Below are 57,671 nucleotides of genomic sequence, written 5' to 3' on the forward strand. Positions count from 1 at the left end.
CTACGCGGATGTAGAGCGGAGCTTGCTCCGCTGGGGCTTCGAGGAAAAAGCAGCCGAGCAAGCTCGGCTCCAACGGTCAGCGGCCGCCGCCGAGGAATCCGCTGCCGACCTTCAGCAGGTCGCCCAGGCCCAACTGGCCGTCGCCGTCCTGATCCAGCACGGCGCCGAGCAGACCGCCGCCCAGTCCACCCTGCTGGCGGATCTGTTGCTGCTCCTGGCCGAGCACCTGGCTGAGCGCGCCGGGCGAGCCCTGGCCGCCCTGGCTCATGCGCTGGGCGAGGAAGGCCAGCACGATCGGGGCGAGGATCTTGAGGAGCTGGCCGGCGCGGTTGCTGTCCAGGCCCGTGGCCTGGCCCAGGCCGGCTTCGGCGCGCGGCTGGTTGCCGCCGAAGATGTGGCCGAGAATGCCGGCGCCGTTGGCTTCCGGGGTGGAGGCTCCGCCCAGGACCGAACCCAGCACGCTGCCGATATCCAGGCCGCTGTGGTTGCGCTGGAGCGCGCCGAACAGCGCCTCGGCGCCCTGCGGCTGCTCCGCGTTGCGGCCCAGCGCGCCCATCAGCAGCGGCAGCGCCGCGCCGACCGCGCCGGACGCCTCGGCCTGGCCGATGCCCAGTTGCTGGGAGACCTGCTGCAACGGCGCGCCCTGGAGCTGGGCGAAGAGTTCTTGCGCGAGAGACTGGTTGCTCATGACGGCCGTCCTCCTGGACGCGGGTTGGAACCGCCGATGCTAGCGCCAAACCGTGACGTTGGTGGTTAACCCGGGGAGAAGGCACGTTGCGCCAGCAGCTGGCGCCTGCTGATGGAAGCGCCCCGTCCGTCCCNGCGCCAAGGCGGCGTCTTCTAGGCCGCCTTGCGGGCGTTGCGCAGGTCGAAGCGATCCAGTTCCATCACCTTGGCCCAGGCGGCGACGAAATCGCGCACGAACTTCTCCTTCGCGTCCGCGCTGGCATACACCTCGGCCAGCGCGCGCAGCTGGGAATGCGAACCGAAGATGAGATCCACGCGGGTGCCGGTCCACTTGCGCTCGCCGGTCTTGCGATCGAGTGCCTCGAACACCGCCTCGTTGTCGGAGGTGGCCTTCCACTCGGTACGCATGTCGAGCAGGTTGACGAAGAAATCGTTGCCCAGCACGCCCGGGCGGTCGGTGAACACGCCGTGCTTCGTCTGCCCGACGTTGCCACCGAGCACGCGCAGGCCGCCGACCAGCACGGTCATCTCCGGCGCGGTCAGGGTCAGCAGCTGCGCCTTGTCGATCAGCAGGCTTTCGGCCGGCACGCTGTACTTGCCCTTGAGGTAGTTGCGGAAGCCATCGGCAGCCGGTTCCAACACCGCGAACGAGGCCACGTCGGTCTGTTCCTGCGAGGCATCGGTGCGCCCCGGCGAGAACGGCACCGCGACGGGATGACCGGCCTTCTTCGCGGCGTCCTCGACCGCCGCCGCGCCGCCCAGCACGATCAGATCCGCGAGCGAGACCTTCTTGCCGCCGGATTGCGCGCCGTTGAAGCCCGCCTGGATGCCTTCCAGCACCTTGATCACCTTCGCCAGTTGCGCGGGCTCGTTGACCTCCCAGTCCTTCTGGGGCGCCAGCCGGATGCGTGCGCCGTTGGCGCCGCCGCGCTTGTCGGAACCGCGAAAAGTGGAGGCCGAGGCCCATGCGGTCGACACCAGCTCGCCCGTCGACAGGCCGGATTCAAGGATCTTCTTCTTTAGCGCGGCGATGTCCGCTTCATCGATCAGCGGGTGATCCACGGCGGGCACGGGGTCCTGCCAGATCAGTTCCTCGCTCGGCACTTCCGGGCCGAGATAGCGCGCGCGCGGCCCCATGTCGCGATGGGTCAGCTTGAACCAGGCGCGGGCGAACGCATCGGCGAACTGATCCGGATGCTCCATGAAGCGCCGCGAGATCTTCTCGTACGCCGGATCGAAGCGCAGCGACAGATCGGTGGTCAGCATGTTCGGTGCGCGCCGCTTGGTGCCGTCATGGGCGTCGGGCACGGTGTCGGCGCCGGCGTTGTTCTTCGGTTTCCACTGGTGCGCGCCAGCCGGGCTCTTGGTCAGTTCCCATTCGAAACCGAACAGGTGCTTGAAGAAATCCTGGCTCCATTGCGTCGGCTTCGTCGTCCAGGTGACTTCCAGCCCGCTGGTGATCGCATCACCGGCGATGCCGGTACCGTGGGTGCTGCGCCAGCCCAGGCCCTGGGCGACGATGTCGTCGGCTTCCGGATCCGCGCCGACATGCGAAGCTTCGCCCGCGCCGTGGGTCTTGCCGAAGGTGTGGCCGCCGGCGATCAGGGCGACGGTTTCCTCGTCGTCCATCGCCATGCGGGCGAAGGTTTCGCGGATGTCGCGCGCGGCGGCGACCGGATCCGGATTGCCGTTGGGGCCTTCCGGATTCACGTAGATCAGGCCCATCTGCACGGCGGCCAGCGGGTTCTCCAGGTCGCGCTCGCCGGAGTAGCGCTTGTCGCCACCCAGCCACGCGGTTTCCGAACCCCAGTACACGTCCAGATCCGGTTCCCACACGTCCTCGCGGCCACCGGCGAAACCGAAGGTCTTGAAGCCCATCGTCTCCAGCGCGACGTTGCCGGTGAGGATCATCAGATCCGCCCAGGAAATCCGGTTGCCGTACTTCTGCTTGATCGGCCACAGCAGCCGGCGCGCCTTGTCCAGGCTGACGTTGTCCGGCCAGCTGTTGAGCGGCGCATAGCGCTGCTGCCCGCGTCCGCCGCCGCCGCGTCCGTCGCCGATGCGGTAGGTGCCGGCGCTGTGCCAGGCCATGCGGATGAACAAGGGGCCATAGTGGCCGAAATCCGCCGGCCACCACGGCTGCGAGTCGGTCATCAGATCGGCCAGATCCTTTTTCAGTGCTTCGTAATCCAGGCTTTTGAACGCCTCGGCGTAGTTGAAGTCCTTGTCCATCGGATCGGACTTGGACGAATGCTGGTGCAGCAGATCCACGCGCAGTTGCTTCGGCCACCAGTCGCGATTGGTGGTGCCGCCGCCGACAGAATGATTGAAGGGACATTTGGCGGTTTCGAGATTCATGGTCGTGCTCCTGGGCTGTGGTCCTGGGAAAGTGGAATGGGAAAACGGCGCGCGGTTTCGATGGAAACCGGATGGCCTGGGGAGGAAAGGGATCAAGGGCGACATCCGCACTGCACGTGCGGGCGCCGGGCGCGGATGCGGATGTGTGCTGGAGCGGGCGCTATCGTCGTCGCGGTGTTTGCTGACGTGACGGACGCGGAAGGGTCGGGAACGTGTTCATGGCTGACGATCTCGTTGGCGATGAAAGGGACGCGGCCAGACTAGGCAGGCTTTGCGATTAAGCAAAATCGTTTTTGGCGAACAATCCGATAGCACCGCTCAATGGTGCGGTGCGCAAGGCAGCGACCCGGACCGCGTCACGATACCCGGGGAGCGTTACGCGCATGTTGTCGAGCGAAGGATGCCCGTTGCGACGCGAAGTGTCGCGGCAGGTCGTCGGATCAGAGCAGATGCTTGAGCCGATACAGTGCTTCCAGGGCCTGCTTGGGAGTCAGTTCATCGGGTTCCAGCGCCGCCAGCGCTTCCATCGCGGCGGAGGGAACGGGCGCGAACAGGCCGATCTGCTGCGGGGCGTCGAGCGCCTGCGGGGCCATCGCCGAGGCATGGCTTTCCCGGCCGCGCGCTTCCAGTTCGGCCAACCGCCGGCGCGCCTGGGCGACGGTGGATCGCGGCAGGCCGGCGAGCGCGGCGACCTGCAGGCCGAAGCTGCGATCGGCCGGACCGTCCTTCACCGCATGCATGAACACCAGGGTATCGCCGCGTTCGCGGTCGTGGTGTTCGACCGCATCCAGGTGGACGTTGGCGATGCCGCTCTCGCCGCCTTCGGCGGAACCGTCCGCCAGCGCGGTGAGTTCGAAATAGTGGGTGGCGAAGAGGGTGTAGCAGCGGTTCTGGCTGGCCAGGTGGCGGGCGACCGCGTCGGCCAGGGCAAGGCCATCGTAGGTGGAGGTGCCGCGGCCGATTTCGTCCATCAACACCAGCGATTGCGCGGTGGCGTGGTGGAGGATGTAGCTGGTCTCGGCCATCTCGACCATGAAGGTCGACTGCCCGCGCGCCAGATCATCGCCGGCGCCGATGCGGGTGAGGATGCGATCGATCGGACCGATGTCCGCGCGCGTTGCCGGCACGAAGCTGCCGATATGGGCGAGCAGCACGATCAGCGCGTTCTGGCGCATGTAGGTCGATTTGCCGCCCATGTTGGGGCCGGTGATGATCAGCATCCGGCGCGCTTCGTCCAGGTGCAGATCGTTGGGCTCGAACGGTTCGGCGCGCACCGCTTCCACCACCGGGTGGCGCCCGCGTTCGATGCGCAGGCCGGGGGCGGCGGTGAGGGTGGGGCGGGACCAGTCCAGCGCCTGCGCGCGTTCGGCGAAGCCGGCCAGCACGTCCAGTTCGCTCAGCGCCGCGGCGCAGCGCCTGAGCGGTTCCAGGTTCTGGTTGAGCGAGTCGAGCAGGCCCTCGTACAGGCCCCTCTCGCGCGCCAGCGAACGTTCGCGGGCCGACAGCACCTTGTCCTCGAAGCTTTTCAGCTCCTCGGTGATGTAGCGTTCGGCGTTGGTCAGGGTCTGCCGGCGGGTGTAGTGGACCGGCGCGCGTTCAGCCTGTCCCTTGCTGATCTCGATGTAGTAACCGTGCACGCGGTTGTAGCCGACCTTGAGGGTGGCGATGCCGCTGCGCTCCCGTTCGCGGGCCTCCAGATCGACCAGGAACTGATCGGCGTGGGTGCTCAGCCGGCGCAGTTCATCCAGATCGGCGTCGAAGCCGTCGGCGATGACGCCACCGTCGACCAGCTTGAGCGCCGGATGCGGTGCGATCGCGCGGGCCAGCAGCGCGGCGACGTCGGCATGCTCGCCCAGTTCGGCCGCGAGTTCGGCCAGGCGTGGCGAACCCGCGAGCGTGGTGGACGAGACCGTCGCGCCGGCCAGCGCCTGGCGGATGTCCGGCAACAGCGCCAGCGCGTCGCGCAGGGTGGACAGATCGCGCGGACGCGCCGAGCGCAGGGCCACGCGGGTCAGGATGCGCTCCATGTCGCCGAGGGCGCGGAAGCGTTCGCGCAGGCCGGTGTCCAGCCCGCTTTCGATCAGGCTTTCGACCGCCTGGTGGCGCTCGCCCAGCGTGTGGTGATCGCGCAGCGGGCGATGCAGCCAGCGGCGCAACAAGCGGCCACCCATCGGGGTGATGGTGCTGTCGAGCACGCCGAGCAGGGTGTTGGCGGTGTCGCCGTCGATACGGGTGTCCAACTCCAGGTGCCGGCGGGTGGCGGCGTTCATCGCGATCGCGTCGCCGGCCGATTCGGTGCTGATCGCGCCCAGGTGGGTCAGCCGCTGCTTCTGGGTTTCCTCGACATAGCCGAGCAGGGCGGCGGCCGCGCCGGTCGCCAGCGGCATGCGTTCGATGCCGAAGCCGTTGAGATCGCGCACCTGGAAGAACTGCAGCAGTTGCCGCCGCCCGTTCTCCGGATCGAACAGCCAGGGCGCCCGCCGGCGCAGGCCGTGGCGGCTACGCAGGAATTCCGGCCAGCCGTCCTCGTCGGCGAGCAGGATTTCCGCCGGTTCCAGCCGCGAAAGCTCGGCTTCCAGCCCGTCCTCGCCGTCGACCTCGTTGACCACGAAGCGGCCGCCGGCCAGATCCGCCCAGGCCAGGCCGTAACCCGCGCGACCACGGGCGATCGCCATCAGCAGGGTGTCGCGGCGCTCGTTGAGCAGGGCCTCGTCGGTGACCGTGCCCGGCGTGACCACCCGCACGACCTTGCGTTCGACCAGTCCCTTGGCCAGGGCGGGGTCTCCGATCTGTTCGCAGATCGCCACCGATTCACCCAGCGCGACCAGCCGGGCCAGGTAGCTCTCGTAGGCGTGGTGCGGCACGCCGGCCATCGGGATGGGCGCGCCGGCCGAGTTGCCGCGCTGGGTCAGGGTGATGTCCAGCAGCCGCGCGGCCTTGCGGGCGTCGTCGTAGAACAGTTCGTAGAAATCCCCCATCCGGAAGAACAGCAGCAGATCCGGATACTCCGCCTTGGCGGCGAAGAATTGCTTCATCAGGGGCGTGTGTTCCTGCGACTTGTCCTGCTTCATGTGACCTTCTGGAAAACATCCGGCGCGCCGGGCGCCCGTCCGACATCGGCGGAAAGGCCATGCAGCCGGGCGGGGAAAGGCTGCAAGTTTAGGGGATCGCTGGTGGACCGAGGAGCGGGCGCGCCGCCGCCGCCGGCGATGGCTGGCACCCGCGGTCGGCGGATTGCCACGCGCGCCGTCGGCATGCATGCGCCATGCGGTCGTTCCTGATCGCATCGCCAAGGCGTGGCCACCCTCGCTCAAAGGGCTGGAAGGAAGACGTCGGGCCCCCGGTTCGCGCCATCGCGCGAGTAACCGATTTTCCGCACGAGCGTGCTTATTTTCCCGTGCAAAGTGCGCGGTCTGCGTATGGGTGCGCTGCAAAATGCTTCGTTGCGGCCAGGGGTGCTAGCTTCCCTCGCACAGGGGGCGCGCAATGCGCGCAAATGAATATCAGCAGTCGCAAGGCAGGTCCGAATATCGCAGTCGATTGATTACATCCGACATGACCCGGGGGAGGGGAACACATGGTCGCCAAACCGCAGCACCGCGCACTCGCGCTCGCCGTTTTCGCCGCACTGTCCGCCAATCTGCAAGCGCAGGAAGCCACGCCAGCCCAGACCAAACCCGACGAGGAGGCGACCACGCTCGCGACCATGACGGTCACCGCGCAGAAGCGCGAGGAAGCGATGCAGGATGTGCCGATCATGCTGACCGCGTTGCCGGAGCAACTGCTGCAGGACGCCGGGGTGTCCGACATCAAGGACGTGCAGTTGCTGGTGCCGGGCCTGCATGTCAGTTCGACCACCAACGAGTCGCAGACCACCGCGCGCATCCGCGGCGTCGGCACCAACGGCGACAACGCCGGCCTGGAGTCGGCGGTGGGCGTGGTGATCGACGGCGTCTACCGGCCGCGCACCGGCGTGGGTTTCGGCGATCTGGGCGAACTGGAACGCATCGAGGTCCTGAAAGGACCGCAGGGCACCGTGTTCGGCAAGAACACCTCCGCCGGCGTGATCAACGTCATCACCCGCCGTCCCAGCTACACCCAGAGCGCGGAAGGTGAGCTGACCTTCGGCAACTACGGCGAGTTCGGCATTTCGGGCGCCTACAACGACGCCATCAGCGACCATGCCGCCTTCCGCATCTATGCCGCCAAGCGCACCCGCGATGGTGTGACCGACGTGAACACCGGCACCGGACCGCGCACGCAACGCGAGGACAGCGACCGCGACTTCCGCACCCTGCGCGCGCAATTGCTGTGGGAACCGAACGACGATCTCGACTTCACCTTCATCGCCGACTACACCCGCCGTGACGAGAACTGCTGCGTCGGCGTGACCACCGTGCGCGGCCTGACCGCCAACATCCTGGATGCGCTCGCGGGCGGGGTGGGGCGCGCGGTCATTCCGGTCGCCGATCCCGAACGGCGCCTGGCCTACAGCAATCGCGGCACCGAGCAGAGCGTGCTGGACAAGGGCTTCTCCACCCAGATCGACTGGAACACGCCCTGGTTCAACGGCGCCACACTCACCTCGATCACCGCCGCGCGCGACTGGCAGTCGGTCAACGCGCTGGACTTCGACTTCAGCGGCGCGGACCTGCTGTACCGGCGCAACAACTTCGATGACTCCTCGACCAAGTTCAAGACCTTCAGCCAGGAACTCCGGCTGACCGGCAGCACCGACAAGCTGGACTGGATGGTGGGTTTCTTCTATTCGGATGAGGACCTGGAGCGCCACGACCAGTACATGATTGGCAGGCACTACGAAGCGTATCTGTCGACCGCGCTGTTGAGCCTGTTCGCCCGCCAGCTCGCTCCGCTGGGCATCACCGTCAACACCGCCAATCCGTTCCTGTTCGCCTCGCAGGCCACCGGTCGGGCGTTCGGCAGCGTGTTCCCGGGGGAAAGCGAGGGCGCGCACGACACCTACAACCAGAACGCCAGGACCGCGGCCTTGTTCACCAACAACACCTGGCATGCCACCGACCAGTTGGCGATCACGCTCGGCCTGCGCTATACCCACGAGAAGAAGGAACTGGATTCGGTCTACACCAATCCAAACGGCAGCCTGGGCTGCGCGACCGCGCTGATGGCCCCGGCACAGGTGGTGGGCGCGTTGATGGCGCGCGGGATTCCGCAGGCGGTCGCCCAACAGCTCGCGCCAACCACGATCGGCTACATGTGCCTGCCCTGGGCCAACATCGCCCACAACGGACGCCACACGAAGCAGGACCGGTCCGAAAGCGAGTGGTCCGGCACGCTCAAGTTCGCCTACCGCTGGAACGACCACCTGATGACCTACCTGTCCGGCGCGCGCGGCTACAAGGGCGGCGGGTTCAACCTGGATCGCGTGCAGTCGAACACGGGCCTGTCCAGCGGCACCGCCGGCATCCTGCCGGTCAGGGACACCTCGTTCCCCGGCGAATTCGTCGACAGCTATGAGCTCGGCGCCAAATCCACCTGGCTGGACGGCAACCTGCTGCTCAACGGCACCCTGTTCTACCAGGAGTTCACCGACTTCCAGCTCAACAGTTTCCTCGGCACCAGCTATGTGGTGCGCTCGATTCCCAAGGTCACCTCCAAGGGCATCGACGCCGAAGTGCTGTGGCAGACCGGACTGGATGGCCTGATGCTGCAGGCCGGCCTCACCTATGCCGACACCCGCTACGGCAACGACAGGCCCACCTCGGAATTCGTCGCTCCCGGCGGCACCCTGTACAAGCTGCCGGGCAACCACATCAGCTTCGCGCCGCTGTGGTCGGGTTCGGCGTCGCTGACCTACCAGTGGGACTTCGGCAGCAGCCTGATCGGGCGCTTCAATGTCGGCGCCAAGTACATCTCCGAACACAACACCGGTTCGGACATGGACATCGAGAAGATCCAGGAGGGCTACACGCTGGTCAACGCCCGTATCGGCTTCGGCGCGAAGAACAAGCGCTGGATGGTGGAGCTGTGGGGACAGAACCTGACCGACGAGACCTACCAGCAGGTCGGCTTCGACGCCCCGCTGCAGAACTTCTCGCCGACGCCGGGCGATCCGACCAATTCGTTCAACGCGTTCCTGGGCGCGCCGCGCACCTACGGCGTGACCCTGCGCGTGACGTACTGACCCCGGGCGATTCCGCCGGCATGGCGCATGCACCCGTCCCGTTCCGGGCGGGTGCATGCCGATGGCGGGCAGACAGGAACATCGAATTCGGCTAAAACGGGGACTTCTTCCCCCGAGCTTCGCCGATGTCGACCGTGGCCGCGATTCCTTCCGACGCCGAACTGCGCGAGCAGGCCGAACTGATTGGCGCCCGCCTGCGCGCCGAGCACGATCACCTGGTGACCGCGGAAAGCTGCACCGGCGGCTGGATCGCCAAGACGGTGACCGACATCGCCGGCTCCTCGGACTGGTTCGACAGCGGCATGGTGGCGTACAGCTACGAAGCCAAGCAGGCGCTGCTGGGCGTACGCCCGCAGACGCTGGAAACCCATGGCGCGGTCAGTCGCGAGACCGTCATCGAGATGGTGTCCGGCGCACTGGTCAATTCCGGCGCCAGCGTCGCCGTGGCGGTGACCGGCATCGCCGGCCCCGGCGGCGGCAGCGAGGGCAAGCCGGTCGGCACGGTCTGGATTGGCTGGAAGCGGCGCGGCGGCTACGCGCGCGCCGAAGTGTTCCAGTTCGACGGCGATCGCGACGCCGTGCGCCGGCAGACCGTGGCCTCCGCGCTGCGCGGGCTGGAACGGCTGTGACGATGCAGACGGGCAGGGACGGGCGACGCTGACATGTGGGAGACCTTGGGGGCGGTACGCGATCTGGGGCGGCTGCAGGAAATCGCGTCGGTCCTGATCCGCAACGGTTTCGGCGACATGGTGCGGCGCGTCGGCCTGGCCGGCGCGCTGGAACGGGCCGGCCGGCTGCTGCACTGGCAGCATGCGGAGGAAACCCTGCGGATGGAGCCGCCCGAGCGCCTGCGCCGCGCGCTGGAAGCGCTGGGCCCGACCTTCGTCAAGCTTGGACAGGTGCTGGCCACCCGCATCGACCTGCTGCCGCCGGAATGGATCGCCGAGCTGAGCCGGTTGCAGAACGCGGTGCCGGCGTTGCCGTATGACGCCATCCGCCCGCAATTGATCGAAGATCTGGGCGACGCGCCGGAGAACATCTTCGCCCGACTGGATCCGGAACCACTCGCGGCCGCGTCGCTGGCGCAGGCGCACCGCGCCTGGCTCGATGACGGCACGGCGGTGGTGCTGAAGGTGCGCCGGCCGGGCATCCGCGAAGTGGTCGAAGCGGATCTGCGCCTGCTGGCGCGGTTGGCCGAAATCATCCAGGCGCAGGTTCCCGACCTGCGCCGCTATCACCCGGTGGGCATCGCCCAGCAATTCGCCGCGTCGCTGCGCGCGGAACTGGATTTCGCGAGCGAATGCCGCAACGCCGAGCGCATCGCGTTCAATTTCCGCGACCATCCCGAAGTGCTGATTCCGTCGGTGCACTGGCAATGGACCAGCGAGCGCCTGAGCGTGCAGGACTGGGTGGACGGCATTCCCGGCTGCGATCTGGCGGCCGTCGACGCGGCGGGACTGGATCGCCACGCGCTGGCGAGCACGGGCGCGGCGATCGTGCTCAAGATGGTGCTGGTGGATGGCTTGTTCCATGCCGATCCGCACCCCGGCAACGTGTTCTATCTTCGCGACGGTCGCATCGGCCTGATCGACTTCGGCATGGTCGGCGGCGTCTCCGAACAGCGGCGATTCCAGGTCGCGCGCTTGCTCAACGGGCTGGTCGGCGAGGACCCGGAGGCCGTCACCGACATCCTGCTCGACTGGACCGAGGGCGACGCGTCGGTCGACGAAACCCGCCTGCAGGCCGACGTCGGCGTGTTCACCGATCGCTATCGCGGCGTGCCGCTGAAACAACTGCGGATGGGCGCGATGCTCACCGACGTGGCTGCGCTGCTGCGCCGGCACGGCCTGAGCCTGCCGCCGGATCTGGCGCTGATGATCAAGGCGTTCCTGACCCTGGAAGGCTTGGGCCGGCAACTGGATCCGGAATTCGACATGGCCAGCGAGGCGCGCCCCTACCTGGAGCGGGCGATCCTGGATCGCTATTCACCGCGCGCGGTCGCCCGGCGGGGACGCCGCAGCCTGTCCGGCGCCCTGGACCTGGTCGGCGACATGCCGCGGGACCTGCGCCGCCTGCTGCAGGCGGCCCGCCGCGGACGCCTGCGCGGGCAACTGGACATCACCTCGCTGAAAGCCTTCGGCGACCAGCTCAACAGCGCCGCCAACCGGCTGACCATCGGCGTGGTCACCGCCGCCCTGATCATCGGCTCGTCCATCGTGATGAACAGCGTCGGCGGAGGCATCTCCAACCGCTGGCTGATGGCGATGGGCGTGCTGGGCTTCGTGTTCGCGGCGATGACCGGCGTCTGGATCGTGCTGTCGATCTGGCGCAGCGGGCGGAAGTAGGCCGACTCCGCGGCCAGCAGGCTGGCGGGGCCCCGGCGTGCCGAAAGGGAATGGGGCACAGGCTTGCCAAGTGCGTTTGTTAGTAGTAATACTACTAACCATGGACCTGACCGATACCCAGCAAGCCATCCTCGCCCTGATTGCCGAGCGCATCGAGGCCGAGGGCATGCCGCCCTCCCAGACCGAGATTGCCCGGGCCTTCGGGTTCAAGGGCGTGCGGGCGGCGCAGTACCACCTGGAAGCCCTGGAGCAGGCCGGCGCCATCGAGCGGCTGCCGGGCCGGGCGCGCGGAATCCGCCTGCTGAAGGCGCCGGTGCAGCCGCAGCCGGAGCTGGCGTTTCCCTCCGCCAACGACGACGGGCTGCGGATTCCGGTGTTGGGCCAGGTCGCGGCGGGCGCGCCGATTGGCGCCGATGCCGGCCATCATGACTACGTGCTGCTGGACCGGGCGTTCTTCGCCCCGGCTCCGGACTACCTGCTGCGGGTCAAGGGCGATTCCATGCGCGACGAGGGCATCTTCGACGGTGACCTGATCGGCGTGCACCGCACCCGTGACGCGCGTTCGGGGCAAATCGTCGTCGCCCGCATCGACGACGAGATCACGGTCAAGCTGCTCAAGGTCGGCAAGGACCGGATTCGCCTGCTGCCGCGCAATCCCGACTATTCGCCCATCGAAGTGCAGCCGGATCAGGATTTCGCCATCGAAGGCCTGTATTGCGGCCTGGTGAGGCCCAACCGGTGAAGGGCCGACGGAACCGTGCGGGTTTGTCCGACGCCCGGGCGCCGGATTCCCCGATGGCCGGACCACGGCGATTTCCTTAATTTCAGATTTTCCGGGGCTGTCGCAGCCCGTGCGATCCACCCCCGCTAGCCTTGCATTCAACGATTGATACTTCCGAGGAACTGATGATGGACGAGAACAAGAAGCGCGCCCTTTCCGTGGCCCTGACCCAGATCGAGCGCCAGTTCGGCAAGGGCTCGGTGATGCGGATGGGCGACCGCGTGATCGAACCGGTGGAAGTCATCCCGACCGGCTCGCTGATGCTGGACATCGCCCTCGGCATCGGTGGCCTGCCCAAGGGCCGCGTGGTGGAAATCTACGGACCGGAATCCTCGGGCAAGACCACCCTGACCCTGCAGGCCATCGCCGAGTGCCAGAAGCAGGGCGGCACCGCGGCCTTCATCGACGCCGAGCATGCGCTGGATCCCATCTACGCCGCCAAGCTGGGCGTCAACGTCGACGACCTGCTGGTCTCGCAGCCGGATACCGGCGAGCAGGCGCTGGAAATCGCCGACATGCTGGTGCGCTCGGGCTCCATCGACATCGTCGTCATCGACTCGGTCGCCGCGCTGACGCCGAAGGCGGAAATCGAGGGCGAGATGGGCGACCAGCTGCCGGGCCTGCAGGCCCGCCTGATGAGCCAGGCCCTGCGCAAGCTGACCGGCAACATCAAGCGCTCCAACACCCTGGTGGTCTTCATCAACCAGCTGCGCATGAAGATCGGCGTGATGATGCCGGGCCAGAGCCCGGAAACCACCACCGGCGGCAACGCGCTGAAGTTCTACGCCTCCGTGCGCCTGGACATCCGCCGTATCGGCGCGATCAAGAAGGGCGACGAGATCATCGGCAACCAGACCAAGATCAAGGTCGTCAAGAACAAGCTGGCGCCTCCGTTCAAGCAGGTCGTCACCGAGATCCTCTACGGTGAGGGCATCAGCCGCGAAGGCGAACTCATCGACATGGGCGTGGAAGCCAAGCTGGTCGAGAAGGCCGGTGCCTGGTACAGCTACGGCAGCGAACGCATCGGCCAGGGCAAGGACAATTCGCGGACCTTCCTGCGCGAGAACCCGCAGATCGCGGCCAAGCTGGAGGGCGAACTGCGCGAGAAGTTCCAGCCGGCCGAAGCCTCGCGTGGCGAGAGCGACGACGCGGACCAGGATGACTGAGCCGTTCGGCATGGGAAGTGGCCTGGAATGGATGCCGGCCGCCCGGCCCGGCGGATGGAATGATGGGCAGGGATGAAAAGCCGGGCTCGCCGCGTCCGCGGCGGTCCCGTCCCGAGCAGACGCCGGTCCAGCGGGCGCTCGGGTTGCTGACCCGTCGCGAGCATTCGCGGCGGGAGCTGGAACGCAAGCTGGCCTCCCGCGGCGTGGATGCAGGGGAGGCCAAGGCGGCGGTGGAACGACTGGCCAGCGAGGGTTGGCAGGATGACCGCCGGTTCGCCGAATTGCTGGTCCGCAGCCGGGCCGGCAGCGGTTATGGGCCGCTCCGCATCCGCGCGGAGTTGGCGACCCATGGGCTGGATCGCGACGCCATCGCGGCGGCCATGGACACTTTTGATGGCGACTGGACCGAAACGGCGTGCGACCTCGTCCGCCGCCGTTTCGGTCCGGCCGGCTTGACCGATCTGGCCGGGCGGCGCAAGGCCGCCGATTTCCTGATCCGGCGAGGTTTCGACGGCGGCAGTGTCCGCGCGGCGACCCGGCTGGACTGGGAGGACTGAACCCGCCGGGCCTGTTAATCTAGGGCATTGGGTTGCTTCGGCAGGCCCGCGCCCGCATCTGTGGGGGACGCGGCGTCCGGATGCGCCCGTCAGCCAATGCCAGCCAGATGACCAGCTCCCCCAAAATCAGCACCCGCCAGATCCGTCAGGATTTCCTCGATTTCTTCCACAGCAAGGGCCACACCATCGTGCCCTCGGCGCCGCTGGTACCGGGCAACGATCCGACCCTGCTGTTCACCAACTCGGGCATGGTCCAGTTCAAGGACGTGTTCCTGGGCGCGGAGAAACGCAGCTACGTGCGTGCGGCCGACGTGCAGCGCTGCCTGAGGGCCGGTGGCAAGCACAACGATCTGGACTCGGTGGGCTATACCGCGCGCCACCACACCTTCTTCGAGATGCTGGGCAACTGGTCCTTCGGCGACTACTTCAAGAAGGAAGCCATCGCCTGGGCGTGGGAACTGCTGACCGGCGTGTGGAAGCTGCCGAAGGAGCGCCTGCTGGTCACCGTCTATCACACCGATGACGAGGCCTTCGAGATCTGGAACAAGGACATCGGCATCCCGGTCGAGCGGATCGTCCGCATCGGCGACAACAAGGGGGCGCCGTTCGCTTCCGACAATTTCTGGCAGATGGCCGACACCGGTCCGTGCGGTCCGTGCACCGAGATCTTCTACGATCACGGCGATCACATCGCTGGTGGTCCGCCCGGTTCGCCCGATGAGGATGGCGATCGTTTCATCGAAATCTGGAACCTGGTGTTCATGCAGTTCGACCGCCAGCCGGATGGCACCCTGGTGCCATTGCCGGCGCCGTGCGTGGATACCGGCATGGGCCTGGAGCGCCTGACCGCGATCCTGCAGCACGTCCACAGCAACTACGAAATCGATCTGTTCCAGGCCCTGATCGAGAAGGCCGCCGAGCTGACCGGTACGCAGGATCGCGAGAACAAGTCGCTGCGCGTCATCGCCGATCACATCCGCGCCTGCAGTTTCCTCATCGTGGACGGCGTGCTGCCTTCCAACGAGGGCCGCGGCTACGTGCTGCGCCGGATTATCCGTCGCGCCCTGCGCCACGGCTGGATGCTGGGCGTGCGCCAGCCGTTCTTCCACAAGATGGTGGGCACGCTGTCCGAGCTGATGGGCGAGGCCTATCCCGAACTGCCGGCCGCCCGCGATCTGGTCGAACGGGCATTGAAGGCCGAAGAGGAGCGCTTTGCCGAGACGCTGGATTCGGGCATGCGGATCTTCGACGACATCGCCGCCCGTGCCCAGGGCATGATTCCCGGTGTCGAGGCTTTCCGCCTGTACGACACGTATGGCTTCCCGGTTGACCTGACCGCCGACATCGCCCGCGAGCGCGGCCTCACGGTGGACATGGCCGGTTTCGAGACGGCGATGGAGCAGCAGCGCGAAACCGCGCGCGCCGCCGGCAAATTCGCTTCCGGCGCCAGCCTGCCGGCCGATCTGGTGGCGCAGCTGCAGCCGACCGGGTTCCTGGGTTACGAGCAACTGGACGCGGGCGACCTGCGGGTGGTGGCGCTGATGAAGGACGGTCGTCCGGTCGAGTCGATCGGCAGCGGGGACGAGGCTTTGGTCCTGCTGGATCGCACGCCGTTCTACGCCGAGTCCGGCGGACAGGTGGGCGACGTGGGCCGCTTGGCCGGACCCGACGCCGAGTTCGCAGTGTCGGACACGCAGAAACTCGCCGGCCAGTTCCACGGCCATGTGGGCCGGATGACCCGCGGCACCCTCAAGCTGGGCGACCGGATTGCCGCGAGCGTGGATGCGCCGCGGCGCGCGGCCACCATCCTCAATCACTCCGCGACGCACCTGCTGCATGCGGCGCTGCGCGAAGTGCTGGGCACCCATGTGCAACAGAAGGGCTCGCTGGTGGCGCCGGATCGCCTGCGCTTCGACTTCTCGCATTTCCAGGCCATCAGCCCGCAGGAACTGGCCGAGGTCGAGCGTCGCGTGAACGCGCAGGTGCGCGCCAACCATGAGGCCGAAGTGCACCACATGGGCATGCAGGAAGCATTGGATTTCGGCGCAATGGCGTTGTTCGGCGAGAAGTACGGCGAAAACGTGCGCGTGCTGCGCATGGGCGAGTACTCCACCGAGCTGTGCGGCGGCACCCATGTGGGCCGGACCGGTGACATCGGACTGTTCAAGATCGTCAGCGAAGGCGGCGTCTCCGCGGGCGTGCGCCGGATCGAGGCGGTGACCGGGCAGGGCGCGCTGGATCACGTGGACGCCGAGGAGCGCCGGCTGCAACAGGCCGCCGAACTGCTGGGTGGCAACGCCAACGACGTGGTTGAGAAGATCCGCGCCCTGGCCGAGCGGCAGAAGAAACTGGAACGCGAGCTGGAAGTCCTCAAGGCGAAGGCGGCCTCGGGCGCCACCGCCGATCTGGCCGGAGCGGCGCAGGACGTCAAGGGCGTCCGCGTGCTGGCTTCGCGACTGGAAGGTTTCGACGCCAAGGCCTTGCGTGACGCGGTCGACCGGCTCAAGCAGCAATTGGGCGATGCGGTGATCGTGCTGGCCGGTACCAGTGACGGCAAGGCGGCGCTGGTGGCCGGCGTCAGCGGCGCGGCCGCCGGCAAGGTCAAGGCCGGGGAACTTCTCTCCCATGTCGCCGGTCAGATCGGCGGCAAGGGCGGTGGTCGCCCGGATCTCGCCCAGGGTGGTGGCGAGGACGGGCCCGCCCTTGTGTCTGCCCTCAAGGGCGTCAATGACTGGGTCGCCGGGCACCTGCAATGAACCGCCCGGCCCGCGCCCGCGCTTGCGGGCGCGTGCTTCGGCCCGTACCATGATTCACGACGATGAACCTATCTGGAAGCGTCCTCGCGCCCAGCGATGCAGGAACGCGGCCCCGGCCTTAATCTTGCCGGATTCAGGAGAAGAAACATGCTGATTTTGACCCGCCGAGTCGGCGAAACCTTGATGATCGGTGATTCGGTCACGGTGACTGTGCTCGGCGTGAAGGGCAACCAGGTGCGCATCGGTATCACCGCGCCCAAGGACGTTGCCGTGCACCGCGAAGAGATCTACCAGCGCATCCAGCGCGGCGAGGAAGCGGGTTCCGCTTCCCACAACGACGATTCGTCCTCGAGCTGATTCCGTTTGCCGCCGAACCGGTCTGCCGTTATCCTATGCGGCCGCCGTCGGTCGACTGCGGAACATTTCCCGGAGTGATGCCCGAGTGGCCGAAGGGGCTCCCCTGCTAAGGGAGTATAGGGTCAAAAGCCTTATCGAGGGTTCGAATCCCTCTCACTCCGCCAGTTGCGTCCAGAAACCCCGCCTCGGCGGGGTTTCTGGTTTTCGGCGCCTGCGAATCCGATTGCGCGAAGTCGCGCCGACGCGGTGACGCTCGTTGGTCGCAACGCGCCGACCGCATGCGGCATGCGGGTGACCGATGCTTTCCGGCCACCGGGCGACGTGTTCGTTCTTCGCATTTTTCTTCACGGCGTCGCTCGGGACGTCTCCGACAGGGGGCTCACCGATCGTGTCGCCGCGCGGCCTGGGGGCCTTCCAGGGCGATCCGGGGACACCCCTGCCATCGGTCATGCTTGACTACAGATGTAGTCAGTTCTAGTTTGACTACATCTGTAGTCATCCCCGTGGAGGGGACCATGGCACGCAAGAGCATCGGGGACCAGGAGCTGGCCCTGCTCCAGTATGTGGGGCAGCAGGGAGACGCGTCGGTCGGGGAGGTCGCCGCCGGTTTCGGCGAGGCGCAGGGACTGGCGCGCTCGACCGTGCTGACCATGATGGAACGGCTGCGCGCCAAGGGATATCTGAAGCGGCGCCAGGCCGACGGCCTCTACCGTTATTCGGCCACCACCGGCGAGGACGACGTGGTGCAGGGCGCGGTGGCGGCTTTCGTGGAGAAGACGCTGCGGGGCTCGGTCAGTCCTTTCGTCGCCTGGATGTCCAAGCGCGGCGAGGTCAGCGACGAGGAACTGGCCGAACTGGAGGCACTGGTGGCGCGACTGCAATCCAAGCGGCAGGAGGACTGATCGATGGACGCCTTCATCGTTGCGTGCCTGGAGCGGCTGGCGGCGACCAGCGTGCAGACCGTGGTGCTGGTGACCCTGGTCTGGGGTCTCTGCCGGCTGTTGCCCCGCGTGCCGCCGGCGACCCAGTGCTGGTTGTGGTGGCTGGTGGCCCTGCAGGCCCTGCTCGGGCTGGTCGCGCCTCCGCTGGAACTGCCGTGGCTGGCGCAGGCGCCTGCCGTCCCGGTTGTCGATACCATGCCGCTTGCCGCGGCGGGCGGCGACGCCATGGCGGGTGCGAACACCGCCGCGCCAGCGGCCCCGCCCGGGTTTTCCTGGCAGCTTGGCCTGGTGGCGCTATGGCTGGCAGGCGTGATCGTCATGAGCGGCGTGACGCTGCGTGACTGGTGGCGCAGCCGCGAACTGCTCAGGCGTTCGGCGCCATGCACGGATGAAGTGCTGGTCGAGGCGCTGGCGCTCGCCGCCGAGGCCCACGGACTGCGGCGGACTCCGCGATTGCGCGTCTCCGACGGTATCGATTCCCCGCAACTGGTCGGGCCCTGGCGCCCGATCCTGCTGCTGCCCGCGCATCGGCTGCTGGGTGGCGACGACCTCGACATGGCGCTGACCCACGAGCTGGTGCACCTGCACCGGCGCGATCTGTGGTGGGGATGGGGCCCGACCTTGGCGCGCCACCTGTTCTTCTTCCATCCGCTGATCCACCTGGCGGTGCGCGAGTACGGCATCGCCCGCGAAGCCGCCTGCGATGCGGCGGTGGTGGCGGGGGATCGCCGCTGCCGTCATGACTACGGCCGCCTGTTGGTACGGCTGGGCACGTCGCCCTCGCTGCGCACCGGGCTGGCCAGCGCCTCTCCCACTTTCCTCTGCCTCAAAAGGAGATTGACCATGTTGCAGAATACCGCTTCCTTTCCGCGCGTGGGTGCTTTCGCGCTGCTGATCCTGGTGGCCGCCATCGGCGTGGCGCCGTTGCGGCTGGTGGCCGCACCCAGCGAGGGTGCCGCCGCGGCGGGCCCGCAGTCCGCCGGCGGCGGAACGGTCATCGTCCAGTCGACCACTTCCCTGGTCAGCACCGCGAGCGGGGAGGATGAAGTCAGCGGACAGATCCACCTGTCCAAGTCCGGTACGGATCAGGCCTATGTGCGCATCCGCGGCAAGGGCGAGCGCACAGTCATGAACGGCTCCACCGATGATCTGGAAGAAGCGCGCCGCGCGATCGCCGGGCAGGGAGACGCGCTCTGGGTTCGCCAGGGCGGCGCGCGCTACCTGATTCGGGATCCGGAGACGCTGGCGCGCTTTGACGCGCTGATCGCACCCATCCGCGAACTCGGCGATCAGCAGGGCGCGCTGGGCCAGCGCCAGGGCGCGTTGGGCCAGCAGCAGGGCAAGCTCGGCCAGGAGCAGGGCGAGCTGGGCCAGCGCCAGGCGCGGTTGGCGCTGGCGGCGGCGCAGCGGGCGATGGACGGAGGTTCGCGTGATGAATCGGCCAGTGAAAAGCGCGAACAGGCCGAGCTCGCCGCGCGCCAGAAGGCGTTGGGCGAGCGCCAGGAAGGCCTGAGTCGCCGACAGGCCGATCTGAGCCAGCAGCAGGCCGTGCTCAGTACCCGCCAGGCCGAAGCGTCCCAACGCGCCAATGAGGGACTGAAGCATCTGCTGGCCACCGCGTTCGCCAGTGGCGTCGCTCAGCCGATCGGGAAGTAAGAGGGCGGCTCCCTCCGGCGTCGGCCGACCCGTGCCCCGAAAGCCTCGCCGCGGCGAGGTTTTTCGGTTTTCGGAGCTTCGTTGCACCCTGGAAAATTAAGAGGAATCCGATTTTCTGGCGGTCCCCGGTTTTTCAGACTGTGCCGTATGCAGTCCAAATCATTCCCGGGGATAGGCAGCAAGAATCACGTATCGGGCGTCACACTGGTCGAATTGGCGGTGGTGCTTGCCGTCGCGGGACTTTTGCTGGCCCTGGTGGTGCCGGCCTATCGGGATTTCATGGCCCGGGCGCGCATGAGTGAAGCCTTTGCGGTAGTGGGGCCGCTCAAATCGGCGGTACTTGAGACAGTCATGACCCAGGGGGACCCGGCCACTTTCCTGGCATCCCTGCCGATCCAGGGCAAGAGCCCGATGGAAGTCTTCGGCTACACGCCGGTCGGTTATCTTCCGGGAAGTCAGGGAACCCGCCACGTCAAACAGGCGGTCATCAGCGAGACCGGGGTCATCATCGTCCAAGCCGAGGACACCGGTTGCGCGGCATACATCGGCGGCGGGGAAGACATCACCCTGCTCTGGCTGTATCCGAAGCTCAATGCCAGCCAGTCCGGACTGGACTGGCTATGCGTATCCGCCTACTACTACTGGCAGGCCAAGGAGCGCGCCTACAAATGCATGCCCGCCGCCTGCCAGCATGATGACAACGATCTGCGAAAGTGGTTGAGGGAATGACGACGGGGACCAGGCTATCGCCTGAACGCGTCGTGGAGCACAGCCGCTCGTGCGGCCATCCCATCCATGAAGGGAAAAAGGCGGGGCGAATGCCTCAGGTTTCCAGCATCGTGGACATAAAAAAACAGGCAGACCGAAGTCTGCCTGTTCTTGCAAATGGCGCGCCCGGAGAGATTCGAACTCCCGACCGCCTGGTTCGTAGCCAGGTACTCTATCCAGCTGAGCTACGGGCGCGTTGCGTTAGAGGCGGAATTCTGCACGATTCGATTTCGGTCGTCAATCATTTTTCCGTAACGAATTTCCGGGGCCGATGCCGGCCCGCGGCGGACGGGCACCGCCGGCGCTCCCGCCATTGAGCCGGGATGACGACCCGGTCGCAGTTCGGAAAATGCCGGGGACGCGATCGGCGCCGGTTAGCGGGACTTTCACGGTCGGCCCGTGACAATACCGCCCACAGGGGGAACAACCAGAATTCCGGGAGTTCCAAATCAATGCGTTTTTCCAAGTCCTTGCTCGGCCTGGGGCTGATTGCGGCTGCCCCGCTGAGCGCGGCGGCCGCGACCTATACGGTCGGCCCGTCCGGGCGCCAGTACACCCAGCTGTCCACGCTGTTCAACAACGTCAATCTTGCCCCCGGCGACATCGTCGAGGTGGATGGCAATGCGACCTACAGCGGCAACATCGTCATCGGTGACGACGACAGCGGCACCGAAGCCAATCCGGTGACCATCCGCTGGCGGCGGGTGGCCGGCGCCACGCGGCCGGTGCTGAGCGGTGGCACCCATACCATCAAGTTCGAACAATCCAACCACGTCGTGCTGGAAGGATTCGAAATCACCGGCGGCAGCTCGAGTTGCGTCTTCAGCGAGGCCCACAACGCGACCGTGCGTGATGCCTACATCCACGACTGCCCGTCGCACGGCATCCTCGGCGCGGATCAGAATTCGGGTTCGTTCACGCTCGAATACAGCGAGGTCGCGCGGGCCGGGCAGGGCGATCGCCGTCATGCGATCTACATGCAATCCGACGAGGTCGCGTTCCCGGACACCGTATTCCGGATGCGCTACAACTACGTGCACGACGCCACCGGCGGCGTGCTGGTGCGGGTGCGCCACCAGCGTGCGGAGATCTATTACAACTGGATCGAAGGCTCGGATCTGCACGAGGTGGAACTGATCGGGCCGGACTGCGAAACCCAGAAGTCCGGCTGGACCGCGGACCTGCGCCGCGAGGATGCCGACGTGGTCGGCAACGTGATCATCCATCGTGCCGGCAGCCGTTCCGGCAACGCATTCCGCATCGGCGGCGATCTCAACGGCCGCAACCAGGGCCGTACCCGCCTGGTCAACAACACGATCATCCTGGATCGCGGCGGCAACGCCAACGCGGTGTTGGTGCAACTGGGCCAGGGCTCGCTGGAGATGCACAACAACGCCATCTACCAGAATGGCGGCAGCACCCCGGCGATCGTGCGTGAGAACCCGGCCAGCGACGTGGCCGCGCCCTACTGTGGGCCGTCGAGCCGCGAGCCGTGGTCGAACGGCCGCAAGGTCGCCGGCAGCAACAACTGGGTGCAGACCGGGGCGACCCTGGTGCCGGCGGAGTGGAGCGGCACCGTGCGTGGCTCGGATCCGATGCTCACCAATCTCACCCAGCGCAGCCTGCGTCCCCGCGCCGGCAGTCCCCTGCTCGCCGCGGGCAACAACACGCCGGTGACCCCGACGGCGTTCCCGTTCCCCTCGCCGCAGCTGTTGCCGGCGTTCGACCCGCCGCTGCGGGCCAAGCTGGCGATCGGCGACGCGCACGCGCGATTGGCGCCGAGCCGGATCGCCATCGGTGCGCTGGAGCAGAGCGACATCGATGCCCGCATCCGGGTCAACGGCGCACAACCGATGATTCCCGGACAGGGGCCGGCGTCGTCGGCCGCACCGCCGACCGCCGGGGGGCAGGTCCAGCCGGTGTCGAGCGGGCGTGGCGTGTATGTCGGGCGGTCGCCGTACCGGCAGGCACCGGCGGCGCGTTATCGCCGTTCGGTGGTGAGGCCCTGACGGACGCGCCGGGTAACCGGGCAGGCTCCGGCCTTCCCGGCGCTTGCGGAAAAAGGAAGGCCGGGGCGACCCGGCCTTTTTCGTGGTCGCGGGCGGGGGAGATCCCCGCGGACGGATCGCCGGGGGCCTGTCCGGACAGGTATCCCGCCGTCGGGGGTGTTTCCCGGTGCGGACTCCCGATTCGGGAAGCGGACGGAAGGTGGCCGGGTGCCGGCTGAAGTCGCGTTGATAGCGGTGTTACCAATGCAAGTGAAACCGTGGGTATCCGCGAATGACCTTAGTACGGGCAGGCCGCAGGAACACCAGGGATTCGGGGGCCAGGACAGGGGGAGACATGCAGGATTGCTTGAATGCGTGCGGCCGGTGCCGCGCGCCGCGGGGCTTGCGGACGAAGGCGCTGCCGATGCCGATGCCGATACCGGTGGCCGGGAGGTTGTCATGAAGTCCAGCCAGGCCAGCCGCAAGGCGCGCGCCGCCCGCATCCTGTGGATCGCGGAGGCCATCGTGCTGATGGCCGCGGTGATGGCCGCCGCCTGGATCCGTTTCCACAACGAGCCCGAGTACCACGTCGTCTTCGTCGAACAGGCGCCGATCCGCGCGGTGCTGGTGGCGCTGTTCCTCACCGGCGCGATGGCGGCGTTCGGCCTGTACCAGGTGCACGTCCGCCACACCCGGCTGGATTTCATCCTGCGGCTGACCCTCTCGTTCGCATTCGGCGGCATTGGCCTGGTGGTGCTGTATTACCTGATTCCGGCCACTTACATCGGCCGCGGCGTGCAGGCGATGTCGCTGGCGCTCGGTCTCTTGGGCGTCTGCCTGGTGCGGCTGGCCTGGATGCGCATCTACGGCTCGGATGTGCTCAAGCAGCGGATCCTGATTTTCGGCGCCGGCAAGAATGCCGACCTGATCAATTCACGCATGCGCCGCAAGTCTGATCGGCGTTCGTTCCTGGTGCTCGGCTTCGTGCCGGTGCCCGGCCAGCCGGTGCTGGTGAGCGAGGACCTGCTGGTCCGCCCGGGCGAGGAGGGCCTGGCCGAACTGGTCGAGCGCATGCAGATCGACGAACTGGTGATCGCGCCCGACGAGCGTCGCGGCGGCCTGCCGATGGAAGAGATGCTGCTGTGCGTGCAGCGCGGCGTGTCGGTGGTGGACCTGTCCAGCTTCTTCGAGCGCGAGGCCGGAATGGTCCAGCTCAACGTGGTGGATCCTTCCTGGCTGGTGTTCTCGGGCGGATTCGATTATTCGACGCCGCGGCGGCTGAGCAAGCGCTTCTTCGATCTGGCGGCGGCGCTGGCGCTGCTGCTGATCGCCTGGCCGCTGATGCTGCTGGTGGCGCTGGCGGTCTGGGTGGAATCGGGCGGCCCGATTTTCTACAGCCAGACCCGGGTGGGCGAGCGTGGCCGCCACTTCACCCTGACCAAGTTCCGCAGCATGCGCGTGGATGCGGAAAAGGACGGCGTGGCGATATGGGCGAGCAAGGACGATGATCGCAGTACCCGGGTCGGCAAGTTCATCCGCAAGACCCGCCTGGACGAGCTGCCGCAACTGGTGGCGGTGATCCGCGGCGACATGAGTTTCGTCGGGCCGCGCCCGGAGCGCCCGCATTTCGTCGACATGCTCAACGACGAGATCCGCTACTACGGCGTTCGCCACAGCGTGAAGCCGGGCCTGACCGGCTGGGCGCAACTGCGCTATCCCTACGGTGCCTCGGTGCGCGACGCCGAGGAGAAGCTGAAGTTCGATCTGTTCTACGTGAAGAACCACGGCCTGGTGTTCGACCTGATGATCCTGCTGCAGACGGTCGAGGTCGTGCTGTTCGGACGTGGCGCGCGCTGACGGCGTTGCCGGGATGCGGGAACGCCTCGGCTCAACCGGGAAGCAGGCTGCGGATCGCGCGACGCGCGGCGAACGGTGCCAGCCGCAGCAGTTCGCGGCGGACCGCCGGATCCGGCGTCAGTCGCCAGGCATCGCGCGCCAGTCGCCAGCCGTCGCGCCAGCGCCCGCGAATCAGCATTCCACGCGCGTTGCGCGCGTAGGTGCCGGCCAGGGCGCGGTCCAGTTCCGCATCGGCGACCTGCCCGCGCGCGGCGCGCACCGCACGTTCGACCACGCGCACGTAGTCGTCATAGGTGCTGGGTTCGGCGGAGAGGCCATCGTGTCCGCGCATGGCGCGCACCAGCGACTGCTCGACCACGCCGATCGGCCAGCGCTGGGCGATGCGCAGGTGGAAGTCGATGTCCTCGGCGGTGCGCAGGCTTTCATCGAAACCGCCGATGTCCTCGAACACCTCGCGGCGCAGGATCGCCGACGCCGGCGCGAGCGCGGGATTGTGGATCACCCAGCGCAGCACTCGGCCGTCTTCGCGGATGACGTCGCGGCGACGAAACACGTCGATCAGGCGGCCTTCGCTGTCGACCCGCTCGACGTCGCACAGGACCATGCCGGCCTCCGGGTGCGCTTCCAGCCAGGCCAGTTGCCGTTCGGTCTTTTCCGGCAGCCATTCGTCGTCGCTGTCCAGCAACGCGAAGTAGCGGCCGCGGGCCAGGCGCATGCCGTGGTTGCGCGCGGCGGATACGCCCGCGTTGGCCTGCCATACGTAGCGCACGCGATCGCCGTAGCGCGTGCGCAGGAGTTGTTCCGTACCATCGGTGGAGCCATCGTCGACGACGATGATTTCGTCGACGGCGCGGGTCTGCGCGAGCACCGTTTCGATCGCGCGCACCACCAGGTCCCGCCGGTTGTAGGTGGGTATAATCGTTGAAACCTCGATAGCTGGCGCCATGCTGAAGGATCTCTCCAAGAAGCTTCTATACGTCAGTGGCCTGTTGGGCCTGTACCACCGTGTGCGCAACGCGGACAGCCTGACCGTGGTGATGTTCCATCGTACCCTGAGCCCGGACGATCCGCGCTGGCGGACCTGCGATCCGGATTACACGCTGGCCACGCGCTGGCTGGCCGATTCGCTGGCGTTTTTCCGCAGGCACTACCACGTGGTATCGCTGGAACAGGTGCTGGCCTCGCGCCGGACGGGGGCGCCGCTGCCGCCACGCGCGCTGCTGATCACCTTCGACGATGGCTGGGCCGACAATGCCGACTACGCGTTGCCCGAATTGCGCAAGGCGGGCCTGCCGGCGTTGATGTTCGTGGTGTCCGATGCGGTCGGTACCCGCCAGCCGTTCTTCCAGGAACGCCTGATCGCCGCGCTGCGCCGCGGCGCGTTGAAGCTGGCCGATCTGGCCGACGCGATGCAGCCACACCTGTCCGAACCGTGGCGGCCGCGCGATGAATCGCTGGACGAGCTGCGCGAGGCGATCGCGCGGCTCGAACGGATGCCGGCCGAACACCGCGAGGCGGTGCTGGCGCCGTTCATGGCAGCGCTGGACGATGGCCACCGGCACATGGTGACCGTGGAGGAATTGCATCGGCTGGCCGCTGGCGGCATGGCGCTGGGCCTGCACGGCAAGACCCATGCGCCGATGAAGCACGCGGCCGATCTCGACGCGGAACTGTCCGGCGCGCGCGCGGCGCTGGCGCGGCAGCTGGGACAGCCGGCGCCCAATGCCGAATCGATGTCCTTCCCGCATGGTTCCTTCGACGATGCGATCGCGCAGCGCGCGCGCGATGCCGGCTACGAGCTGATCTTCACCAGTGTGCCGGTGCTCAATCCGGCCGCCGGCGGGGTTGGCTGGCTGCTGGGGCGCACCGGCTTCGAGACCGATGCGGTGGTCGATGCGCGTGGACGTTTCCGGCCGGACTGGCTGGCGCTCTACCTGTTCCGCAAACCGGCGCAGCGGCTGGCCTGAAGCCAGGCCGCGCGCCTCATTCGTCCTCATCCGCCGAGGTCAGGAACCAGACCGGTTCGGTGGCGTTGGCGAGGTTCCAGCGCACGAACACCGGGCGTTGGCTGCGTTCGCTGAAGCCGGCCTCGCGCCATCCCTGCAACTGGCCTTCCGGCCCGGTGATCTCCACCGATACCGAGCCATGGCCCGCTGCGCGCGCGGCGGCGATCAGGGCCTGCACGTAGTGCACGGTGAGTCCGTGCGCGCCGTTGTCGGACCAGAAGTCGCGCACGTGCAGGGTGGCGTCCTCCACCTGCACCGCGAACCATGCCTTCAGTGCGTGGCTGCCGGGCGAAGTGATCCAGAGGTAGCGGGTGGTCGCCAGCGGCGAGTCGTCGAAGCGCCACTTGGCGTGCACGCTGTCGCGCACCGCGAGCACGCCATCGCCCTGCGACGCGGCGGCCCACAGGGCATCCATGCGCGGATCGGCGCGGTTGCCCCATTCGGTGCGCAGGCGCGGGCCATGCCAGCGGCGCCAGCCGTCGCGCAAGGCCACCCCCGTATCGAGCAGCCAGCCCGCGGCGGGTGCCAGCCATTCCGGCATCCGCGCGCGCAGGTAGCGCGCGTGGCGGATCACCCGCGCATAGCGCACCAGATGGGTCGCCTGCTGGTAGCCCATGCGCTTGAACACCGCCGCCGCCTTCGGATTGGGGAATCCGTACAGGACGTCCACCTGCTCCCGGCCGGCGTCGATCAGCCCCTGCTGCAGCATCAGCGCCGGGCCGAGCGAACGGTGCTCGGGCAGCACCGCCAGATCGACCAGCACGCCGGCGTCCAGATCGCGGCCACGATGGCGCATCCGGCGGCGGCCGGCGCAGGCGGTGCCCACCCATTGGCCGGTCCGGGTTTCCTGCAGCAGTTGCAGCAACGGCGCACCGTGCGGGCAACCCAGGTAGAACCAGTCGTACTTGGCGGCGATCCGATCGGTGCGGCCCAGATTGCCCCACCAGATCGACAGCACGGTGTCGCGGTCGCGCAGCGGATCGCCGGCATGGACCAGGTACTGCGGCGTGGGCGGGGATTGGTTCACGGATCAGTCCAGCTCGGGCACGTCGCCGGCCAGCACCGGTGCCATGTGCAGGTAGCGGGTGGTGCGGCGCTTGTTGCGGATGTCCTCGTAGACCGCCTCGGCCTGCGCCGGGGTGATGTCCAGCGCGGTGGCCAGTTCGCCGGCGGGACGGGCGTGGTTGAGCGCCCACAACGCCAGATCCATCTGCTGGTAGGGCAGGGCGAAGTAGAACTCGTCCTGGCCCTGGCTGAGGCTGTAGGTGTCGGTGGTGGGAATCGCCGCGCAAACGCGCTCGGGCAGGCCCAGGTGGCGCGCCATGCCGTACACCTGCGATTTGTACAGGTGGGCGATGGGCTTGACGTCGGCGGAGCCGTCGCCGTTCTTGACGAAGAAGCCCTGGTCGTATTCGACCCGGTTGGGCGTGCCGACCACGCCGTAGTTGAGGCGATCGGCGTGGAAATATTCCAGCGTCTTGCGAATGCGCTGCTTGAAATTGGTCGCGGCGACGATGGCCAGGTAATCGGCCAGCGCCAGTTCGCGTTCATGGCGTTGGCCATCCGGCGATTCGGCGATCAGGCGGAAGCGGTTGATGCGACCTTCGGTGCCGCCGTCGATGACGATCTTGAACTTCCAGCCCTCGCCGTACTCGGGCAGGGTGTTGCGCACCGCCTGGTCACGCGCGCGGTAGCAGCCTATGGCTTCCAGTGCCGGCGCGATGTCGACGGTCTCGGTGCGCACGCCGAGGTGTTCGGCCAGCAGGCGGGCGCGCACCGCACTGTCGTCGGAGGAGTCGCGTTCCGGCAGGATCAGGGTGAACACGCGGTCCGGGCCCAGCGCGCGCACGGCCAGCGCGGCGCTGACCGAGCTGTCGATGCCGCCGGAAATGGCGACCACCAGGCCGCGCCGGTGCAGTTGCCGCGCGGTGATTTCACGCAGGCGCGCGGCGATGCGATCGGCTTCCTGTTCGTAGTCGATGTCGAGGACGTGGCGGTCGAGGCTGCTCATGGCGTTGCGGTCTGCTCCATCAGTTGGAAGCGTCGCACCTTGCCCGAGGCGGTCCGGGGCAGGGTGTCGACGAAGGTGACTTGTCGGGGAATCTTGTACGGGGCCAGGCGCGCGCGGCAGTGCGCCTTGATGCGGTCCTCGGCGCGGGGCGGCAGTTCGCCGGCGGCGACGACGAAGGCACGGATGACCTGCCCCATCACTTCGTCGTCCACGCCCACCACCGCGACCTCGCGGACGACGGGCAACTCGGCGATGACCTCTTCCACGTCGGTGGGGTGCACGCGGTGGGCGCCGGTCTTGATCATGTCGCTGCGGCGGCCCTGCAGGTACAGGAAGCCGTCCGCATCCAGGTGGCCGAGGTCACCGGTGTGCAGCCAGCCGTCGCGCAGCACCTGCGCGGTCGCCTCGGGATTGTTCCAGTAGCCGGCCATCACGTTCGGGCCGCGCACGCAGACTTCGCCATCCTCGCCGGGCGCCGCGGCGACGCCGTCCTCGCGGCGGATCCGCCATTGCACGCCGGTCACCGGGATGCCGACCGAACCGAGCTTGTCGTCCAGCCGTTCCGGTGGCAGCCAGCTGATCCGCGAGGTCGCCTCGGTCTGCCCGTACATCACGTACAACCGCGGCGTCGGCAGCAGTTCGCGTACCCGGCGGGTCAACGCCGGCGACATCGCGCCACCGGCCTGGGTGAGATAGCGCAGGCTGGACAGCGGACGCGCACGCGCGGCCAGCGGCTCCAGCAGCAGGGCGAAAGTGGACGGCACGCCGGAGAAGCCGGTCGCTTCGGCCTGCTCGATGGCGTCGAGCACCAGGTGCGGGAACATCAGGCCGGGGCCGAGCACCACGCAGGCGCCGCTGATGAGATGGGTGTGCAGCACCGATGCGCCATAGGCGTAGTAGAACGGCAGCACGCTGAGCACGCGATCGGAAGCATCCAGGCGCAGGTAATCCACGATGGCCTGTGCGTTGGCCAGCAGGTTGGCGTGGGTGAGCATCACGCCCTTGGGCGCACCGGTGGTGCCGGAGGTATACAGGAGCAGCGCCGGATCCGAGGCTTCCGGCAGCAATGTGGTGGGCGGCGGTTCGCCAGCGTTCCCGTCCACCAGCGCTTGTCCGTCTTCCGGCGCGGTGCAAGCCGGTGGCGCGGGCAACTGCGCGATCGCCTCGACGACATCGCGATGCGCGGCTTCATGCACCACGTGGCGTGCGCCGCAGTGCTGCAGCCAGGGCAGGAAGTCGCGCAGGCGCGCCTGCGCGTTCAGCGGCACCGCGATGCCGCCGGCCAGCCAGGTGCCGTAGCAGGCGACCGCGGCCTCGATGCGGTTGGGCAGGATGATCGCCACCCGATCGCCGTCGCGCAGGCCGGTCTCGCGCAGGCGCGCGGCGAACCGGCGCGCCTGCCGCCAGAAGCCGGCGTAGTCGGCGTGGCGATCGCCGTCGACGAGGGCCGTGCGCGCGGGCGCATCGCGCGCCACGCGTTCGACCCGGGAGCAGAGGGTTTCCATCGGCGATGGATCAGCCGGCCCGCTTGCGGGTAACGAACTCGTCCACCGTGTCGATGGTGTCGAAGTTGGCCGGGGTCATTTCCTCCGGCACGATCTGCAGCTTGAACTGATCCTCCAGGAAGAAGATCAGCTCGTGGATGCCGGTCGAGTCGATGATGCCGCCGCGAATCAGCGAATCCTGGTCCCCGATGGCGGTGGGGTCATCCGAGAACAGGAAGTTCTCCAGGATGAACTGCTTGATCTGTTGTTTCTGCTGCATGGGGGTCCCCTGTGGCGGTTTCGCTTGCTGTCATTGAAAACGCAAGCCCGGTGGGCATCCGGCCAGTCCGTACGGTGGCGTTGGCGTGGTTGGTGGCGGTGTTACCATCGCGGCGGTCTTCACGCCGGGGAAGCTCGCGATGCGCCGTCTGCCACTGGTTCTGCTGCTGGGATTGGCGGCCTGCCGCCAGGATGCGCCGGCGCCTTCCGTGCAGCCCCACGTGGTCCGCGGGGCGACCCCCGTCCCCTACGTTTCGGAGAAGGGCGCTTACACCGTGACCGAACTGGTCACCGGGCTGGAACACCCCTGGGCGCTGGCCTTCCTGCCGGATGGCGGCATCCTGATTACGGAACGCCCGGGCCGGCTGCGCCGCATCGCGGCGGACGGCGAGGTGTCCGCGCCCATCGGCGGATTGCCCGACATCTTCGTCGATGGCCAGGCCGGGCTGCTGGACGTGGCGCTGTCGCCGCAGTTCGCGCGCGAGCCCTGGGTCTATCTGGCATTCGCCGAGCCCACCTTCCGCGGCAACAAGGCCGGCACCGCGGTGGCGCGCGGAAGGCTGGAGGGCGACCAGCTCAAGGACGTGGAGGTGGTGTACCGGCAGGAACCCAAGCTCTCGCATGGCACCCACGTCGGCGCGCGGCTGGTGTTCGACGACGCCGGCCACCTGTTCGTCACCCAGGGCGACAACCGGGTGGCCGCCGCCGCCGCGCAGGAACTGGACAAGCTGCAGGGCAAAGTGGTGCGGATCTGGCCGGACGGGCGCATCCCGGACGACAACCCGTTCGTGGGCAAGGCCGACGCCCGCCCGGAAATCTGGTCCTACGGCCACCGCAACATGCAGGGCGCGGCGCTGCACCCGGTCACCCGCGCACTGTGGATCAGCGAGCATGGCCCGCAGGGCGGCGACGAGATCAACCTGCCGCGACCGGGCGCCAACTACGGCTGGCCGCTGGCCACCCATGGCATCGACTACAGCGGCAAGCCGGTGGAAGGCGCACGCGGGCGCAGCGTGCCGGGCATGGAGGATCCGCATTACGTCTGGGAGAAATCGCCGGCGGTCAGCGGCATGGCGTTCTATACCGGCGGGCTGTTCCCGCAGTGGCGGGGCAACCTGTTCCTGGGCGCGCTGGCGGCCAAGGAATTGATCCGGCTGGAACTGGACGGCGACAAGGTGGTGCACGAGGAGCGCCTGCTGGGCGAACGCGGCCAGCGCATCCGCGATGTGCGCCAGGGACCAGACGGCGCGCTGTACGTGCTGGTGGACGCGCCGGACGGCAAGCTGTTGCGGATCGCGCCGCCGGCGGGCGCCGCGGGTGCGCCGGGCGGCTAGATCGCGGCGGCCACCACCGGCGCCACCGCCATGGCGGGCTTGCGCGCGATGAAGTCCACGCTGGTGATGCAAAGCTGTTCCGGCGGAATGCCGGCGAACTGCGGGTGCACCGGTGTGGCCGCCAGTTGCCGCAGGCGCTCCGGGCGCGCGTTCGAAGTGTCCAGCACGATGGCGAAGCCGCAGTCGCGGGCGTCATCGACGAAGCGGTGCGCGCGCAGCCGGTTCTGGTACAGGAAGGCGTTGTTCCAGCGTTGCCACTGGCGATCGGAATAGCGCAGGTAGTGCAATTGGTGAATCTCGCGATCCACGTAGGCGTAGTGATCGCCGCAGTTGACCGAATGGAACATGATGCCGCCCGGCGCCAGGATCCGCATCGATTCGCGGTACATCGCGCCGATCACTTCCGGCGGCACGTGTTCCAGCACACTGTTGGAGAAGACCACGTCGACCTCGCCATCGGCCAGCGTGGTGCGGGTGGCATCGGCGGGCGCGCGGTACTGGATCACGCCGTCGGTGGCCGCTTCCAGCGAATCGCCGGCCAGCAGGCGGTTGCGCAGGCGCAGGTAACGCTCGCGCACCGCATGCGGATCCGCGCCGCCGGCTTCGGCGATGCGCGGCAGGAATTTCTCCAGCGTGGCCACGCACCGCTCGGTCAGGTCGCGGCGCAGGTGGGTGTTCAGATCGTAGGTGGTGATGCGCGCCGCGCCGGCCAGGTAGCAGGCGAACGGGAAGGTCGGGTACCAGCCGGTGCCGATCTCGAAACCGCGCATGCCGGCGAACGGCGCGCCGGCATCGCGCAGGTGGCCTGCCATGATCGCCCAGTCGTCGATCTTCACCGACAGTTCGCGCTCGAAGTCCTGCAGGCCGCCGAACTGGCGTTGCAGGTGGAAATGCAGGGTATGGCCGCCGGGCAGGTATCCCAGCACTTTCTGGACCATTCCTTTGACTCGCCAGTGCATGTCGGCTCCGTGATCGGGTGGGTGCGCTCAGCCCGCCGGGACGGCCAGCGGCGCGTCGGTGGCGCGATGGGCGTGGGAGGCGGTGCGCGTTTCGTTGAGCTGGCGGTGCACCAGCATGGTCGAGAGGATGCCGACGAACGCCTGGTTGTCGGCGAAACCGGTGGCGCGGCCCTGCCGGCATTTCTCCACCAGCCGCGACACCGCCTGCGGTTCGAAGTAGCCGGCGTCGCGGATGGAGGCCGGCGCGAGCAGTTCGGCGACGTAGTCCAGCGGCTTTCCGTCGAAGAAGAAACTCTGGCTGTCCGGCGCGCGGTAAGGCTGCTTGGTACGTTGCACGATGTCGGCCGGCAGCAGATCCGCCAGCGCGCGGCGCAACAGGTACTTTTCGGTCATGCCGCGGATCTTGAAGCTCGGCGGCAGCCGGTTGGCGAACTCGATGACCCGGTGATCCAGATAGGGGACGCGGCCTTCGATGGAATTGGCCATCGCCACCCGGTCGCCCTGCGAGGACAGCAGGTAGCCGGCCAGCAGCGACTTGGCCTCCACGTACTGATCGCGCGCCAGCGGACTCCACGCCATGATCTCCGGTGGCAGGGTCTGCTCGTAGGCGTCGAGCGGATCCCAACTGGTGGAGGCCGCGCGCAGATCCGGCGAGAGGAATCCCAGCGCGCGCTGCGAGGTGGTCCAGCGCGGCACGTGCGCGAACACCGGCCGGTGCAGGTGCTCCATGCCCTGGCCGAAGAACGACTGGGCGAAACCCGGGTGGCTGACCGGCGAGTTGCGCAGGTAGCCGTACAGGCGTTCCAGCAGGCGCGGGCGCAGGCGCGAATCCGGTTGCCGCGCCCAGAACCGGCGCACCTTGGCCTCCTTGAACAGGTCGTAGCCGCCGAACACCTCGTCGGCGCCTTCGCCGGTCAGCACCACCTTGTAGCCGTGTTCGCGCACGCTGCCGGCCAGCAGCATCAACGGCACCGGCGCGGTGCGCAGCACCGGCGTCTCGGTGTGGCGGATCAGGCGCGGGAACGCTTCGCCGATATCGCGGCGGGTGCAGCGCAGGGTGGTGTGATCGGTGCCGAGGTGGCGGACCATCGCCTGCTGGTGTTCGCTCTCGTCGAACTCGCCGTCCTCGAAGGCGACCGAGAAAGTGCGGACGGGCGTGTCGGTGAACCCCTTGATCAGCGCGACGATGCCGGAGGAATCCAGGCCGCCGCTCAGGTAGGCGCCGACCGGGACGTCGGCGCGCAGTTGCAGGCGCACCGCGTCGACCAGCAGCGTGCGCAGTTCGGCGGTGGCCTGTTCCACCGACAGCGGGTAGCGCGATGGCGCGGTTTCGGCGGCGTCCGGGAACGTCCAGTTCCAGTAGGGACGCAGGTGCTGGCTGCCATCGGCCTCGATGCTCAGCAGGCAGCCCGGCGGCAGGCTCTGCACGCCTTCGTACAGGGTGTCCGGATCCACCGGCGCCCAGTAGGTCAGGGTCTGCATCAGCGCGCGCGGATTGAGCTGCGCGCATTCGGGCAGCACTGCCAGCAGCGACTTCACCTCCGAGGCGAACCACACGCGGCCATGGCGATGGGCGTGGTACAGCGGACGGATGCCGGCGCGATCCCGCGCCAGCACCAGCCGCCGGCGTTCGCCGTCCCACAGGGCGATCGCGAACTGGCCGTTGAGGTGCTGGACGAAATCGTCGCCGTAGCGGTCGTACAGGTGCACGATCACTTCGGTGTCGGAATGGGTGTAGAAACGGTGGCCGCGGGCTTCCAGATCCCGGCGCAGTTCCACGTAGTTGAAGATCTCGCCGTTGAACACCGTCCACGCCGTGCGGCGCTCGTTGTGGATCGGTTGATCGCCGGTGGCCAGGTCGATGATCGACAGCCGCGCATGCGCCAGCGCCGCGCCGGGCTCGGCGTGGAAGCCGAAGCCGTCCGGGCCGCGATGGGCCAATGGATGGATCATCCTTTCCAGCGCCGGGCGGGCGCCGTCCGGGGTCACGTCAGCGCCGCTGAAACCTGCGATTCCGCACATGGTCGGGTCTCCTTCGCGGCGGAATCAGGTGGAACCGGCGGCGTACAGCGCACGCTCGCCCCGGGCTTCGGCCAGCACTTCCTCGCAGGCCAGCAGGGTGTCCTGGGCGACCTGGCGCCAGTCGCGCGAGAAGCGGCGCGCCAGGGCGGCCTCGTCCCAGTCGCGCTCCAGCGCTTCGCGCAGGCCCTCGGCCAACGCGGCCGGATCGCGCGCCGGCACCAGCACGCCGCTGGCCGCGTCGACCACCTCGGGAATGCCGCCGACCGGGGTGGCCACCACCGGCCGGCCGCAGGCCAGCGCCTCGACCAGCACGTTGGGATGGCCTTCGGAATAGCTGGGCAGGGTGACCAGATCGGAGGCGCACATCCAGCGCGCGACTTCCCCCGGCGGGCGCGTGCCGGCGAAACGCACCGGCAGCTCGCCGGCCGCGGCCAGCGCCGCCAGTTCCGCGTGCATCGGGCCTTCGCCCACCAGCACCAGTTGCAGGCGCGGCCGGCTGGCGCGCAGCGCGCCGGCGGCGGCGAGCAGTTCGCGTAGTCCCTTCTCGGGCACCAGCCGGCCCACGTAGGTGACCACTTCGGCGTCCGCGGGCAGATCCAGCGCCCGCCTGGCCTCGGCGCGGTCGGCCGGATGGAAGATGGACGCATCGCAGCCGTTGGGGATGGCGCGGATGCGGTCCGGATGGGCACCGTAGTCGCGTTCGGCGACCCGGCCCAGATCCTCGCTGACCACCAGCAGGCGGCGGGCGGCATGCAGCACCGGGCGGGTCAGCCGGCGGCTGATGGCGTCGCGCACGCGCAGGTCCGAGCCGCGCGCGCCCACCACCAGCGGCACTTCGGCCTGGCGCGCGGCCAGCATCGCCCCGTAAGCATCCGGATAGAGCCAGTAGGACAGCACCAGGTCCGGCGCGAAGGCGCGCAAGGGCGCGGCGATGGCGCGCGCGCACAGCCGGCCGTTGAACGGGCGGCTGACCGCCGGCAGGGCGGGGTAGCGCACGTATTCGACGTCGCAGCCCGGCACGCTGTGGTGCTCGTCCGAGGCCCGGTAGAGGTAGCTGCGCGGCTGCGCCCAGCGCGGATAGGTGGCGACCGGGCTGAGCACGCGCACCTGCGCCAGCCGCGAAAGCTCGCGCACGGTCTGGTAGATCGGGCGGCCGCGGTTGGGCTCGCCGGCAATCGGGAACTGCGAAGTGACGATCAGCAGCCGCATGTCGCCCCGCCTCGGCCGGATGCCGGGAACTGGCCTGTTGCGGGACTCGCTAGCGTTATATCGACCATGCAGTGAACCGGTTCCGGGAGTTGAAGTGGTCCGCGAAAATTCGCCTTCCGTGCGCGTGGTGGAGCTGGATGCCCTGCGGGGCATCGCCGCCGTGGCCGTGATGGCTTACCACTACACAACGCGGTACACGGAGCAGATAGGCCATGCGGGGGGCATGCCGCTGGACCTGCTGGCCGGCAAGTACGGGGTGCAACTGTTCTTCCTGATCAGCGGCTTCGTCATCTTCATGACCCTGGAACGGACCCGGACCGCGATGGATTTCGTGGTCTCCCGATTTTCCCGGCTGTTTCCCGCCTACTGGGCGGCGCTGGCCCTGACCAGCCTGGTGGTCTATTCGATCGGCCTGCCGTTGCAGCAGTTGTCGCTGCACGACTGGGCGCTGAACCTGACGATGTGCCAGGAGTTCCTGGGCGGCGAGCACCTGGACGGTTCGTACTGGACCTTGCAGATCGAGCTCTTCTTCTACGCGCAGATGCTGCTCTGGTACATGCTGGGGCTGCTGAAGCGGATCCACTGGATCATCGCCGGCTGGCTGGTGCTGGCCGCCATCGAAGGGCTGTGCGAGAAGAATGGCTGGCACTTTTCCTACGTGCTGCGCGAACTGCTGATCCTGCGCTTCATCCCGTTCTTCGCGATGGGCATCCTGTTCTACCGGATCCGCCAGAATCCGGAGGAATGGCGATTGAACGCGACCATGATCGGGCTGTGCCTGCTGGCGATCGCGGTCGGCGAGCGGCCGGTGTTCCTGCTGGTGGGCACGGTCTGCTGCGCGATCTTCATCGCCTTCACCCTTGGCTGGCTGCGCTTCCTCAATGTGCGCTTCTTCGCCTGGCTGGGAACGCTGTCCTATTCGCTGTACCTGATCCACCAGGCGATCGGTTTCGCGGTGATCTACCGGCTGGAGCAGTTGGGCGTGCCGAGCCTGGCCGCCTGCGGCGCGGCGGTGGGGGTGGCGTTCGCCCTGGCCGTGCTGCTGAGCCATGGGGTGGAGAGGCCGGCGATGCGCTGGATCCGCTCGGAGTGGAAGCGGCGCGGCATGCGCCTGGAGACCGCGTGAGCACGTACGATGGCGCCCACGCGGGGCGGGGTGGGGACGGGGTTTGAAGGACAGGCACAAGATCGTTTCCGCCGCCGCGTGGAGCATTGGCGCCGGCCTCGCCGGCCGTGCCGTCGGGTTGCTGGGCACGCTGCTGATCGCCCGCCACCTGAGTCCGGACATCGTCGCCGAGGTGACGGTCGCCACCATCATCGCGCTGACCGGCAACTGGATCGGTGCCTGGGGCTGCGGCCAGTACGTGATGGTGCGCGGCGGCGAGGGGCGCGAGGCGATCTTCACCGCCAGCGTGTTCTACCTGCTGGCCGGTTCGCTGGTGATCGCGGCGACCTGGTGGGCCACGCCGTGGCTGGCCGATTGGTTGCAGGCGCCGAACCTGGCGGCCTACCTGCCCGGTGCCCTGCTGGGCATCGGCATCCGCCGGCTGGGCGCGATCCCCGACAAGCTGCTGGCGCGCGAACTGCGGTTCGGGCGCATCGCCATGGCCACCGCGCTGGGTGACGTGGCCTACGCCACCGTCGCGGTGACCCTGGTGAGCACGACCGATCTCGGCGGTCGCGCGATGATCCTGGGTTTCATCGCCCAGTCCTGCGTGATCGCGGGGATCACCATCACCGGCACCGGCTGGCGCAGCTGGCTGGCGCCGGCCCGCCTGCGCTGGGCGCGGGTGCGCGACATCATCCGGTTCGGCGCGCCGATCACCGGCGAAATCACCCTTGCCGAGGGCGGGCGCTACTGGGACAAGCCGCTGATGCTGCGGCTGGTCGGCGCGCATGACGCCGGCGCCTATGGCATGGCCTTCAACCTGGCGCAATTGCCTGCGGTCTACGTCGGCGGCCATATCGGCACGGTGATGGTGCCGGCGATCGTGCGCGCGGAACCGGCGGCGCGCGCACCGCTGATCGTCAACGCGCTGGTGGTGGCGGCGGTGCTGCTGTGCCCGATGGCGGCGGGCCTGGCGATGGTCGCCCCGACCCTGGTCGCCGCGTTGCTGCCGCCGACCTGGGCGCTGGTCGCGCCGCTGCTGGGCGTGCTGGCCTTCATGCTCCTGCTGGGACCGGGCAGCTACATCCTGTCCTCGTTCCTGACCTCGCTCGGCCGCAACGCGATCCTCATGTGGATCGAGGTCGCGACGATGGCCGTGCTGTTGGCCGCGTTTGCCGTGCTGGCGCGTTGGGGAGTGATGGCGGCGGCTTTCGCGGTCGGGGTGGCGATGCTGGTGCAGTGGTTGCTGACCGTCCAGGCCTGCCATCGCGATGGCGTGCGGCTGGGACGCCTGTGGCCGCCGCTGTCACGGGTGGCGCTGGCTTGCGTGGCGATGGCGCTGGCGGTGTGGGGCGTGCGCACGCTGATCGCCGGCCAGGTGCCGGCCTCCGCGCAGCTGCTGCTGGAAGTGGCCACCGGCGTGCTGGCCTATCCGGTGGCGCTGGGCGTTTTTGGCGGCGGGTTGCTGGGGAACCTGCTGCAGTCGGCGGGCCTGGGACGGCTGCCGTTGCTGGGACGCTGGTTGCGCGGTTGAAGAACGGGGTGGTGCGGGGCGATCGCCCCGCGCATGCGGAATCATGGCTTCCAGGGAAGCCGAAGGGGAAGAAAGGGGATGTTCGATTTCAATGCCATCGTGCTGTTGCGACGCGAGGCCGGCAGCGCGGGCGACAATCCGCTGGCACCGGAGCAGCGGTTCGTCGAGCTGAGGCTGGGCGACGAGGCGCGGCTGTCGAAGGTGTACCGGCAGCAGGGCCGCACCGGCGACCCGGCGCGCCTGCGCCGGCGCTTCGAGCGCGGTTTCCGCTGTTTCGCGATCGAGGAGGGCGATGAAGTGATCGCCTGGTTCTGGGCGCTGCACGGGGTGCCGCGTTACTTCGACGAGATGGGCTGGCTGTTCCCGCTGGACAGGACCCAGGTCTGGCTGCGCGATGCCTACGTCGTGCCGCGCCGTCGCGGCCGCCGCTTGCTGCTGGCGATGATGGCGATCGGCAGCACGGTGGAATCCGCGCCGCTGGAGTACCTGTCCGATGTCAGCTACATCAATCGTCCGTCGCTGCGTGCGCACCGGACGATGGGCTTCAAGCCGTTCGCCACCGTGTGCAGCCTGATGCTGGGTGGGCGGTTGCTGTGGCGGAGCCAGCCGCCGACGCTGCTGCCGGCGCCCACGGCGCTGCATCCGCACAAGCGCCTGCTGTGGTTGAGCGCCGAGGAGCGCGCCTGGCATCGCACCGAGATCGCCTGAGCCGCCGGTGCGTGCGGACGACGGGTTTCAGTCGTCGTGGCCCAGCCGGTACGCCAACGGCCGCAGCGCGCGCGCCGCCGACAGCCAGCGATTGGCCGCGGATCCGGCGGCGAGCACGCCGGACACCATGACCTGCTGATCCGGCAGCAGCTCGGCCAGGTAGGAGTTCTCCTGCGCCTGGCTGTCGAACTGGCGCAGGTGCGGCCAGCGCGCATGCATCGCTTCGAACAGCTGCCACTCGTTGAGCCGGCCGGGGCTGGCCTGGCGGTACTCGGGATCCCAACCGGTCTTGAAGCCGCTGAGAACCTGGCCCGACATCAGGTTGCTGGTCGAGGCGATGACCTTGCCCGCGCACAGCGTCTCGACGAACACCAGCGCGCCGGTTGGCGCCAGCCGCGCCGCCATTTCAAGGAAGAAGCCGCGCTGGGCCGCGCTGGCATGCAGCGAGCTGCCGGCCTCGCCCTTCCAGCCGGCGTGCTCGAGCGCGAGGTGCCGTTCGGCCGCGGCCTGGTCGGCATCGCCCCCCTGCAGGATGCGGGTGGCGACTTCGCCCTGGTCCTGCAGGCGGCGCAGGCGTCGACGCAGATCCTTGAGCACCGAAGCGCGCATGCGCGCGGCGGTGGAGATCCCGGCCCTGGCGCGCAGCACCGGTCGCTGGAAGCGCCGGGTTTCGTGCCATTGCAGGCGTGGATCACGGGTGGCCCACAGCGCCGCCGACAGCGGGCATTCGGCCACCAGGTTGTGCAACAGCAGTACCGAGACCGGTGACCGCGGCTGCGCCATCAGATCGATCATCGCGGCGGCGACCGTCTCGGCGGCGCCGGGCGCATGCAGCAGGCCGGACTGGAACGCGTGCGCATGGCGATAGCCGCGCCAGTGCGGCAGCGGCACGAACAGGTTGGGCCGCCGGCGTTCCAGGCAGGCCAGGCCGATCAGTGCGCCGCCGCCGTCGCGCACGCGCAGCAGCGTCGGCGGGGCGTGCGGCGTCAGCCAGCGCGCCGCCGCCTGCACGAAGCCCGGCATCAGGAATGGATTGGAAGCCGCGCTGGTGCCGGCCAGGGCCTCCCATTCCGCGAAGTCGGCGGCCTGCAGGCGATCCCAGGGATCCAGGGCGACCGTGGCGGTCATGCCGGCACGGTTCCATGCTTGCGGCCGCGCAATGCATCCATCACCCGCGTGCGCAGGCCCACGCGATCCACCGACAGCCAGGCCATGCGGCCTTCGGCCATCGCCAGCACGCGCTTGTAGTCCATGTCGCCGGCCATCAGTTCGTAGCGCGACTGGCCCTCCTGGATCGCGTGCTGCACCGCTTCGGTCAGCAACAGGAGTCCGGGACTGCCGCAGTCGCCGATGCGCGGGTAGTCGATGCCGGCCTGGTAGAAGCAGACCACCCCGCGCGACACCAGGTGGTAGAGATAGCCGACCACATGCCCGCCGGCCTGGAAGCGCAGCAGTTGCGCGCCATGTCCGGGCTCGGAGTCGGCGATCAGCTGGCGATGGAAGGCGACGATGCGCGGATCGGCGAACGCGCCCTGTTCACCGGCTTCGGCGGTCCAGTGCGCCTGATGCAGCGCGACCAGGCCATCGAAGAACGCCAGCCGCTCCTGGGCCGTGGCCGCCACGGCCACCTGCAGTTCGCCCCAGCGTTCGCCCAGCCTGCGGGCGGTGCGGCGCACGCGGGCGCGGGTGTTGCGTCCGAGCACGCTGGACAGGTACAGGCCGTGGTCTTCGCGCAGGCCGGTCAGATCGATGTACGGCGTCGGCCGCTTGAACATGCGCAGGCGGAGATCCGGCGCGCGCATCTGTTCCAGCGGAATGCGATCGACCTCGATGCCCGGCAGGAACAGGGTGAGCCAATGACGTTCGTGGCGATGCAGGTGATCCACGAATGCCACCAGGGTGTCGCTTTCCAGTCCGGCCTCGCTGAGCAGGCCGTTGAATTCGATGGTCAGGCTGTCGAGCGCGCGGTCGCCCACCTGGTGCAGCCGCAGGTGGGTGGGTCCCAGGCCGAAGAAACGGCGGCGCGCGGTGACGATGCCCAGCCCGACCAGGCGCTTGTTCAAGTAGACCGACGCCAGCCGCGCGGTCCTGCGCGGGCAGATCAGCTTCAGCCAGGTGCCGATCCACAGCCAGCTGAGGAACACGCTGCAGTAGGAGCGGCTTTCCAGCTCCTCCCAGCGCAGGCGCAGGACCTCGAGATCCGGCAGCGGCTCCAGGCGGACTTCGAATGAGCGGGTGGCGGGCGAGAGCATCGCGGGTTTCTCGTATCCGTGGAGAGGCGTCACCACGACCCCGCGCGACCGCGCGGGATCAGGGCGGGTGATGCAAGAGCTGTGCCACGCGGGCGCGCATCGGCGGAAGGAGCGGGAAGGAACGCGACGCGGTCAACCGAACGTCGCATCCAGCCCCTGCTCCACGCCCACGCGCGGCGTCCAGCCCAGCTGTTCGCGCGCGGCGGTGGTGTCGAAATTGGCCAGCGGCCGCAGCGAACGCACGCGGTAGCGGGTCAACGGCACGTCGCGCTTGAGCAGCTTGCCCAGCAGTTCCACGCCCCAGCCCAGCAGCATGAAAATCCCCACCGGCACCCGCAGCCGCTTGAGTTCGCCGCCCAGCTTGCGCTGCGCGCGCTGCAGGTAGGCTTCCTGGGTGACGGCGGAGGTGTCCACGATGTTGAAGATGCGGCCGGGCGCACCGGGCGCGTCGGCCGCCTGCACCAGCGCGTCCACCACGTCGTCGATGTAGACCAGCGGCAGGGTCTGCGCGCCGCTGCCCACCGCGACCCAACGACCGGCCAGGCCGATGACGCCGTTGGGGGTGACCTTTTCCGCGCCGGGGCCGAAGATCTGGCCGGGCCGCAGGATCACCGCCGGCAGGCCCTGGCGCTCGATCGCCTCGCGCACATGGCGCTCGGCGCTCAGCTTGGTCTGGGTGTAGGCGCCGCGCCATTCCGGATGCGGTTCATAGGCGGAGGATTCGTTCATCACCGCGGTCGGCGCGCGGCCGGCGTGATCGAACACGCTCATCGAACTGACGTAGACCAGACGGCGGCTGCCATGGGCCAGGCAGGCGTCGACGACGTTGCGTGTTCCCCACACCGTGCCGGCCTCGAAATCGCGCGGTCCGCCGCGCATGGCCGCGCCGACGTGATAGACCACGCCCGCGCCCTTGACCGCGTGGTCGACGATGCGCGGGTCGCCCAGGTCGCCGATCACCGACTGCACGCCGGGATCCTGTGCATAGGCGGCGACCGGACGACGCACCAGCACGCGCACGCTGCGGCCCTCGGCGCGCAGGCGCGCGACCAGCCGGCGGCCGAGGAACCCGGCGGCGCCGGTGACCAGCGCATCGACGGGCGGCAATTCGGTGTAGCGGCTTTCCAGCAGCGCCAGGCGCTGGCGATCCGGTTCGGCGCACAGCGGTTCCAGCAGGCGGGCGATGCGCAGCGCGTCCTCGCCGGTGAACGGCGGTGCGGCGCCATCGCGCGCGGCCTGCGCGAATGCCTGCGCGCCGTGGCGGATGCCGGGCGAGGGCTTGAGCATCCCGGTGGCGAAGCGCACCACGTTCCAGGGAATCCGGAACACGTCCTTGAACGCGCTGATGAAAGAGTTGGCGACGATGCCGATGAACTTCGGGCCGGGCAGCACGCGGTGGACGCGGCAGGTCTGCAGGAAACGATCGACCTCGATGGTGCCGCGGGTGCCGCGCACGAACACGCGGTTTTCCATCGGCCGCGCGTTCCAGGACAGCAGCAGCCGGCCGGTGCCGCGCGCGGCGCGCACCTGCGCCTGCCACTCGTCGAAGTGCAGGTTGGGATCGGCGCCGCGGGCCTGGAATGCGACCTCGGCATGTTCGATGTCGCCGAGGAACGCCTCGATGGTGTACAGGCCGTGCACGCCGAGATCGCGGAACGGATAGGAACCCTGGGTCACCGAACCGGGCAGCGGGCCGCCGGCGTAGGGCGGATATTCGGAATTGCGGATGATGTCGACCGACACCACTTCGCCGATTTGGCCGTCGCGCACGGCCTGCAGGGCCTGCATCAGCACCGGGTCGAACAGATCCGAATGGTTCACGCCCAGCAGCAGGCCGCGGCTGCGGGCGCTGGCGATCATCGCTTCGCAATCGGCCACGCTGTCGGCCATCGGCTTTTCGACCAGCACGTGGCAGCCCATGTCCAGCGCCGCCAGGGCGATGGCCGGGTGCGACGAAGGCGGGGTGAGCACGTACACCGCCTGCGGCTGCGCGTCGGCGAGATCCTCCAGGCGCGCGGCCGCGCGCGCCACGCCGAAGCGCTGGGCCAGCGCCTGCGCCGCCGGCAGCTGGCTGTCGCAAATGCCGACCACGTCGACGAAATCCAGGCGCTTGAGCGCGGCCAGGTGATGGGTGGCGACATAGCCGGCGCCGACGATGGCGACGCGCAGCCGGGTGGAAGCGGAAGCGGGCATGGGGGTATTGAGCATGATCAGGAAAGGGGGCGTTGGCGTTGCAGGGCTTGCGCGAGGGTTTCGAGCACCGTGTCCACGCGGCGATCCCAGGTCTGGTCGGCGACCGCGGCGATGCGTTCGGCGGCGGCTTGGGGCGTGTCCTCGGCCAGCGCGCTTTCCAGCGCGCGCAGGTACTCCTCGCGATCGCGGGCGATGCGCACCCAGCGCGAGAACTTCTCGATTTCGGGGTTGTGCACGCTCACCACCGGCTTGCCGGTGGCCAGGTACTCGCGCAGCTTGAGCGGATTGGAGTTGGCCACCTGGCGATTCATCCGGTACGGGATGATCGCCACGTCGAAGGCCTTGGCCCATTGCGGCAGGGTGGCGTAGGGCTGGGCTCCGGCCAGGCGCACGTTGGGCAGCGCGCGCAGTTCGCTCACGTCGGCGGCGGCATGGCCGACCAGCAGGAAGGTCCACTGCGGGCGCTGGCGCGCCAGCCATGCAATCAGGTCCAGGTCGATCCATTCGTGCAGCGAGCCGATGTAGCCAATCACCGGCCCGGGCAGGTCGCGCGCGGCGGCGGGCAGTTCGGTACCGGCCTCGCTGGCGCGGCGGAACAGATCCACGTCCACGCCGTGCGGGGAGTAGACCGTGCGCGGATTCAGTTCGCGCTTGCGCGCCAGCAGCGCCGGCGGGGCGACGAACTGGAGGTCGGCGGCGCGGCTCAGGGCTTCGTCGCGACGACCGATCAATTCCGGATCCACGCCCGGGTGCGCGGCGTAGTCGTCGATGCAGTAGTACACGCAGAACTCCTCGCCCAGGCGCCCGGCCAGGAAGCCCGGATGCGGAACGGCGAACCAGGAGATGCGCCGCTGGATGCCGACCGCGCGCAGCGCGCGACGCACGGCCCAGCGCCCGAACAGGCGGTTGAACGCGTCCACGCCGGGAATGCGCCGGAACGGCAACTGCGGCACGGTGCAGCGCCAGAATCCCTCGCGGATGCGTTCGGGGCGGCGCAGCGCCGCGCTCAGCTTGCGCCATGCCTTCTTCAGATCCCGTCCGGACGCATTGGGCGCGCGCATGCCGGGGGAATCCACGTACAGCACCGGCATGTGGCCGGCCAGGCGGGTGGCGATGTGGTGGCTGCTGGTGCGGTTTTCCGCGTTCCAGTCGTTGCCGAAATAGACCACGCCCAGCCCCTGCAGGGTCGTATCGGCGTCAGTCATCGCGCCACCATGCGATCAGCCAGGCAGTGGCGCCATGGTGGATCCAGTCCTTGCGCACGCCCGGGATGTCTTCCACGTGCGGGCCGATCCGCCCGCAGGCCGGCGCGAAGAATGTCACCAGCCCGTTGCGGCCCAGGTGACGCATGCGCGCGATCGTGGCGGCGGGCTCGCTCAGGTAGTAGAGCACTTCGCAGGCGGTGACCAGATCGAAGCGGTGGCGCTGTTCGCCCCAGGGCTGGTGGAACAGGTCGGCGGCGGCGAAATGCGCGCGCGGCAACCGCGCCTGCGCGCGCGCCACCGCGTGCGCGCTGACGTCCAGGCCGTACTGTTCATCGCTCAGGCGCGCCAGGTATTCGGTCTGGTGGCCTTCGCCGCAACCGATCTCGAGCACGCTGCCGACCCGGCCGAAGGCCTGTTCGATCACCCGGTTGGTGGCCTCGAAGCGGGTCCGCTCCATCGCCGAATCCATGTTCCAGGGATCCTCCATGCGATAGGCCATGTCCAGCCGCGCATGGTTGTCGCTGCCGCCGACGCCGCGCAGCGCGTACTTCATCCACAGGCGTCGCTGCGCCTTCTTCAGCAGTCCGGCGGTGCCAGCAAACATTCGAATCCCCCTGAACCTTGGTCCTTCAGCAGTGCGGCACCTCCTCGGTCGCCGCATGCGCGCTTGCCTCGTCCACCCGCAGCGGCCGCAGTGGCGAGCTGTACCAGCCGGCCACCCTGCCGCAGCGGAACTCCACCCACGAAGGGCCGTAGTCCCAGCGGGCCGCGTGCTCGCCATCGGGCTCGCCGAGGATGCGCCGGGCCTGCCGGGTGTCCATGCCGACGGCAAGCCGGCTGGTGATCTCCGGCGTGCCCAGTCCCGGCGAAACCGCGTCACCGGGACCTGCGGGATCCAGCGAGGGCGTGGCGCTCTTCTGAGCGCCCCACCAGTACAGCACCAGCGCGAGCAGCGCCAATATCAGCAAGTAACGGCGACGACGCGGAAATCCGGTCACCGGGCCGGGCACGGGTTCCTCGTCGGCATCGTTGGCCGGTTCGGAATCGCGGGTCCAGCGCGCCTGCTCGGCGGCGAACGCGAGCGCGGGACCCGGCGCCGGGGCAGGAGGGAAATCGTCCACCAGCACGGGAGCATCGCCGCCGTCGTCCGGCGACACCGGTGTCGGCCGCGATGCGCCGGGCAGGCGGCCGTGGGCGCGGTGGAACTCCAGCGCCGCCGCGTACATGCGGTTCAGCCGCTGCAGTCGCGCGACGTCGGCGGGATGGCGCTGGTGATCCGGATGCAACTGCATCACCCGGCGCCGGTAGGCATGCTTGAAAAGCTGCATGCTGCACTCCGCGTCCAGCCCCAGTTCGTTGTACAACGCGACGAAGTCGGTATCGTCCGACATGCAGGACACGCCCCTGATAATCCCCGTTTACGTTAGCGCAGCGCGCTTGCGTTCGCCTGCCAGACGACAAACCGGAGCGGATGCGGCCAACCGGCGCCGGCGTGGCCGGATTCGGCGGCAATCCGCGTATTCAGGGCATCGGGCATGGTTGCCGGATGCGGATGGATGATGGCCAGGGGAGCATCGAAACAGGCAAGGGAGCGTGCGGGCCGCAGGCAACTGCTGGCGCGCTGGTGCCACCGTGCCGGCGTGCTGCCGCTGCTCGGCAGGATGCGGCTGGGCTCGGGCGACGCGGTGCGCGTGCTGGCCTATCACCGGGTACTGGAATCGGCCGAACCGGCCGACTTCAGTTTCGACACCGATCTCATCAGCGCCTCGGCGGATGCGTTCCGCCAGCAGATGGCCTACCTGAAGCGCCACTTCGTGCCGATGACTTTCGCACAGGTGCTGGATCACCTGGACCAGGGCCGGCGGCTTCCCCGCGGTGCGGTGCTGGTGACCTTCGACGACGGCTACGACGACAACTACCGGATCGCCTTCCCGATCCTGCGCGAGTTGGGCATGTCGGCGATGTTCTTCGTATCGACCGGCCATATCGATTCCGGCCGTCCCTACGCATATGACTGGCTGGTGCACATGGTGTGTTCGACCCCGGCCGCGCGCCTGCAGGCGCCGGAGCTGGGCGTGGACTGGGCGCTGGGCCCGGACCTGGGCGAACGCCGCGCGCAGGCCTCGGAATTGCTGGACCGGCTCAAGTCGCTGGATGACGAGGGCCAAGGCGCGCTGATCGCGCGGCTGGAGCGCGAGTGGAGCCTGCCGCGCTCGGAGGGACATCCCCATTGCCGGCCGATGACCTGGGACCAGTTGCGCGAAATGCGCGCGGCGGGCATGGAAATCGGTTCGCACGGCGTGGACCACCGGATGCTGGCCAAGCTGCCGCGGGATCGGATGGTTGCCGAGGTGCAGGGTTCCAAGCAGGCGCTGGAGCGCGAACTGGGCGGTCCGGTCGCGGTGCTGTCCTATCCGGTCGGCGGGCCGGACGCGTTCGACGGCGACACGGTCGAGGCGGTGCGGGCGGCGGGATTCCGGATGGCCTGCAGCTACGTGGCCGGCACGCGCGCGATCGAGGCCACCACGCTGTACTCGGTGCCGCGGTTGCCGGTGGAACGGCAGATGGACCGGGAATGGTTCGAGGCGATGGTGGCGGTGCCGGAGGTGTTCAGCTACACATCAAGGTTGCGCACAGGTTGAACGAGCGGAGCGACAGGGGCTGATGTTCTTTTTCTTGTTGGTGTATCTGGCGCTGGTGATCATCCGGCCCCAGGACTATCCGGCCATTGCCGAGAACCCGGGGCCGCCGCTGCAGTCCATTGCGCTGCTGCTGGCCGCAGGCCTGTGGGTGTTCTCCGCGCGCAAGTCATTCTCGGCGCCGCAGTACCTGCTGATACCGTGCTTCCTGTTCGTGGCCATGGTTTCCAAGGTGGTGAACGGCTGGCCGGGCGGCGCGCTGTTCGTGTTCTTCATCTTCGCGCCGGTGCTGCTGGCCTACGTGCTGCTGGCCAACGCGGCCCACACCCGCGAGCGGCTGGAAACGGTGATGGCGGTGCTGACCATCTGCGCGGGTGTGCTGGCGCTGCATGGCGTGGAACAGGCCACCATCGGCATCGGCTGGACCGGGGTGGAACTTTCGCAGGGTACCCGCATCCAGTACGTGGGCATCTTCAATGATCCCAACGACCTGGGCCTGTTGTTCGTGATGTGCCTGCCGATGGCCTTCTACCTGAGCGCGCGGGGCGGCCTGATGGGCCTGCGCCGCCTGTTCTGGCTGGCGGTGGCCGGCCTGCTGGTCTATGGCTGCTACCTGACCAACTCGCGCGGCACCCTGCTGGCGCTGGTCGCGCTGCTGGGCGTGTACGTGTGGCGCAAGCGCGGCATCTTCACCGCCGGCCTGCTCGGGGTCGCGGCGCTGGGCGGGCTGATGATGCTGCCCTCGCGCCTGCAGGACATGGAGGTCTCCGAAGCCTCCGCGATGGGCCGGGTGGACTCCTGGTACGAAGGCATCCAGATGTTCATCGGCAACCCGGTGTTCGGCATCGGCGCCGGTGGCTACTCGGATCTGCACGAGCTGACCGCGCACAACTCCTTCGTGCTGGTGCTGGCCGAGATGGGAATCATCGGTTTCACCCTGTGGCTGGCGATCGTCGGCTACAGCTTCCGGATGATGTTGGCGCCGCTGCAGCGCGGCGACGACATCATCAACGACGTGCCGCCGGAAGTGCCGGACGATGAGGCGCTGGCGGACTGGCGCAAGGATCGCGCGCTGACCCTGACCCTGCTGATGTCGCTGAGCGGCTTCATCACCGCCGCGTTCTTCCTCAGCCGCAGCTACGTGATCATCCTGTACCTGCTGATCGCCATCGTGGTCGCCCACTACACCCGCCTGCGCGAGGTCTACCCGAGCCTGCCCGCGTTCAGCCTGGACAAGGACCTGCTGCGCTGGCCGATTTACGCCGTAATCGGCGTTATCGGGCTGTACGTGGTGGTCAAGGTCCTCCTGGCAATGGCATGAACAGTCGGTCGCGCACCCTCAGCAACACCCTGTTCTCCTCGGTGGGCACCTACACCGAGTACGTGCTGGGCATGCTCACTTCGATCGTCATCGCCCGGCACCTGGGGCCGGACGGTTTCGGTACCTACAGCCTGGTCATCTGGCTGGTGGCGATGGGCGTGGCGATCACCAACTCGGGCACCGCCAGCGCGGCGATCAAGTTCGTCGCCGAACTGCGCGGCACCGAGCGCACGGAGATGGTGCCGTACCTGCTGGACTACCTGCGGCGCGCGCAGCGGATTTTCCTGCTGGTGGTACTGCTGGCCGGCGCGGCGGTGTTCATCTTCGGCGGCGACCACATCGCCCCGGGCATGAACCACAAGTTGCTGTTGGGTTTCCTGGTGGTGGCGGTGGCGCTGCGCTCGTCGTACATGTTCAACATCGGCGTGGCCAAGGGCTTCGAGAATTTCCGCGCCACCGCGACGGTGGCGCTGGTATCCACGCCGATCAACCTGCTGCTGGTGTTGCTGGCCTGGCGGCTGGACGCGCCGGTGGAATGGCTGCTGGCGGTGTTCGTCATTTCCAGCTTCGTGTTCTTCGGCATCTCGTTCCGCCAGATCGCGCCGATGGTGCCGGCGCGCCAGCCGGGCGTGCAGTTGCCGGCCCCGCTGCTGGCGCGGGTACGACGGCACATGGGCTGGACCGCGCTGACGGTGTCGGTCGGCTTCATGGCGGCCAGCGAAGTGGAAGTGATGTTCCTGAACATGTACGCCGACAGCCATGCCGCCGGCCAGTTCAAGGTCGCCTACCAGTTGGCCATCGGCGCGGCGATGCTGGTGCCGGGCGTGTTCGGGGCGCTGCTGCTGCCGATGATGGCCAATGCATTGAGCCGCGGGCGCGAGATCGCCGCGCAGCGCTTCGTCGCCACCACCGGCTATCTCGTCCTGCTGGCCGCGCCGCTGGCGGCGTTCGGCGTGGTGTTCTGCAACGACGTCATCCATTTGCTGTACGGCCGCGAGTACTACGCGGCCGGGCCGGTGTTCGCGGTCTGCCTGGTGGCGGCCTGCCTGACCGCAATGACCCAGGGCGGCTCCAGCCTGCTGGTCAGCGCCGATCGCCAGCGCAGCATCCTGGTGCTGGTGATCATCTGCGCGCTGCTCAAGGTGGTCCTGGACGCGGTGCTGATCGCGCATTTCGCGCTGAAGGGCGCGGTGGTCGCCTACATCACCGTCGCCACCGTCAACGCGGCGGTCTACATGACCCTGGCCACCCGGGTCAGTCACGCGCAGCCGGAATGGGCGCGGCTGGCGCGCATCCTGCTCGCCGCCGCGCTGGCCGGCCTGCTCGCCTGGCCGTTGCGCGGCCTGCTGCCGATCGCCTCCGTGCTGGCCGGCGGTGCGGTGCTGGTCCTGGCCTACGTACCGTTGACGCTGCTGCTGGGGTGCTGGAGCCGCGGCGATATCGAACACCTGCAGCACCTGCACCAGCGCTTCGCCGCGGGCCGTCCACAGCTGGGCGCACGCTTCCTGGCCTGGGCCTACCAGCGCGCGCCGGGGGAGGGCACCTCATGAGCCTGTACGAACCGTTGTTCCGGCGCGTGTTGTTCCCGCTGTACGAATCCGGCCTGCGCCGACGCAAGACATTGCGCTACCTGGACGAATACGAGCGCAGCCAGACACTGGACGAGGAGGCGCTGCGCGCGCTGCAATGGCGCAAGCTGCAGCAACTGCTGCGCCATTGCTGGGAACAGGTGCCGTTCTACCGGCGGACCTGGAGCGAACTGGGCATCCGCTCGCCCGAGGACATCCGCGACCAGGATGACTACGCCCGCCTGCCGTTGCTGGACAAGCCGACCATCCGCGCCAACTTCGAAGAGCTGATCGCGGCCAACCGGCGCGAGGGCCTGCTGTACAAGACCACCGGCGGATCCACCGGCGAACCGCTGAAATTCGGCTACACCCACGAAAGCTACGAGCGCCGCATGGCGATCATGTGGCGCGGCTACGGCTGGGCCGGCGCGCGCCTGGGCCAGCGCACGCTGTACCTGTGGGGCACGCCGGTCGGCGCGCAGAAGCGCAAGGATCGCCTGTACCACGCGGCCTTCAACCGCTACATGCTCAGCGCCTTCGAGATGAGCGATGCGCGCATGGCCGAGTATGCCGACGCCATCGACCGGTTCCGCCCGGAGACCATCGTTTCCTATGTCGCGCCGATCGTGAAGATGTCCGAATGGCTGATCGCCAACGGCCGCCGCGTGCATCGGCCCCAGCGCATCCTCGGCGCGGCCGAGACGCTGCACGAGAGCCAGCGCGCGTTGATTGAGCAGGCTTTCGGTTGTCCCGCCTACAACACCTACGGCTGCCGCGAGTTCATGCTGATCGCGGCCGAGTGCGAGCACCGCAAGGGGCTGCACATCAACGTCGACCACCTGCACGTGGAACTGGGTGCGGGCGTTGGCGACGACGCTGCCGGCCCGCGCGAGATCATCGTCACCGACCTGCACAACCTGGGCATGCCGCTGCTGCGCTACGTCAACGGCGACCTGGCGACACCGGGGCAGGGGCGCTGCAGCTGCGGACGCGCGTTGCCGCTGCTGGCCAGCGTCGATGGCCGCAAGCTGGACGCCCTGCGCACGCCGGACGGCCGTTACATTCCCGGCGAGTTCATCGTGTACGCTTTCCTGGGCGCCACCGGCATCCGCCGCTACCAGGTGGTGCAGAAGCGCCTGGACGCCTTCGAGATCACCCTGGTGCGCGATCATGATTTCGATCCGTCGGTGGTCGAACGGATGGGCGCTGAACTGCGCAAGGTGATCGGCCAGCAGGTCGCGCTGGATTTCCGCTTCGCCGACGACATTCCGCTGACCGCGACCGGCAAACAACGCGTGACGGTATCTGAACTGACATGAAGGGTATGGAAGTCATCCACTTCGTCGAGAACCTGGAGCGCGGCGGGCTTGAGCGCACCGTCATCGATCTGGTCGCGGCCCAGCGCGACGCCGGCCACGAGTGCCGGGTGATCTGCCTGTTCGAACCTGGCCAGTTGGCATCGGAACTGACCGCGCAGGGCGTGGAAGTGACCGCCTGCCACAAGCGGCGGGGCCTGGACTGGTCGGCGGTGCGCCGTGCCCGCGCGCTGCTCCGCCGCCACCCCGGCGCGGTGCTGCATACCCACAACGCCACCGCGCACTACCATGCGGTGCTGGCGGCGTGGGGCCTGCCGCTGGCGCGGGTGATCAACACCCGCCACAGCATGGGGGCCGTGGATCCGCGCAGTCGCAAGGAATGGCTGTATCGCCGCAGCATGCGCCTGACCGACTACGTCGCCGGCGTGTGCGAAGCCGCGCGCCGGTGTTTCGACGACCAGGGCGTGCGCCCGCGCGAGCGCCTGCTGGCGGTGCCCAACGGCATCCGCCTGGAACGCTTCCAGGCCGCCGATGCGGCCGGGCGCGCGGCGCTGGCCGCGGAGCTGGGCTGGCCCGCCGACTGTCGCATCATCGGCACGGTCGGGCGACTGCAGCCGGTCAAGGAGCAGCAGGGATTGTTGCGCGCGTTCGCGAGCTTGCGTGAGGAGATGCCGCAGGCGGTGCTGGCGGTCGTCGGCGATGGCGCCCTGCGTGCCCCGCTTGAACGCCTGGCCGGTGAATTGGCGCTGGGCGATGCCGTGCGTTTCCTCGGCGACCGCAGCGATGTGCCGCGGCTGCTGACCGGGATGGAAGTGTTCGCACTGCCTTCGCGCAGCGAGGGCTATTCGATCGCGTTGCTGGAGGCCTGCGCCGCGGGCCTGCCGATCGTGGCGACCGACGTCGGCGGCAATCGCGAGATCGTCCGTGACGGCCACAACGGAAAACTGATCGCCCCGGGAGATCCCGACGCGCTGGCGGCGGCGCTGCTGGCCCTGCTGGAAGCGCCGGAGACCGCGATGCGGATGGGCCGTGCCGGCCGGGACTGGGTGCTGGCGGAAGGTTCATTCCGGACCATGGCGTTGCGTTACGAACGCCTGTATGCCGGCCAGCCGAGCGCGCTGGGCGAGCTGGCTCCCGAGGTGGAGGTCGGCTGATGCGCGCGATTCGCCACATTGTCATCCGCAACCGTCATGATCCGCGTGCGGCCTCGTGCGCGGGCGCGCACCGCGGCATTTATTCCCCCGAATCCGGACCCTACGCCGCATGAACCCCCGGCCGCGCCGCCTGAAAGTCCTGCAATGGATGCCCAATGCCTGGCTGACCACCGCTGGTCCGGCTGACGGCCGCGCGATCTACCTGACCTTCGACGACGGCCCGCATCCCGAGCACACCGCGCCGCTGCTGGACCTGTTGGCCGAGCACGATGCGCGGGCCAGCTTCTTCCTGATCGGCCAGCAGATCGAACGGCACCCGGAGCTGGCCCGGCGGATTGCCGCCGAGGGCCACACGCTGGGCAACCATTCGTTCTCCCATCCGCGATTCGAAACGCTGTCGCTGCGGCAGCAGTTCGAGGAGATCGATCGCACCGACCGGCTGCTGACCGCCATCAACGGCCGCGAGCGACATGGCTTCCGTCCACCGCGCGGCGTGCTGTCGCTGCCGATGATCGCCCGCTGCATCCGCGAGCGCCGCCGTATCCTGTACTGGTCCTACGACAGCCTGGACTACAGCCGGCGGTCCGCCGGCGAACTGCTGGAAGTCATCGAACGCCATCCGATGCGGCCCGGCGAAATCGTACTGATGCACGATGACAGCCAACTGTCGCTGGACCTGCTGCGCGAGCTGATCCCGGGCTGGAAGGCGGCCGGCTTCGCGCTGAGGGCACTGCCCACGCCGGAATGAATGCACTGGCGGGAGAGCCCCACCGCCCGTGAGCCCGTGGCCGGTTCGCCCCCCGCACCGCGTTGTTGGGAATGGCGGCAGACGCCGGACGAAGGCAGCGACAGGGGGAAGGCTTGAACGTTCTGACAGGAGTGGCCGTGCTGGCCGCCATCGTGGCGCTCGGTGCCTTCGCGATCTGGCGCCTGCTGCGCGCCCGCAACATGGAAATCTGGATCGGCAGTTACCTGCGCCGCAAGCCGCCGCAGGTCACCGGCCGGCCGGTCCACGTGATGTTCTGCTTCGTCGATCACTTCGAACCGATGTGGCGCGGTGCCGACCTGGCCACCCAGCGCACGCGGGTGGACCGCTGGTGCCGCGAGTACCGGGACATGGCCGCGCGCCACCGCGACGCGGACGGGCGACCGCCGCAGCACAGCTTCTTCTATCCGGAAGAGGAGTACGCGCCGGAACACCTGGAGAAGCTGGCCGAACTGTGTGCCGATGGCTACGGCGAAATCGAGGTGCACCTGCACCACGACAACGACACCGAGGCCAATTTCCGCCAGAGCATCACCCGCTTCTGCCATATCCTGCACGAGCGGCACGGCGCGCTGCCGCGCGATCCGGCCAGCGGTGAACTGCGCTTCGGCTTCATCCACGGCAACTGGTGCCTGGACAATTCGCGTCCCGACGGCCGCTGGTGCGGCATCGACAACGAACTGATCCTGCTGCGCGAACTGGGTTGCTACGCCGACTTCACCATGCCCTCGGCGCCGAGCGATACCCAGACCCGGATCATCAATTCGATCTACTACGCCACCGACGATCCGCACGCGCCCAAGTCGCACGACGACGGCACCCCGGTGCGGGTGGGCGGTACGCCCAGCGGCGACCTGATGCTGATCCAGGGACCGCTGGGACTGAACTGGCGGGACCGCCGGATGGGCCTGATCCCGCGCATCGAGAATGCCGACGTGCGCGGCGGCCAGCCGCCCACCGCCGAACGCGTGGACGCGTGGGTGCGTACCGGCGTGCACGTCGAGGGCCGGCCGGAGTGGGTGTTCATCAAGATCCACACCCACGGCACCCAGGAAGCGGACATGGACACGCTGCTCGGCGCGCCGGTGGATGCCATGCACGCGCATCTGGAATCGGCCTACAACGATGGCCAGCGCTACGTGCTGCACTACGTCAGCGCGCGCGAGGCCTACAACATCGCCAAGGCCGCCGAGACCGGGCGCCAGGGCAATCCCAACGACTACCGCGATTTCGTCCTGCCGGCGCCGCGTTCGTCGTGGGCGGGTTCGGGTCGCAACATGGTCGCCCGGGACGCCGCGTGAACACCTTGGCCGCCCGCTTGCCCGCGCAGGACGCCGACACGCTGGTGAGCGTGATCATGCCGGTCTACAACGCCGAGCAGACCCTGCGGCGTTCGGCCGAATCGGTGCTGGCGCAGAGCTTCGGGCAACTGGAACTGATCCTGATCGACGACGGCTCGCGCGATGGTTCCGCCGCCATCGTCGAGGAACTGGCGCGCCGCGACGAACGCGTCGTGGCCGTGCGCCAGCCCAACGGCGGGGTGGCGGCGGCGCGCAACACCGGGCTGCGCGCCGCGCGCGGCACCCACATCGCCTTTCTCGACAGCGACGACTGGTGGGAACCGCGCAAGCTGGAACTGCAGCTCGCGCGGATGCGCGAGACCGGCGCGATGGTCTGCTACGCCAGCTACCAGCGGGTGGCGGAGGACGGCCGCCTGCTGTCGAAGGTGTCGCCGCCGCTGGAAGTCGACTACCGCCGCATGCTGGGCAGCAACCACATCGGCAATCTCACCGGCATCTACGACCGCCGCCTGGGCGAGGCTTCGTTCCAGAAGATGGGGCACGAGGACTACGTGTTCTGGCTGGATCGGGTGCGCCGCGCCGGCAGCGCGGTGCGGGTGCCGGGCGACGCCCCGTTGGCGTACTACCTGGTGCGCAATGGTTCGGTGTCGGCCAACAAACTGCGCGCTGCCGGTTGGCAGTGGCGCATCTATCGCCAGGTCGAGGGACTGAGCGCGCCGCGCGCGGCCTGGTACATGCTCCAGTACATCCGGCACGCGCTGTGGAAGCGCAAGCCGGTGACGACCTGATCCGACGATGACCGCCACGCCCGAAGCCACCGACTCCTATGCCGTCGTGATTCCCGCCTACAACGCCGCCGCGACCATCGCGGTGGCGCTGGACAGCGTGTTCGCCCAGACCGTGCCCGCCCGCCAGGTGATCGTGGTGGACGATGGCTCCGCCGACGGCGACCGGCTGGCCGAGGTGCTGGCCGGCTACGGCGGGCGGGTGCGCCTGCTGCGCCAGGCCAACGCAGGCCCCGCCGCCGCCCGCAACGCCGGCGCGCGCGCCTGTGCCGGTGAATGGATCGCGTTCCTCGACGCCGACGACAGCTGGTTGCCGCACAAGCTTGAACGGCAACTGGAATTGGGGCGCGATCCGCGCGCCGGCCTGCTGCATGGTCGCGCGCGCGCGCCGGCGCTGCCGCCGGAACTGGATTTCGACGCCCTGTGGGAGTGCAACCGGGTCTGTACCTCGATGACGGTGGTGCGCCGGCAGGCGTTCGAGGCGCTGGGCGGTTTCGACGAATCGCCGGAACTCGTGGGCGCCGAGGATTACCACCTGTGGCTGCGCATCGCCCACGCCGGCTGGCGGGTGCTGGCATGCGGCGAACTGATCGGGCGCTACACCCCGGCCGCCGGCAGCATCACCAGCCGCATCGAACGCTGCGCACGAGCGGAACTGCACAACGCCGTGACCCTGGGCAGGACGCTGGGCGTGCCGCAGGCGCGGGTGGACGCCAAGCTGCGGGCCATCCGCACCGACTTCGGCCAGCACCTGCTGCACGCGCGCAACATCCGCGGCGCGCGCAGGATGTTGTCGCAGGCGTTGGCCAGCCGGATGTCGCTGCGTGGCCTGGGCCTGTGGTCGGCGACTTTTGTGCCGACTCCGCTGCTGGACCTGCGTCGCCGCCTGCGCAACGGCTGAGCGTCGCGCAGGCGGGCCAGGCCGGATCAGATCTCGCTCAGCTCCACGACGTAACCGCTGGTGCCGCCGGTCACGTCGATGCGATAGCGCGCACCGTCCTCGACGTACTTGCCCGAGCTGAAATTGCTGTTGATGGTGGCGTTGGCCGGCTCGAGCACCCGCACCCGCAGGCGTCCGGCGACCGCTTCGCGGCTGTTCACCAGGGTCGGCGCCACGGGTACGTTGACCTGGAAGGTCGCGGTGGTGCCGCTGGTGACGGCGAACTGATCGCGCACGGTCAGGCGCCGGTTGGCGAAGGTGAACTGGCGCTGCCAGGAGGTCACCGCGGTGTTGTCGCAGAAGGCCGGGGTCAGGTTGGCATTGGCGGTGAACGAACCGCCGGAACCCGGGTTGACGCTGAGGGTGGATGCGCGGGTCGTCGACTCGCACTGGCGGACCACCGTGCCGTTGCGGGCGAACCGCACGATGTTGTGGACATCGGTTCCCTGGTTGATGCCGCTATGGCTCCAGATATTGGCGGTCACCGCCAGCCAGTCACCGGCGAACAGGGTGAACGACCCCTGGTCCTGGTGCGCATGGCTCTCGTTGTACGGGCCGGCGACGATCGCCACCCACATCGCGCTGCGATCCCAGCCGGTGCGGGCGAACAGATGGCCCACGCCTCTGGCGTGATAGACCAGCGTGCTGGGTTGGACCGGAGTGGAGCCCGCGGGCAACAGGTCGTAGCGATAGTTGAAACCCGAGGTCATCTGCGCCACTGAAATGTTGCGCAGCCACCAGGTGGCGACATTGCTTGCCTCGGCGGTGGTGGCGAGTTGGCGTGCTTCCAGCACGAGCCGGCGATGGTAGTCGTACAGCTCCGGAACCGAGTTGCGCGCCTGGTCGCCGATCGGGGCGAAGCGATCCATCGTCGGTACGGTGGCATGTGCCCAGTAGTAGATGCTGTCGGTCGCGTGCGGGCTGGCCGACGCGAGATCCGTGCCCGTCGCGTCGCGCCACAGCCGGTACAGCGAGAACAAACGCATGTGCGAGGTGCCGTAGCCGGTGCCTTCGCTGCTGCCGCCGCCGGGCAGGCGGGCGAAGTACTCGCGCAGCGCGGGCAGCTTGTTGGTCTGCAGGAAGTTCTTCCAGGTGTTGCTCTTGCTGGCCAGCGCCCAGTACATGGTCGCTTCCAGGAAGCTGTAGTAATAGTTGTTGCCCGGGTTGCTGGTGGACCAGCCCGACCACGGGAACGAA

45 protein-coding genes and 2 tRNA genes (1 of these 47 cut by a window edge) are annotated in these 57,671 nt (G+C 68.4%); 28 read left to right on the plus strand and 19 right to left on the minus strand.

What is annotated here, in order from left to right; all coding sequences use genetic code 11:
- Positions 1-76 precede the first annotated feature (76 nt).
- The 3 genes from ACTJI2_RS03910 to mutS form a co-directional block, all read right to left on the minus strand.
- A complete protein-coding gene (locus ACTJI2_RS03910) occupies positions 77-688 on the minus strand; it encodes a DUF937 domain-containing protein (RefSeq protein ID WP_141453462.1) in 612 nt (203 codons plus the stop codon).
- Positions 689-840: 152 nt separating this feature from the next.
- Entirely contained in the window at positions 841-3,045 is a 2,205-nt protein-coding gene (gene katG / locus ACTJI2_RS03915) for a catalase/peroxidase HPI (protein ID WP_440841183.1), read from the minus strand.
- Between the two features lie 440 nt (positions 3,046-3,485).
- The gene (gene mutS / locus ACTJI2_RS03920) at positions 3,486-6,116 is read right to left on the minus strand and encodes a DNA mismatch repair protein MutS (protein ID WP_440841184.1); all 2,631 of its coding nucleotides are present in this window, start codon (positions 6,114-6,116) and stop codon (positions 3,486-3,488) included.
- Between the two features lie 506 nt (positions 6,117-6,622).
- On the opposite strand from mutS, the gene ACTJI2_RS03925 reads away from it, so the two are divergent.
- The 12 genes from ACTJI2_RS03925 to ACTJI2_RS03980 all read left to right on the plus strand — a co-directional run bounded on the left by ACTJI2_RS03925 (position 6,623) and on the right by ACTJI2_RS03980 (position 20,496).
- On the plus strand, positions 6,623-9,208 hold the full coding sequence (locus tag ACTJI2_RS03925; RefSeq protein WP_440841185.1) for a TonB-dependent receptor: 2,586 nt from the start codon (positions 6,623-6,625) through the stop codon (positions 9,206-9,208).
- 125 nt (positions 9,209-9,333) lie between these two features.
- Positions 9,334-9,837, plus strand: a complete 504-nt coding sequence (locus tag ACTJI2_RS03930) for a CinA family protein (protein ID WP_181444093.1) — start codon at positions 9,334-9,336, stop codon at positions 9,835-9,837.
- A 33-nt stretch (positions 9,838-9,870) separates the two neighbouring features.
- Positions 9,871-11,553 carry an ABC1 kinase family protein gene (locus ACTJI2_RS03935; protein WP_440841186.1) on the plus strand — a complete coding sequence of 561 codons (1,683 nt, stop codon included), beginning with the start codon at positions 9,871-9,873 and terminating at the stop codon, positions 11,551-11,553.
- Between the two features lie 100 nt (positions 11,554-11,653).
- Positions 11,654-12,295 (plus strand): transcriptional repressor LexA, encoded by a 642-nt coding sequence (gene lexA, locus ACTJI2_RS03940; RefSeq protein ID WP_141453455.1) that lies wholly within the window; start codon positions 11,654-11,656, stop codon positions 12,293-12,295.
- A gap of 167 nt (positions 12,296-12,462) precedes the next feature.
- Positions 12,463-13,500, plus strand: a complete 1,038-nt coding sequence (gene recA / locus ACTJI2_RS03945) for a recombinase RecA (protein WP_183642622.1) — start codon at positions 12,463-12,465, stop codon at positions 13,498-13,500.
- Positions 13,501-13,562: 62 nt separating this feature from the next.
- The gene (gene recX / locus ACTJI2_RS03950; protein ID WP_183642619.1) at positions 13,563-14,057 is read left to right on the plus strand and encodes a recombination regulator RecX; all 495 of its coding nucleotides are present in this window, start codon (positions 13,563-13,565) and stop codon (positions 14,055-14,057) included.
- A 107-nt stretch (positions 14,058-14,164) separates the two neighbouring features.
- On the plus strand, positions 14,165-16,813 hold the full coding sequence (gene alaS / locus ACTJI2_RS03955) for an alanine--tRNA ligase (RefSeq protein ID WP_192197574.1): 2,649 nt from the start codon (positions 14,165-14,167) through the stop codon (positions 16,811-16,813).
- 147 nt (positions 16,814-16,960) lie between these two features.
- Positions 16,961-17,170: a carbon storage regulator CsrA gene (csrA, locus tag ACTJI2_RS03960; protein WP_141453448.1), complete on the plus strand. Its 210-nt coding sequence runs from the start codon at positions 16,961-16,963 to the stop codon at positions 17,168-17,170.
- Between the two features lie 71 nt (positions 17,171-17,241).
- A tRNA-Ser gene (locus ACTJI2_RS03965) sits at positions 17,242-17,334 on the plus strand.
- Between the two features lie 351 nt (positions 17,335-17,685).
- The gene (locus tag ACTJI2_RS03970; RefSeq protein ID WP_203321623.1) at positions 17,686-18,072 is read left to right on the plus strand and encodes a BlaI/MecI/CopY family transcriptional regulator; all 387 of its coding nucleotides are present in this window, start codon (positions 17,686-17,688) and stop codon (positions 18,070-18,072) included.
- A 3-nt stretch (positions 18,073-18,075) separates the two neighbouring features.
- A complete protein-coding gene (locus ACTJI2_RS03975; protein WP_440841189.1) occupies positions 18,076-19,767 on the plus strand; it encodes a M56 family metallopeptidase in 1,692 nt (563 codons plus the stop codon).
- A 147-nt stretch (positions 19,768-19,914) separates the two neighbouring features.
- Complete coding sequence (locus ACTJI2_RS03980; protein ID WP_183642610.1) at positions 19,915-20,496, plus strand: pilin; 582 nt, start codon at positions 19,915-19,917, stop codon at positions 20,494-20,496.
- 157 nt (positions 20,497-20,653) lie between these two features.
- Here the strand turns inward: ACTJI2_RS03980 and ACTJI2_RS03985 are convergent.
- A tRNA-Arg gene (locus ACTJI2_RS03985) sits at positions 20,654-20,730 on the minus strand.
- 257 nt (positions 20,731-20,987) lie between these two features.
- Between ACTJI2_RS03985 and ACTJI2_RS03990 the strand changes: the two genes are divergently transcribed.
- Positions 20,988-22,544, plus strand: coding sequence for a right-handed parallel beta-helix repeat-containing protein (locus tag ACTJI2_RS03990; protein WP_440841191.1), 1,557 nt, complete (start codon positions 20,988-20,990; stop codon positions 22,542-22,544).
- Positions 22,545-22,982: 438 nt separating this feature from the next.
- The gene (locus ACTJI2_RS03995; protein ID WP_183642604.1) at positions 22,983-24,380 is read left to right on the plus strand and encodes a TIGR03013 family XrtA/PEP-CTERM system glycosyltransferase; all 1,398 of its coding nucleotides are present in this window, start codon (positions 22,983-22,985) and stop codon (positions 24,378-24,380) included.
- Between the two features lie 31 nt (positions 24,381-24,411).
- On the opposite strand, the gene ACTJI2_RS04000 is transcribed toward ACTJI2_RS03995, so the two are convergent.
- Positions 24,412-25,326, minus strand: coding sequence for a glycosyltransferase (locus tag ACTJI2_RS04000; RefSeq protein WP_440841192.1), 915 nt, complete (start codon positions 25,324-25,326; stop codon positions 24,412-24,414).
- Here ACTJI2_RS04000 and ACTJI2_RS04005 point away from each other — a divergent pair.
- On the plus strand, positions 25,325-26,347 hold the full coding sequence (locus ACTJI2_RS04005) for a polysaccharide deacetylase family protein (RefSeq protein WP_192197577.1): 1,023 nt from the start codon (positions 25,325-25,327) through the stop codon (positions 26,345-26,347). The genes ACTJI2_RS04000 and ACTJI2_RS04005 overlap by 2 nt on opposite strands.
- A 16-nt stretch (positions 26,348-26,363) precedes the next feature.
- Here ACTJI2_RS04005 and ACTJI2_RS04010 read toward each other — a convergent pair whose 3' ends face one another.
- From ACTJI2_RS04010 to ACTJI2_RS04025, 4 genes are read right to left on the minus strand one after another with little or no spacing between them, the layout of a single operon-like run.
- Entirely contained in the window at positions 26,364-27,413 is a 1,050-nt protein-coding gene (locus ACTJI2_RS04010; protein WP_183642596.1) for a GNAT family N-acetyltransferase, read from the minus strand.
- A 3-nt stretch (positions 27,414-27,416) separates the two neighbouring features.
- The gene (gene nadE, locus ACTJI2_RS04015; RefSeq protein ID WP_318288793.1) at positions 27,417-28,397 is read right to left on the minus strand and encodes an NAD(+) synthase; all 981 of its coding nucleotides are present in this window, start codon (positions 28,395-28,397) and stop codon (positions 27,417-27,419) included.
- Positions 28,394-29,902 (minus strand): class I adenylate-forming enzyme family protein, encoded by a 1,509-nt coding sequence (locus ACTJI2_RS04020; RefSeq protein WP_318288794.1) that lies wholly within the window; start codon positions 29,900-29,902, stop codon positions 28,394-28,396. The genes nadE and ACTJI2_RS04020 overlap by 4 nt, the downstream gene beginning before the upstream one ends.
- 10 nt (positions 29,903-29,912) lie before the next feature.
- On the minus strand, positions 29,913-30,161 hold the full coding sequence (locus ACTJI2_RS04025; RefSeq protein WP_183642589.1) for an acyl carrier protein: 249 nt from the start codon (positions 30,159-30,161) through the stop codon (positions 29,913-29,915).
- A gap of 139 nt (positions 30,162-30,300) precedes the next feature.
- Between ACTJI2_RS04025 and ACTJI2_RS04030 the strand changes: the two genes are divergently transcribed.
- Entirely contained in the window at positions 30,301-31,494 is a 1,194-nt protein-coding gene (locus ACTJI2_RS04030) for a PQQ-dependent sugar dehydrogenase (RefSeq protein WP_440841193.1), read from the plus strand.
- Here the strand turns inward: ACTJI2_RS04030 and ACTJI2_RS04035 are convergent.
- Genes ACTJI2_RS04035 through ACTJI2_RS04045 form a run of 3 tightly spaced genes read right to left on the minus strand, consistent with a single transcriptional unit; the run spans position 31,491 to position 35,684 of the window.
- Positions 31,491-32,432, minus strand: coding sequence for a methyltransferase domain-containing protein (locus ACTJI2_RS04035; RefSeq protein ID WP_440841194.1), 942 nt, complete (start codon positions 32,430-32,432; stop codon positions 31,491-31,493). The two genes, ACTJI2_RS04030 and ACTJI2_RS04035, sit on opposite strands and share 4 nt — an antisense overlap.
- Positions 32,433-32,480: 48 nt before the next feature.
- Positions 32,481-34,475, minus strand: coding sequence for an asparagine synthase (glutamine-hydrolyzing) (gene asnB / locus ACTJI2_RS04040; RefSeq protein WP_440841195.1), 1,995 nt, complete (start codon positions 34,473-34,475; stop codon positions 32,481-32,483).
- A 24-nt stretch (positions 34,476-34,499) separates the two neighbouring features.
- The gene (locus ACTJI2_RS04045; protein ID WP_318288796.1) at positions 34,500-35,684 is read right to left on the minus strand and encodes a glycosyltransferase; all 1,185 of its coding nucleotides are present in this window, start codon (positions 35,682-35,684) and stop codon (positions 34,500-34,502) included.
- 94 nt (positions 35,685-35,778) lie between these two features.
- On the opposite strand from ACTJI2_RS04045, the gene ACTJI2_RS04050 reads away from it, so the two are divergent.
- The 3 genes from ACTJI2_RS04050 (at position 35,779) to ACTJI2_RS04060 (ending at position 39,034) form a co-directional block, all read left to right on the plus strand.
- Complete coding sequence (locus ACTJI2_RS04050; protein WP_192197583.1) at positions 35,779-36,810, plus strand: acyltransferase family protein; 1,032 nt, start codon at positions 35,779-35,781, stop codon at positions 36,808-36,810.
- A gap of 43 nt (positions 36,811-36,853) precedes the next feature.
- Complete coding sequence (locus ACTJI2_RS04055) at positions 36,854-38,326, plus strand: oligosaccharide flippase family protein (protein WP_318288797.1); 1,473 nt, start codon at positions 36,854-36,856, stop codon at positions 38,324-38,326.
- Positions 38,327-38,404: 78 nt separating this feature from the next.
- Complete coding sequence (locus ACTJI2_RS04060) at positions 38,405-39,034, plus strand: hypothetical protein (RefSeq protein WP_183642571.1); 630 nt, start codon at positions 38,405-38,407, stop codon at positions 39,032-39,034.
- A 27-nt stretch (positions 39,035-39,061) separates the two neighbouring features.
- On the opposite strand, the gene ACTJI2_RS04065 is transcribed toward ACTJI2_RS04060, so the two are convergent.
- The 6 genes from ACTJI2_RS04065 to ACTJI2_RS04090 form a co-directional block, all read right to left on the minus strand.
- A complete protein-coding gene (locus tag ACTJI2_RS04065) occupies positions 39,062-40,162 on the minus strand; it encodes a GNAT family N-acetyltransferase (RefSeq protein ID WP_440841196.1) in 1,101 nt (366 codons plus the stop codon).
- Positions 40,159-41,286: a GNAT family N-acetyltransferase gene (locus ACTJI2_RS04070; RefSeq protein ID WP_203321636.1), complete on the minus strand. Its 1,128-nt coding sequence runs from the start codon at positions 41,284-41,286 to the stop codon at positions 40,159-40,161. Before ACTJI2_RS04070 ends, ACTJI2_RS04065 begins: the two co-directional genes overlap by 4 nt.
- Positions 41,287-41,418: 132 nt before the next feature.
- A complete protein-coding gene (locus ACTJI2_RS04075) occupies positions 41,419-43,479 on the minus strand; it encodes an NAD-dependent epimerase/dehydratase family protein (RefSeq protein ID WP_192197587.1) in 2,061 nt (686 codons plus the stop codon).
- 17 nt (positions 43,480-43,496) lie between these two features.
- On the minus strand, positions 43,497-44,684 hold the full coding sequence (locus tag ACTJI2_RS04080) for a glycosyltransferase (RefSeq protein WP_203321637.1): 1,188 nt from the start codon (positions 44,682-44,684) through the stop codon (positions 43,497-43,499).
- Positions 44,677-45,288: a class I SAM-dependent methyltransferase gene (locus ACTJI2_RS04085; RefSeq protein ID WP_183642557.1), complete on the minus strand. Its 612-nt coding sequence runs from the start codon at positions 45,286-45,288 to the stop codon at positions 44,677-44,679. The genes ACTJI2_RS04080 and ACTJI2_RS04085 overlap by 8 nt, the downstream gene beginning before the upstream one ends.
- 25 nt (positions 45,289-45,313) lie before the next feature.
- The gene (locus tag ACTJI2_RS04090) at positions 45,314-46,075 is read right to left on the minus strand and encodes a DnaJ domain-containing protein (protein WP_318288799.1); all 762 of its coding nucleotides are present in this window, start codon (positions 46,073-46,075) and stop codon (positions 45,314-45,316) included.
- 168 nt (positions 46,076-46,243) lie between these two features.
- Here ACTJI2_RS04090 and ACTJI2_RS04095 point away from each other — a divergent pair, with 168 nt between their 5' ends.
- The 9 genes from ACTJI2_RS04095 (at position 46,244) to ACTJI2_RS04135 (ending at position 56,435) form a co-directional block, all read left to right on the plus strand.
- Positions 46,244-47,326 carry a polysaccharide deacetylase family protein gene (locus ACTJI2_RS04095; protein WP_235996556.1) on the plus strand — a complete coding sequence of 361 codons (1,083 nt, stop codon included), beginning with the start codon at positions 46,244-46,246 and terminating at the stop codon, positions 47,324-47,326.
- Between the two features lie 22 nt (positions 47,327-47,348).
- Positions 47,349-48,644: an O-antigen ligase family protein gene (locus tag ACTJI2_RS04100; RefSeq protein WP_183642552.1), complete on the plus strand. Its 1,296-nt coding sequence runs from the start codon at positions 47,349-47,351 to the stop codon at positions 48,642-48,644.
- On the plus strand, positions 48,641-50,194 hold the full coding sequence (locus tag ACTJI2_RS04105) for an oligosaccharide flippase family protein (protein WP_440841197.1): 1,554 nt from the start codon (positions 48,641-48,643) through the stop codon (positions 50,192-50,194). The genes ACTJI2_RS04100 and ACTJI2_RS04105 overlap by 4 nt, the downstream gene beginning before the upstream one ends.
- Positions 50,191-51,531: a phenylacetate--CoA ligase family protein gene (locus ACTJI2_RS04110; protein ID WP_318288801.1), complete on the plus strand. Its 1,341-nt coding sequence runs from the start codon at positions 50,191-50,193 to the stop codon at positions 51,529-51,531. Before ACTJI2_RS04105 ends, ACTJI2_RS04110 begins: the two co-directional genes overlap by 4 nt.
- Positions 51,528-52,682: a glycosyltransferase gene (locus tag ACTJI2_RS04115; protein ID WP_440841198.1), complete on the plus strand. Its 1,155-nt coding sequence runs from the start codon at positions 51,528-51,530 to the stop codon at positions 52,680-52,682. Before ACTJI2_RS04110 ends, ACTJI2_RS04115 begins: the two co-directional genes overlap by 4 nt.
- Before the next feature lie 109 nt (positions 52,683-52,791).
- Positions 52,792-53,430 carry a polysaccharide deacetylase family protein gene (locus tag ACTJI2_RS04120; RefSeq protein WP_183642543.1) on the plus strand — a complete coding sequence of 213 codons (639 nt, stop codon included), beginning with the start codon at positions 52,792-52,794 and terminating at the stop codon, positions 53,428-53,430.
- 113 nt (positions 53,431-53,543) lie between these two features.
- Positions 53,544-54,749, plus strand: coding sequence for a hypothetical protein (locus tag ACTJI2_RS04125; RefSeq protein WP_440841199.1), 1,206 nt, complete (start codon positions 53,544-53,546; stop codon positions 54,747-54,749).
- The gene (locus ACTJI2_RS04130) at positions 54,746-55,537 is read left to right on the plus strand and encodes a glycosyltransferase family 2 protein (protein WP_440841200.1); all 792 of its coding nucleotides are present in this window, start codon (positions 54,746-54,748) and stop codon (positions 55,535-55,537) included. The genes ACTJI2_RS04125 and ACTJI2_RS04130 overlap by 4 nt, the downstream gene beginning before the upstream one ends.
- A 7-nt stretch (positions 55,538-55,544) precedes the next feature.
- Positions 55,545-56,435 (plus strand): glycosyltransferase family A protein, encoded by an 891-nt coding sequence (locus tag ACTJI2_RS04135; RefSeq protein WP_318288804.1) that lies wholly within the window; start codon positions 55,545-55,547, stop codon positions 56,433-56,435.
- A gap of 26 nt (positions 56,436-56,461) precedes the next feature.
- Here ACTJI2_RS04135 and ACTJI2_RS04140 read toward each other — a convergent pair whose 3' ends face one another.
- A protein-coding gene (locus ACTJI2_RS04140; RefSeq protein ID WP_440841201.1) for a hypothetical protein crosses the window boundary here: on the minus strand, positions 56,462-57,671 show its 3' portion. Its footprint extends 746 nt past the window's final position; only the last 1,210 of its 1,956 coding nucleotides appear in the window; its start codon lies off the right edge, out of view; the stop codon is at positions 56,462-56,464.

The sequence above is a fragment of the Pseudoxanthomonas sp. 22568 genome, from assembly GCF_052044485.1.
Classification (GTDB): domain Bacteria; phylum Pseudomonadota; class Gammaproteobacteria; order Xanthomonadales; family Xanthomonadaceae; genus Pseudoxanthomonas_A; species Pseudoxanthomonas_A beigongshangi.

Coding starts and splice junctions, on each gene's coding strand:
- ACTJI2_RS03910 (WP_141453462.1), bottom strand. CDS start 688: ATGAGCAACCAGTCTCTCGCGCAAGAACTCTTCGCCCAGCTCCAGGGC.
- katG (WP_440841183.1), bottom strand. CDS start 3,045: ATGAATCTCGAAACCGCCAAATGTCCCTTCAATCATTCTGTCGGCGGC.
- mutS (WP_440841184.1), bottom strand. CDS start 6,116: ATGAAGCAGGACAAGTCGCAGGAACACACGCCCCTGATGAAGCAATTC.
- ACTJI2_RS03925 (WP_440841185.1), top strand. CDS start 6,623: ATGGTCGCCAAACCGCAGCACCGCGCACTCGCGCTCGCCGTTTTCGCC.
- ACTJI2_RS03930 (WP_181444093.1), top strand. CDS start 9,334: ATGTCGACCGTGGCCGCGATTCCTTCCGACGCCGAACTGCGCGAGCAG.
- ACTJI2_RS03935 (WP_440841186.1), top strand. CDS start 9,871: ATGTGGGAGACCTTGGGGGCGGTACGCGATCTGGGGCGGCTGCAGGAA.
- lexA (WP_141453455.1), top strand. CDS start 11,654: ATGGACCTGACCGATACCCAGCAAGCCATCCTCGCCCTGATTGCCGAG.
- recA (WP_183642622.1), top strand. CDS start 12,463: ATGGACGAGAACAAGAAGCGCGCCCTTTCCGTGGCCCTGACCCAGATC.
- recX (WP_183642619.1), top strand. CDS start 13,563: ATGGGCAGGGATGAAAAGCCGGGCTCGCCGCGTCCGCGGCGGTCCCGT.
- alaS (WP_192197574.1), top strand. CDS start 14,165: ATGACCAGCTCCCCCAAAATCAGCACCCGCCAGATCCGTCAGGATTTC.
- csrA (WP_141453448.1), top strand. CDS start 16,961: ATGCTGATTTTGACCCGCCGAGTCGGCGAAACCTTGATGATCGGTGAT.
- ACTJI2_RS03970 (WP_203321623.1), top strand. CDS start 17,686: ATGGCACGCAAGAGCATCGGGGACCAGGAGCTGGCCCTGCTCCAGTAT.
- ACTJI2_RS03975 (WP_440841189.1), top strand. CDS start 18,076: ATGGACGCCTTCATCGTTGCGTGCCTGGAGCGGCTGGCGGCGACCAGC.
- ACTJI2_RS03980 (WP_183642610.1), top strand. CDS start 19,915: ATGCAGTCCAAATCATTCCCGGGGATAGGCAGCAAGAATCACGTATCG.
- ACTJI2_RS03990 (WP_440841191.1), top strand. CDS start 20,988: ATGCGTTTTTCCAAGTCCTTGCTCGGCCTGGGGCTGATTGCGGCTGCC.
- ACTJI2_RS03995 (WP_183642604.1), top strand. CDS start 22,983: ATGAAGTCCAGCCAGGCCAGCCGCAAGGCGCGCGCCGCCCGCATCCTG.
- ACTJI2_RS04005 (WP_192197577.1), top strand. CDS start 25,325: ATGCTGAAGGATCTCTCCAAGAAGCTTCTATACGTCAGTGGCCTGTTG.
- ACTJI2_RS04000 (WP_440841192.1), bottom strand. CDS start 25,326: ATGGCGCCAGCTATCGAGGTTTCAACGATTATACCCACCTACAACCGG.
- nadE (WP_318288793.1), bottom strand. CDS start 28,397: ATGAGCAGCCTCGACCGCCACGTCCTCGACATCGACTACGAACAGGAA.
- ACTJI2_RS04020 (WP_318288794.1), bottom strand. CDS start 29,902: ATGGAAACCCTCTGCTCCCGGGTCGAACGCGTGGCGCGCGATGCGCCC.
- ACTJI2_RS04025 (WP_183642589.1), bottom strand. CDS start 30,161: ATGCAGCAGAAACAACAGATCAAGCAGTTCATCCTGGAGAACTTCCTG.
- ACTJI2_RS04030 (WP_440841193.1), top strand. CDS start 30,301: ATGCGCCGTCTGCCACTGGTTCTGCTGCTGGGATTGGCGGCCTGCCGC.
- ACTJI2_RS04035 (WP_440841194.1), bottom strand. CDS start 32,432: ATGGTCCAGAAAGTGCTGGGATACCTGCCCGGCGGCCATACCCTGCAT.
- asnB (WP_440841195.1), bottom strand. CDS start 34,475: ATGTGCGGAATCGCAGGTTTCAGCGGCGCTGACGTGACCCCGGACGGC.
- ACTJI2_RS04045 (WP_318288796.1), bottom strand. CDS start 35,684: ATGCGGCTGCTGATCGTCACTTCGCAGTTCCCGATTGCCGGCGAGCCC.
- ACTJI2_RS04060 (WP_183642571.1), top strand. CDS start 38,405: ATGTTCGATTTCAATGCCATCGTGCTGTTGCGACGCGAGGCCGGCAGC.
- ACTJI2_RS04065 (WP_440841196.1), bottom strand. CDS start 40,162: ATGACCGCCACGGTCGCCCTGGATCCCTGGGATCGCCTGCAGGCCGCC.
- ACTJI2_RS04070 (WP_203321636.1), bottom strand. CDS start 41,286: ATGCTCTCGCCCGCCACCCGCTCATTCGAAGTCCGCCTGGAGCCGCTG.
- ACTJI2_RS04075 (WP_192197587.1), bottom strand. CDS start 43,479: ATGCCCGCTTCCGCTTCCACCCGGCTGCGCGTCGCCATCGTCGGCGCC.
- ACTJI2_RS04080 (WP_203321637.1), bottom strand. CDS start 44,684: ATGACTGACGCCGATACGACCCTGCAGGGGCTGGGCGTGGTCTATTTC.
- ACTJI2_RS04085 (WP_183642557.1), bottom strand. CDS start 45,288: ATGTTTGCTGGCACCGCCGGACTGCTGAAGAAGGCGCAGCGACGCCTG.
- ACTJI2_RS04090 (WP_318288799.1), bottom strand. CDS start 46,075: ATGTCGGACGATACCGACTTCGTCGCGTTGTACAACGAACTGGGGCTG.
- ACTJI2_RS04095 (WP_235996556.1), top strand. CDS start 46,244: ATGGCCAGGGGAGCATCGAAACAGGCAAGGGAGCGTGCGGGCCGCAGG.
- ACTJI2_RS04100 (WP_183642552.1), top strand. CDS start 47,349: ATGTTCTTTTTCTTGTTGGTGTATCTGGCGCTGGTGATCATCCGGCCC.
- ACTJI2_RS04105 (WP_440841197.1), top strand. CDS start 48,641: ATGAACAGTCGGTCGCGCACCCTCAGCAACACCCTGTTCTCCTCGGTG.
- ACTJI2_RS04110 (WP_318288801.1), top strand. CDS start 50,191: ATGAGCCTGTACGAACCGTTGTTCCGGCGCGTGTTGTTCCCGCTGTAC.
- ACTJI2_RS04115 (WP_440841198.1), top strand. CDS start 51,528: ATGAAGGGTATGGAAGTCATCCACTTCGTCGAGAACCTGGAGCGCGGC.
- ACTJI2_RS04120 (WP_183642543.1), top strand. CDS start 52,792: ATGAACCCCCGGCCGCGCCGCCTGAAAGTCCTGCAATGGATGCCCAAT.
- ACTJI2_RS04135 (WP_318288804.1), top strand. CDS start 55,545: ATGACCGCCACGCCCGAAGCCACCGACTCCTATGCCGTCGTGATTCCC.